The 49329-nt window shown below is 65.3% G+C and carries 45 protein-coding genes; 26 read left to right on the top strand and 19 right to left on the bottom strand.

Annotated features, from left to right (window positions below; genetic code table 11):
• Window positions 1-371: 371 nt before the first annotated feature.
• Complete coding sequence (locus ACWELQ_RS01630; protein WP_452395089.1) at window positions 372-737, top strand: hypothetical protein; 366 nt, start codon at window positions 372-374, stop codon at window positions 735-737.
• 283 nt (window positions 738-1020) lie between these two features.
• Here the strand turns inward: ACWELQ_RS01630 and ACWELQ_RS01625 are convergent, their stop codons facing one another.
• Window positions 1021-2109 carry a deazapurine DNA modification protein DpdA family protein gene (locus ACWELQ_RS01625; RefSeq protein ID WP_452395090.1) on the bottom strand — a complete coding sequence of 363 codons (1089 nt, stop codon included), beginning with the start codon at window positions 2107-2109 and terminating at the stop codon, window positions 1021-1023.
• A gap of 397 nt (window positions 2110-2506) precedes the next feature.
• On the bottom strand, window positions 2507-3688 hold the full coding sequence (locus ACWELQ_RS01620; protein ID WP_452395088.1) for a hypothetical protein: 1182 nt from the start codon (window positions 3686-3688) through the stop codon (window positions 2507-2509).
• Between the two features lie 400 nt (window positions 3689-4088).
• Here ACWELQ_RS01620 and ACWELQ_RS01615 point away from each other — a divergent pair, with 400 nt between their 5' ends.
• The 5 genes from ACWELQ_RS01615 (at window position 4089) to ACWELQ_RS01595 (ending at window position 12129) form a co-directional block, all read left to right on the top strand.
• Window positions 4089-4997 (top strand): hypothetical protein, encoded by a 909-nt coding sequence (locus tag ACWELQ_RS01615; RefSeq protein ID WP_452395087.1) that lies wholly within the window; start codon window positions 4089-4091, stop codon window positions 4995-4997.
• A 60-nt stretch (window positions 4998-5057) separates the two neighbouring features.
• Window positions 5058-5726 carry a hypothetical protein gene (locus ACWELQ_RS01610; RefSeq protein WP_452395086.1) on the top strand — a complete coding sequence of 223 codons (669 nt, stop codon included), beginning with the start codon at window positions 5058-5060 and terminating at the stop codon, window positions 5724-5726.
• A 2-nt stretch (window positions 5727-5728) separates the two neighbouring features.
• The gene (locus ACWELQ_RS01605; RefSeq protein WP_452395085.1) at window positions 5729-6238 is read left to right on the top strand and encodes an Rv0361 family membrane protein; all 510 of its coding nucleotides are present in this window, start codon (window positions 5729-5731) and stop codon (window positions 6236-6238) included.
• A gap of 1448 nt (window positions 6239-7686) precedes the next feature.
• Window positions 7687-7908: a hypothetical protein gene (locus ACWELQ_RS01600; RefSeq protein WP_452395084.1), complete on the top strand. Its 222-nt coding sequence runs from the start codon at window positions 7687-7689 to the stop codon at window positions 7906-7908.
• 414 nt (window positions 7909-8322) lie between these two features.
• Complete coding sequence (locus ACWELQ_RS01595) at window positions 8323-12129, top strand: WD40 repeat domain-containing protein (RefSeq protein WP_452395083.1); 3807 nt, start codon at window positions 8323-8325, stop codon at window positions 12127-12129.
• Between the two features lie 5 nt (window positions 12130-12134).
• Here ACWELQ_RS01595 and ACWELQ_RS01590 read toward each other — a convergent pair whose 3' ends face one another.
• The 8 genes from ACWELQ_RS01590 to ACWELQ_RS01555 all read right to left on the bottom strand — a co-directional run bounded on the left by ACWELQ_RS01590 (window position 12135) and on the right by ACWELQ_RS01555 (window position 21213).
• Window positions 12135-13463 (bottom strand): family 1 glycosylhydrolase, encoded by a 1329-nt coding sequence (locus ACWELQ_RS01590; RefSeq protein ID WP_452395082.1) that lies wholly within the window; start codon window positions 13461-13463, stop codon window positions 12135-12137.
• An 852-nt stretch (window positions 13464-14315) separates the two neighbouring features.
• Entirely contained in the window at window positions 14316-14543 is a 228-nt protein-coding gene (locus ACWELQ_RS01585; RefSeq protein ID WP_452395081.1) for a hypothetical protein, read from the bottom strand.
• 184 nt (window positions 14544-14727) lie between these two features.
• A complete protein-coding gene (locus ACWELQ_RS01580; RefSeq protein ID WP_452395080.1) occupies window positions 14728-15033 on the bottom strand; it encodes a hypothetical protein in 306 nt (101 codons plus the stop codon).
• 80 nt (window positions 15034-15113) lie between these two features.
• Window positions 15114-15548 (bottom strand): hypothetical protein, encoded by a 435-nt coding sequence (locus tag ACWELQ_RS01575; protein WP_452395079.1) that lies wholly within the window; start codon window positions 15546-15548, stop codon window positions 15114-15116.
• Window positions 15545-17611: a hypothetical protein gene (locus ACWELQ_RS01570; protein WP_452395078.1), complete on the bottom strand. Its 2067-nt coding sequence runs from the start codon at window positions 17609-17611 to the stop codon at window positions 15545-15547. Before ACWELQ_RS01570 ends, ACWELQ_RS01575 begins: the two co-directional genes overlap by 4 nt.
• Entirely contained in the window at window positions 17608-19398 is a 1791-nt protein-coding gene (locus ACWELQ_RS01565) for a hypothetical protein (RefSeq protein ID WP_452395077.1), read from the bottom strand. Before ACWELQ_RS01565 ends, ACWELQ_RS01570 begins: the two co-directional genes overlap by 4 nt.
• Window positions 19399-19492: 94 nt before the next feature.
• On the bottom strand, window positions 19493-20959 hold the full coding sequence (locus tag ACWELQ_RS01560; protein ID WP_452395076.1) for a tyrosine-type recombinase/integrase: 1467 nt from the start codon (window positions 20957-20959) through the stop codon (window positions 19493-19495).
• Window positions 20960-21045: 86 nt separating this feature from the next.
• Window positions 21046-21213, bottom strand: a complete 168-nt coding sequence (locus ACWELQ_RS01555; RefSeq protein WP_452395075.1) for a deazapurine DNA modification protein DpdA family protein — start codon at window positions 21211-21213, stop codon at window positions 21046-21048.
• A gap of 100 nt (window positions 21214-21313) precedes the next feature.
• On the opposite strand from ACWELQ_RS01555, the gene ACWELQ_RS01550 reads away from it, so the two are divergent.
• Complete coding sequence (locus ACWELQ_RS01550; RefSeq protein WP_452395074.1) at window positions 21314-21571, top strand: hypothetical protein; 258 nt, start codon at window positions 21314-21316, stop codon at window positions 21569-21571.
• 79 nt (window positions 21572-21650) lie between these two features.
• Window positions 21651-22211: an N-acetyltransferase family protein gene (locus ACWELQ_RS01545; protein WP_452395073.1), complete on the top strand. Its 561-nt coding sequence runs from the start codon at window positions 21651-21653 to the stop codon at window positions 22209-22211.
• Window positions 22212-22259: 48 nt separating this feature from the next.
• Here the strand turns inward: ACWELQ_RS01545 and ACWELQ_RS01540 are convergent, their stop codons facing one another.
• From ACWELQ_RS01540 to ACWELQ_RS01530, 3 genes are read right to left on the bottom strand one after another with little or no spacing between them, the layout of a single operon-like run.
• Window positions 22260-22676: an NUDIX hydrolase gene (locus ACWELQ_RS01540; RefSeq protein ID WP_452395072.1), complete on the bottom strand. Its 417-nt coding sequence runs from the start codon at window positions 22674-22676 to the stop codon at window positions 22260-22262.
• 22 nt (window positions 22677-22698) lie between these two features.
• Complete coding sequence (locus ACWELQ_RS01535; RefSeq protein WP_452395071.1) at window positions 22699-24849, bottom strand: aminotransferase class I/II-fold pyridoxal phosphate-dependent enzyme; 2151 nt, start codon at window positions 24847-24849, stop codon at window positions 22699-22701.
• 15 nt (window positions 24850-24864) lie between these two features.
• A complete protein-coding gene (locus ACWELQ_RS01530) occupies window positions 24865-25326 on the bottom strand; it encodes a hypothetical protein (RefSeq protein ID WP_452395070.1) in 462 nt (153 codons plus the stop codon).
• A gap of 305 nt (window positions 25327-25631) precedes the next feature.
• On the opposite strand from ACWELQ_RS01530, the gene ACWELQ_RS01525 reads away from it, so the two are divergent.
• The 14 genes from ACWELQ_RS01525 to ACWELQ_RS01460 all read left to right on the top strand — a co-directional run bounded on the left by ACWELQ_RS01525 (window position 25632) and on the right by ACWELQ_RS01460 (window position 38462).
• Entirely contained in the window at window positions 25632-26927 is a 1296-nt protein-coding gene (locus ACWELQ_RS01525; RefSeq protein WP_452395069.1) for a helix-turn-helix domain-containing protein, read from the top strand.
• Between the two features lie 13 nt (window positions 26928-26940).
• The gene (locus ACWELQ_RS01520) at window positions 26941-27582 is read left to right on the top strand and encodes a 2'-5' RNA ligase family protein (RefSeq protein ID WP_452395068.1); all 642 of its coding nucleotides are present in this window, start codon (window positions 26941-26943) and stop codon (window positions 27580-27582) included.
• Window positions 27583-27635: 53 nt separating this feature from the next.
• On the top strand, window positions 27636-28118 hold the full coding sequence (locus ACWELQ_RS01515; RefSeq protein ID WP_452395067.1) for a tyrosine-type recombinase/integrase: 483 nt from the start codon (window positions 27636-27638) through the stop codon (window positions 28116-28118).
• A gap of 147 nt (window positions 28119-28265) precedes the next feature.
• The gene (locus ACWELQ_RS01510) at window positions 28266-31892 is read left to right on the top strand and encodes a tetratricopeptide repeat protein (protein ID WP_452395066.1); all 3627 of its coding nucleotides are present in this window, start codon (window positions 28266-28268) and stop codon (window positions 31890-31892) included.
• Between the two features lie 260 nt (window positions 31893-32152).
• Window positions 32153-32689 carry a hypothetical protein gene (locus ACWELQ_RS01505; RefSeq protein ID WP_452395065.1) on the top strand — a complete coding sequence of 179 codons (537 nt, stop codon included), beginning with the start codon at window positions 32153-32155 and terminating at the stop codon, window positions 32687-32689.
• Between the two features lie 103 nt (window positions 32690-32792).
• A complete protein-coding gene (locus ACWELQ_RS01500) occupies window positions 32793-33929 on the top strand; it encodes a pentapeptide repeat-containing protein (RefSeq protein ID WP_452395064.1) in 1137 nt (378 codons plus the stop codon).
• Window positions 33930-34195: 266 nt separating this feature from the next.
• A complete protein-coding gene (locus tag ACWELQ_RS01495; protein ID WP_452395063.1) occupies window positions 34196-34354 on the top strand; it encodes a hypothetical protein in 159 nt (52 codons plus the stop codon).
• A gap of 309 nt (window positions 34355-34663) precedes the next feature.
• Window positions 34664-35635 (top strand): NAD-dependent epimerase/dehydratase family protein, encoded by a 972-nt coding sequence (locus tag ACWELQ_RS01490; RefSeq protein ID WP_452395062.1) that lies wholly within the window; start codon window positions 34664-34666, stop codon window positions 35633-35635.
• Between the two features lie 93 nt (window positions 35636-35728).
• Entirely contained in the window at window positions 35729-36151 is a 423-nt protein-coding gene (locus ACWELQ_RS01485) for an NUDIX hydrolase (RefSeq protein ID WP_452395061.1), read from the top strand.
• Between the two features lie 573 nt (window positions 36152-36724).
• Window positions 36725-36916: a hypothetical protein gene (locus tag ACWELQ_RS01480; RefSeq protein WP_452395060.1), complete on the top strand. Its 192-nt coding sequence runs from the start codon at window positions 36725-36727 to the stop codon at window positions 36914-36916.
• 289 nt (window positions 36917-37205) lie between these two features.
• A complete protein-coding gene (locus ACWELQ_RS01475; RefSeq protein ID WP_452395059.1) occupies window positions 37206-37436 on the top strand; it encodes a hypothetical protein in 231 nt (76 codons plus the stop codon).
• The gene (locus tag ACWELQ_RS01470; RefSeq protein ID WP_452395058.1) at window positions 37433-37843 is read left to right on the top strand and encodes a hypothetical protein; all 411 of its coding nucleotides are present in this window, start codon (window positions 37433-37435) and stop codon (window positions 37841-37843) included. The genes ACWELQ_RS01475 and ACWELQ_RS01470 overlap by 4 nt, the downstream gene beginning before the upstream one ends.
• Window positions 37844-37908: 65 nt before the next feature.
• Window positions 37909-38061, top strand: coding sequence for a hypothetical protein (locus ACWELQ_RS01465; RefSeq protein WP_452395057.1), 153 nt, complete (start codon window positions 37909-37911; stop codon window positions 38059-38061).
• 77 nt (window positions 38062-38138) lie between these two features.
• Window positions 38139-38462 (top strand): hypothetical protein, encoded by a 324-nt coding sequence (locus ACWELQ_RS01460; protein ID WP_452395056.1) that lies wholly within the window; start codon window positions 38139-38141, stop codon window positions 38460-38462.
• 717 nt (window positions 38463-39179) lie between these two features.
• Here the strand turns inward: ACWELQ_RS01460 and ACWELQ_RS01455 are convergent.
• From ACWELQ_RS01455 to ACWELQ_RS01440, 4 genes are read right to left on the bottom strand one after another with little or no spacing between them, the layout of a single operon-like run.
• Window positions 39180-39674: a DUF3558 family protein gene (locus ACWELQ_RS01455; RefSeq protein WP_452395055.1), complete on the bottom strand. Its 495-nt coding sequence runs from the start codon at window positions 39672-39674 to the stop codon at window positions 39180-39182.
• Window positions 39671-42187, bottom strand: coding sequence for a TPR repeat region-containing protein (locus ACWELQ_RS01450; RefSeq protein ID WP_452395054.1), 2517 nt, complete (start codon window positions 42185-42187; stop codon window positions 39671-39673). Before ACWELQ_RS01450 ends, ACWELQ_RS01455 begins: the two co-directional genes overlap by 4 nt.
• Before the next feature lie 38 nt (window positions 42188-42225).
• Window positions 42226-42594 carry a hypothetical protein gene (locus ACWELQ_RS01445; protein ID WP_452395053.1) on the bottom strand — a complete coding sequence of 123 codons (369 nt, stop codon included), beginning with the start codon at window positions 42592-42594 and terminating at the stop codon, window positions 42226-42228.
• A 22-nt stretch (window positions 42595-42616) separates the two neighbouring features.
• A complete protein-coding gene (locus ACWELQ_RS01440) occupies window positions 42617-43030 on the bottom strand; it encodes a YbaB/EbfC family nucleoid-associated protein (RefSeq protein WP_452395052.1) in 414 nt (137 codons plus the stop codon).
• Between the two features lie 132 nt (window positions 43031-43162).
• On the opposite strand from ACWELQ_RS01440, the gene ACWELQ_RS01435 reads away from it, so the two are divergent.
• Window positions 43163-43768 (top strand): ADP-ribosyltransferase, encoded by a 606-nt coding sequence (locus ACWELQ_RS01435; protein ID WP_452395051.1) that lies wholly within the window; start codon window positions 43163-43165, stop codon window positions 43766-43768.
• Complete coding sequence (locus tag ACWELQ_RS01430) at window positions 43765-43914, top strand: hypothetical protein (RefSeq protein WP_452395050.1); 150 nt, start codon at window positions 43765-43767, stop codon at window positions 43912-43914. The genes ACWELQ_RS01435 and ACWELQ_RS01430 overlap by 4 nt, the downstream gene beginning before the upstream one ends.
• Before the next feature lie 685 nt (window positions 43915-44599).
• Here ACWELQ_RS01430 and ACWELQ_RS01425 read toward each other — a convergent pair.
• On the bottom strand, window positions 44600-44851 hold the full coding sequence (locus tag ACWELQ_RS01425) for a hypothetical protein (RefSeq protein ID WP_452395049.1): 252 nt from the start codon (window positions 44849-44851) through the stop codon (window positions 44600-44602).
• Window positions 44852-44935: 84 nt separating this feature from the next.
• Between ACWELQ_RS01425 and ACWELQ_RS01420 the strand changes: the two genes are divergently transcribed.
• Together ACWELQ_RS01420 and ACWELQ_RS01415 are read left to right on the top strand one after the other, a co-directional pair.
• On the top strand, window positions 44936-45277 hold the full coding sequence (locus ACWELQ_RS01420; RefSeq protein WP_452395048.1) for a PadR family transcriptional regulator: 342 nt from the start codon (window positions 44936-44938) through the stop codon (window positions 45275-45277).
• Window positions 45278-45280: 3 nt separating this feature from the next.
• Complete coding sequence (locus ACWELQ_RS01415; protein WP_452395047.1) at window positions 45281-45784, top strand: hypothetical protein; 504 nt, start codon at window positions 45281-45283, stop codon at window positions 45782-45784.
• 327 nt (window positions 45785-46111) lie between these two features.
• Here ACWELQ_RS01415 and ACWELQ_RS01410 read toward each other — a convergent pair whose 3' ends face one another.
• Window positions 46112-49126 (bottom strand): amino acid adenylation domain-containing protein, encoded by a 3015-nt coding sequence (locus tag ACWELQ_RS01410; RefSeq protein WP_452395046.1) that lies wholly within the window; start codon window positions 49124-49126, stop codon window positions 46112-46114.
• Window positions 49127-49329 lie beyond the last annotated feature (203 nt).

The raw sequence follows: 49329 nt of genomic DNA, 5'->3' as shown, positions 1-49329 counted from the left end.
GACAGTGGAACCTCCCGCCCTCACGCAGCTCCCGCGGGCTCACCTCCCAGCCGCGGCAAGTGGGAGGAGGCCATGTCCGCGCCGGCCGCCTCGACCCCAGTGATAGTCCCGAAAAGCCAGACGGAGGGTCCACCACCTCGGGACCGGCACCCGCGCGAGCAGCGCTCGCGGAGTTCTCCCGGTGTCGCGCCCTGGCGAGGCGGCCGGCGCGGACATGGCCTCCTCCCACTTGCCGCGGCTGGGAGGTGAGCCCGCGGGAGCTGCGTGAGGGCGGGAGGTTCCACTGTCGCGGCAGCTCACGACATTCCGGCGGGTCGGAGCACGGTGCGGTTGACCGTTTCCGTCTGTGTAAGTTGCGTAAGGTACGTACAGTGACAGTTATGCGGTGTGTGGAATCGGATCAACTGCGCGTGAAGTGGGCCGAGAACCTGCGCGCGGCCTACGAGGACGACGAGGTTCTCGTCACGACCTTTTTCGACGAACCCTCAGGGGTTCTGATGTCGAGAGATCGGTGGGGCGTCGGACTGCAACGCAAGCCGGTCGAGGAATCGCTGCGGGTGGTGCTGAACTCCCGCAACGCGCGCACCACGTTGCGCGCCCAGCGCGAAGGCCTGCGCCGCGGGCACCACACGGTCGTGACGCTGTGGAAGGAAGAACGCGCTGTGCTGGCCCCCTACAAGTGGGCGGTCGAGGCGTTCCCCGAACTGGACCTCGCAGCGGTCGCTGCAAGTTCCTGACGAACTTCGCCTGACCTGCTAGTCCGGGTCGCGTGCGGGGATCTCGGCGGACTGCCGTTCAAGGCCGTCGAGTTCGAGCAGCGGCACGCCCGGATACGGGATGCTGACCGGTTGTTGTTACCCCACAACAGATTCCACAAGACCGGACAATGCGCTGATCAGAGATCCATCGGCAGTGTGATTAGCTCGGGCCGGGCAGTCGCAGCCTGAGCCGCGGTTTGACCCTGGGCCGGCGGAACTGACCCTGACGCGGGTCCCAGTTCTGTTCGCTGGCAAGACCGTTTCAGGCGATGTCAAACAACGTCGGCTGCTGCGGTCGGGCGTCACGTCGCTGAGTTGTCGAAGGCTGTGGCTGTTGTTCGGCCAGTTCGGCGGCGGCCATGCCTGCGATGATCCGGTCGGCGGCCGCGCTGGTCGCAGGGTCGGAATCGACGTCCCACCGCTGTCGCAGGGCGCAGAGTTGCTCGAGGATCGGGCCACGGTCGGGTTCGGTGAGGAGTTGACCGATGCGCGCCGGGCTGAGTTTGCGGGCGGCGGCGATGGCGCGCACGGACATGCCTTGGGCGTGGGCGGCGCGGATGCTGGCGGTGCGTTCGAGTTCGGCGGCTTCGTCGCGGAATCCCGACAGCGCCAACCGATGTGAGGTGAGCGTGCTCCTGTCCAGTTTTCTGGACAGTGCCGGGTGCGGGCAGATCGGGGTGCGGGTGGCGTGCCCGGCGAGTGCGGCTAGAACCTTTTCCCGCCAATGGCAGGCCCATCGGATGCAGTTGGCGCAGTTGACGTGTCCGCTGCAACCAGGCAGCAGGATGCGTTCGTAGCGGGCGGTGTCGGACCAGGCCGTACTGTCGGAGGAGGCGAGTTTTGTGCCGTAGTCGGCCAGTCCGTCGGTCTTGATCCCGAACCCGTGCAGACGGATTCCCGGGACGGCTTCGGTGATGGCGGTGATGATGTCGGCGGCTTCGTGGGTGTTCTGGCGTTTGCAGACGCTGCCGACGGCGACGACGGGCTCGGCGGCCAGGTCGATTCCGGCGCGGGCGTAGAGCTCCAGGCACAGTTCGTAATCGGCGCGTTTGTGGCCTTGGATGGTGGGCGCGATCCGCAGTGTCGAGTCCAGGGCGCGCAGGTCGAGGAGGTTGCCGACGGTGCGGTGCAGGTGTTCGAGCACGGTCAATCCGGTACCGGCGAAACGGATCCCGCGTGTACCGGTGCCGTCGTGGCGCACGATCGGTTCGCACATCCAATCTTGGGGCGCGGCCCAGGTCAGGTTGCCGATCTCGTCGTGATAGCGGCGGACCCGCTCGACGTATTGGCGGGGCGTGACGGTGTCCCAACTGCCGTGCTTCTGCAACTGGCTGAATCCGCCGTTCTCCAGAATCTGGGTGTCTCGCGAGACATCTCAGCTCGGGCCGGAGGCACCCAGTCCCGAAATGACGGCGTGACCGATGGCCTGCATCCACGCAGCATTCTCCGCATGGGCCGGGTTCGCTTCCGGCACCGGCCGGATCCGTCGCCAACGGTGGAGCGCCGCCACCACCAGTTGATCGAGGTGCTCGGTGTCCGGTCGCACCCATACCAGAAGGTCAGTGCTTCAGTAGTACCGGCACATCGCCGTCATTTGTACAGGGCCTCGTCGTTGGGAAGATATGCTTGCAGCGCCCTTTCTCGTGGTCGCGGCTACCGTCTGGTCGATCCGTAAATCATCAGAGTTCTGGGCGCGGCGGAGGGCGATGGGGAGGACCTGTCCAGGCTGATTCCGAAGACGTTGCTGCTCAGGCATATTCGATCACCGGCAGGCAGTATCCGCCCGCGGCGACGTTGATGACCGGGTCGGTCGAGCAGCGTGCCATGTAGCCGGCGAACTGTCCGTTGAACAGGAAGGTGTCCAGGCCAACGGTCAGGTCGGGGTATCCGGGCACGGTCGGGAGCGGGCAGTATTCCTGTGCCACATAGCCGCCTGTCGTCGCGGCGTGACGCAGCGCGGCCCGCCAGGTGGATCGGGCACATCGTGTCCCGAGGACGACGCCGTCGCCGCCGAGGCGGTTGGCGGGTTTGAGCACGAACCGGTCTTGGTCGGCGTCGAGGCGGTCCAGCAGTGCAGTGTCCGTGCGATCGAGCACCCGCGTCCAGGGGATGTGTGCTGCCAGCAGCGCCTGTTCGGCGGCATCGAAGTCGGTGGCGAACGCTGGGTCCGACAGTACCGCCAGGCAGCGTTTGTCGCCGATGATGCATTGCGACAGTGGCGGATTCACGAAGCAGGCCCGGCCCGACACTGCTGCAGCGAAGTAGCGTTCGAGGTCGGGGTCGGTGATCAGGTCGAGTTGGTCCAGATTCGCGTACACGAGGTCGGCGCGGCGGCCGCGGTCGTCGACCACCGCGTCACCTCGCAGTTGGACCGTACGCGCGTCGACGGCTGTGGTCTGCACGTTCAAAGCGGTGAGGTCTTCGATCATTTCGGCGACCTCGACGTCGAAGCGCCCGCGCAGGGTCACAATGAACGCCGTGCGTGCCTCGGTGCCGAACTGTTCACGGTGGCAGGCAAGCAGTGTGCGCGCGAACAGCACGCTGTCTTCCACCAGCGGCTGCCGGGATGCTGCTGGTGTGTCCGGGACGTCGACTTGGGCGTTCCAGTGGCGGTGCATGCGGGGCACGAAGGTCACTCCGCCGGGGCACACGGCGTTCATCTCGAGCACCCGATAGCGACTGGGGTCGCTGGTCGTGCCGTCGAGACGGCAAATGCGATTGATCGGGTCGAGTTGGCCTGCGACGCGTAACCAGTCCCACAGCGGCTCGTACGCGGGAAACAAGCTGCGCACGTCGGGCCGCTGCAGATACAGCCGTGCGACGCGTTCGAACAGCGGGTGCAGCCGTTGCGCAGTCTCCCGGATCCTGGTGCCCTCGCCCGGGTCGACGATCAGTGGTTGCGTGAGGTACGGGAAGGTCTGGGCCCGCACGATCTCGAGGTTCTCGCCATTGTGGTCAACAGGCTGTTTTACGTGGGACCTGGTGCGCGCTTTGGGGATTCGGTGCGACGTTGCCGAGTGCTCAGGCATGGCGTTCCTTTCGCCGGACGTCGGGGGTCCGTCGATGGTCGGCGATCCGTATTCGGCGTTGCCGGTGACCTTTCGGCAAATTCGCTGGAAAACGCAGGTCAAAGACTGTCGGCCAGTGTTCCGTTCCGGAGGCCCGACACAGCCGAAGCCCAGGAAGGGTCTCAACGAAGTTCCGTTCCGGAACACTCATCGAACATCCTCTGAGCTGCGGTGATGGTCGGCGCTGCTTGTGTTGGCGAGAGCTCAGTCCACGGTCGTGTTCCTAGCGTTGCGGATATTCGCACATGTCTAGGGGGACCGAATGATCCGCCGATTCCATTGGTACAAAGCGCTACTCGCGCTTCTCTCCGTACTCGCCGCCTGTCTCACACTCGTACTCGGCGTCTCACCGGCCGCGTACGCAGCGCCCGACGACGAAGTAGCCGCGTGCCAGACCCAGCAAGATGCGTTGGATCAGGTCCGAGCCAAGATCGCTCACCACAATGACGAACCGCACACGTTCGATATTCCGGAGCAGCAGGCCGCGGCCGACGCGTACGACGCTGAGGCCGACGAGCTCACAACCGAAGACCAAGCCGACATCCAAGCGCTTGAGAAGTGCGAGTCGGCAACCGATCAACTGGCCGCAGGTCAACAGCCGAAGAAGCTGACTCGAAACCAGATCGTCACCGTGCAGGCCGGCAAGGACAAAGTGCCGGCAGGCTATGTTCCCCCCGACGTCACCAAGCAATACCTGAGCGGCGCGCCGGTGCGGGTTACCGATGAACTGAGGCCGCTGTATAAAGCGTTGGGGGAGTTCTCTCCGCCCAAGAACGTCGGCAAGTGGGTGTTGCAAGGTCAGCCCAAACCCAAGATCGGCGATCCCGACCCCTCGCAGCATCCCAGCGGCGGCGGGACCATCCAGCCCAATCCGCAACATCCGTCGAATCCGTATGTCGCTCTCGACCACATCGTGCCGCGGTCGCGGCTGCTTTACCTTCCTGGCTTCCTTCAGTTGAGTGCCGAGAACATGCTGCTGATGGTCAACGCGCCCTTGAATTTCCAGTGGCTGCCGGTTCGGGTCAATGGCGCCAAACTGTCGAAGAATGCGATGGCGATCTTGAACGTCGATCCCCAGTGGCGGCAGGCTCAGCAGGATCTGCAGGCGAAGATCGAGCCGCAGTTGATCGCGATCATCGCCCAACTGCTCGCGAATCAAGGAGGGAAGTAGATGTCTGTACAGCTCCACGAGATTCGACACCAGCTCGCGCTCGACGAGTACGCCGAAACGGTGGTTTTGCTCGAGGTGGGAGCACCGCTGCCGAGCACCTGCCCTGCCGCGTGGACAGGCATCGCCAACGAACGCGAGCCGCGCGAGCGGTGCGCCGCTGCTCTGGCGTTGTGGAATCAGGACTTCCTCGACGCGATACCTCGCTTCGCAGCCAGGTTGACCAGTGAACTGTCCGATGCCCGAGTCGGTCTGCGTGGCGACGGTGAATGCGTGGTCGTGTACGTGATGGAACATTTCGATGAGGACGACCGGTACGTCGTGTGCTGGATCGGTCGTGACCCAGCGACATTCGGTGAGCACCCGCCCGTGATGTGGGAGTGCGTACCGAGTTCACTGCGGACGTTCCTGCGCCAGGTGCATGCTGGATTCACCTCACCGTACGAGTTGTTCTTCGGTCCGATTGCACCGCGACTGTGGCTGCCCCTCGCCACTGTCAGAGGCTTTCCAGAAGGAATGCCTGACTGGGACCAGGTCCCCGATGCGTCCCGGCTACTTCCGATCTCGACCGCCTACAGCGGGATCGCCGCCTGTGTATCCCCCGACCTGCCCCTGGGACAAGCGGTCGTCGCGGACCAGGACGGAGAGCTGAACTCCCCAGATGATTTCGGTCACGTGCTGGACAAGCTCTTCGAAATCCGCTTCGCCGTCGCTGCCCAGGAACAGGACTGACCATGTATCCCGACCCCAACACTCAACTCGCCCATTCCTCCTCGCCCGCAGAGCCCTCTCCTGCTACCCAATCACGGCGACGGTGGTGGCTGATCGTCGGAGGATTGTCGGCCGTATTGGCGGTCGTGGCCGGCGTGGTTCTCGTCGTGATTCGGGGGCACGCGGCCTCCAGTGACACGACCGCGATCCGAGCACTCGTTGACCGCTTCGATACGGCCGTGCACAGCGGGGATCCCAAACGCATGGCAGCCGATATGTGCAGCCTGGAAGCGCAGCCCTTCCTCGACGATTCCAGCAATCCCGATTCCCAGCCAGCCAGTTCGACAAAACAGCCTTTCACGCTCTCGGAGATTCGCGTCGTCGCCAACGCGGCCTCGGCCCGACTGACCTTCGCCACGGGCGGAACCCAGACCCTCTACTTCTGTCGAGAGGCCGGCAAGTGGACGGTCTGTGATGCCGCACAACGCGAAATCCCTGGCACTGCGGCAACTTCGACCACGCCGACGTCCTGATCGATCGACTGAAGTACCGGCACTCACCCCCTGTCGCTCCCCGCGTGCCGTGGACCAGCGGACGAAGCTGGTCCACGGCACGGTGTTGGCGGTGAGCCTGCTGGTCGACGGCGGCCGACCCGAAGATCACACCACTCATCGACCGACGCTCACTCTGCTGATAGGGCCTGACGAGCGCGAAAGTGCCAGCAGAAGGCGTGGGCCAATCCGGCGAACACCTCGCACTCGAAAAGCATTGGCGCGAAGAATGAGCCGCAAACCGACCGTCGCTGTTCTGGCGGCTCACTGCGTACCCGCTACTCCCACCGGCCAGGCCACTGATCTTGTCGAGCTGCGCCCTCAAAATCGGAATGCCGCTGGCAGAGATGAATCTGTGCCAACGGCGCGGGGACCGCCGTCGGCACAGCGATCGGCCCCTTACGAGTTGGGAGACACCCCGGTCCCGCCGTACATCCTCGCTCCGTGGTCCCAAACCGCATAGTCCAGTTTGGTGATCCGGTAGCCAGTGAGAGTTCCGTACTGTCGGCATTTGTCGGTCGCATATCCGGCTAGGGATGAGGCCGCAACCGGGTAGACCTTTACACCACTTTGCTCTGTGTCGGGGTCCCTGTAATAGATGGTGAGACTCGCGGCTACCGCCGCGGGTGAGGAACAGACATTGATGTCGTAGCTCTGTTGTGTCACGGAGATCAGTGCGCCTAGCTGGTAGAAACTGAATGCGTTGGCGGAAGGCGCGGCGAGGGCGGAGATCCCGAAGAGGCAAGTCATCCCTGCAGTCAGTATCAATTTTTTCATTGTTTTCCATTTGTTTCGTGATCGGTTCGAGGGTCTGGACAATTCTGCGAAGACATCTGCTGGTCACCTGTGTGGTGATCTCCGAGCGCGTCTCCCTCGACCGCGTCGTGACAACCTCGCGTCGAGGGCCAACCATGCGACGCAGAACATGGCTCAACAGTGGGAGAAACGAGCGCTCGGACGAAGGCCAACGGACTCGAGTGGCATCGAAACGCCTGCTCAGAGTGGGCTATTTCGTGTTCCGCTCCGGAATCGGTTATGCCTGAACCGGTATGCAGACTGCGGTCTGGGCCAGGGACGTTCACAGTCCGGTCGACGTCGCAGTCACTGGCGGGACCGGTCGAAGGCGGACCCCTCCCAGAGGTGAGTACTTCGGTCCTGCGCTGGCTACGGGTTATGAACTCGGCCGGCTGTAGGTCCCGTTGGTCGCTGTGCCAAGCCGCCGCCGGCGCGGGTGCAGTCGCCTCGGGTTCCGGACCGGAATTCCGCAGCCTCCTCTTTCTGCCTCTCTGACCAGCGGCGGGAGGAAATCAACGCCGCAAGCGGAGAAGGCCTGGATCGGCGCGGTACCTAGCGTTGGAGTTGCCGGCTTCGCTGGATGCCGGCGTCGGCCCCGGAAGAAGTTCCGGGCGAACGTGAATCGAAGGTGCGGTATGGACGGCGGATTTCTCTGCCTGCTCGTGGTCGTTGGATTTGTGGCCTATCTGGCCTACCGATCGTCCGAGCGGTCGAACAAGAAGTATCGAAGCGTCTGTGGTGAATGCAGTTTCACTACGGAGTGGCTGACAGAAAGCGGGGCCGAGAACCGGATTTCTGCCCACTACGCCGCGTCGCATCCCGGCATTGTGCCGGGCGGTCATTTCGAAATCCGGTGAGCTACCCCAGATTCCTAGGAAGGAGCGAGACATGTTCGGGTCCAGCAGGCGCTACAGGATCCATTGCGGCGAATGTCGGCACAAAACGGCGTGGGCGACCGAGTCAGTGGCCACCGCAGCGCATATTCAGCACTATCTCGACAATCACCCGGGTGTCGAGCCCGGCGGTCACGTGGAGTACCGCGGCCGATGACCAGATCGAATATGCGGCCGGGCCGGCGCGGAGCGCGTACTGTCGGTCCCGGTATCGAAACTGGGTGCCGCACAAGTGAACCGGCTGTCCCGGTCGAGCAGATAGAGGTGTGCGTGGGGGTGCCGCCGGGTCCCGGCTCGCCGCGGGAGTTATTCGCGCAGAGGCTCACTGAGCTGTGGTTACTGGCCGGGAAGCTACCGCAGAAACGGGTCGCTGCCGCGGTGAACGAGCTGATGGGACCGACCCGGGGGCCGGGCGCGAAAGGGTTGGAGTTTCAGCGTTTCAGCGACTGGAAGAACGGCAAGGCGCTACCAGCCAAGTTCGCTTCGGTGTGGCCGGTTTTGAAGGTCCTGATCGACCGGACCGACAAGGCGACGGCCCCGGTTCCGCCGGAGCTGGTCCGCAAGGAGTACTGGCTGTCGCTGTACCTGGCCGCGAAGAAGTGGGTTCCGCAGTCCACATGTCCCTACCCGGGTCTGGCCGCGTATCAGACCGGTGATGCCGATCGGTTCTTCGGCCGGAATCGGGCGATCCAGGAACTCACCGCACTGGTCCGCAGCATCGACGCGGGCGGCGGCGGCATCGGTCTGCTCGTCGGGGCTTCAGGTTCGGGCAAGTCATCACTGTTGGCGGCCGGGCTGATTCCAGCGCTGCCAGCGGAATGGTCGTCTGTGTGGTGCACCCCTACCGTCGGCCTGAACGAAGCGCTCGCAGAGGCGGGACGCGAACGCTGCGTGCTGATCGTCGACCAGTTCGAAGAACTGTTCGCGGCCGCGTTCGGTGCGCAGGAACGCGATGAAGTTCTGGACCAGTTGAAGCAATCCGCCACCGCGGGAACGACGGTGATCGTGAGCGTGCGCTCGGATTTCCTCGCCAGTTGCCTGGAGGCACCGGTGCTGGCCGAGGCACTGTCGGGCGCTACCGAACCGGGCGCAGACACAGGGATCGAAGCAAGACCTGCCGTCGCCGTAACGGCAACCATTCGACACTGTGTGGTCCTTCGCCGGCCTCTCATCGATGAGCTGAAAGACGTCATCGTCGGGCCTGCCCGCCGCGCCGGTGTCGAACTCGAAGAGGGGCTCAGCGATCTGATCATTGCTGATCTGGGTCAACTGGCAGGAAACGACGATGTGGGGACGTTGCCGTTGCTGTCGCATGTCATGGCAGCGGTGTGGGACAAGCACAGCGGCCGCAACCTCACCATCGCCGCGTACATCGCCGCGGGCCGTGTCGCCTCCTCGGTCACACAGACCGCCGAGGCGGCCTGGAAACAACTCGACGACGACGCGCGGGCTGCGGCGCAGCATCTGCTGATCGCGATGGTAGCGGTCGGCGACGGCACCCGCGACACCCGCCGTCGCCTGCCTCTCAAGGAAGCCGCGCACGCAGCGGATGCGGCGGCCGCCACGTCCGCGCTCGACAGTCTGGCCACGGCGCGCTTGATCACGGTCGAAGAGGACCATGCCACCTTGATCCATGAGGTTGTGCTCGACGCGTGGCCTCGGCTGCGGGAGTGGATCGACGCCGACCGTGACGCGCTGCTGGTGCGTCGGCGTACCGAAGCCGATGCCGCGGAATGGGAAGCGTCCGACCGCAGCACAGCGCTGCTGTATCGCGGTACGCGGCTGGCGCGGGCGCGCAGCAGCCACCCCTCACCAGGCGGGGCCGGCGCACGGTTTCTCGCCGCGGCGATACGCGCCCAAAGATGGCGCATCGCCGCGGTCGCCGCAACTGCGACCAGTCTGGTCGTCATCCTCGTCGTGGCGCTGGTCCTCAACGTTCAGGCCTCGAGTAGGGAACGCGAACTCCAGGTGGCATTTCTTGCTCGTGTCCTCCAGGAGATCGACCAACAACAGTCGACCGATCCGACGTTGGCCGCGCAGTTGGCGGTGCTGGCCTTCGACAACAAGCGTGACGATCCCGGCGTCCGTTCTCGGTTGATCGCCAGTCAGATGCTGCCAGTGGCAAAGACATTCACCAACGATCACCAGAGGATCTCCGGGATCGGTTACTTGTCCGACGGCACGCTCGCGGTCGCGGGGTACGACGGTGACGTGCGGGTGTGGAGGGTCGACGAGGCCGGACCCGCTGCGCTGGTCGCGCGGCTCGCGGGGAACAAAGCGCAGATCACGGCATTGATGACGCATCAATCGACGGTGATCGCCGCCTGTGCCGACAACGCTGTCCGGATCTATGACCGATCGAATTCCGCTTGGCCGCAACCGGTCTCCACTTTCGACACCGGCAGCCCGGTGACCTTTGCAGCACTCTCTCACGACGGCCGCACGCTCGCGGTCGCACACGCGAGCGGCGTCGAGTTGTGGGACGTCAGCAGCCTGGGGCACGCAGTCCAGATCCCGGTTCGTGTCCCGGTCGAAGGTTCCCCGTTCGTTGTCGCTTTCACCGGCACCGACAACGCCCTGCTGACGACCAGCTCCACTCCGAGCGGTGCGCTCGGCATCCAATACACCACCACCGCATGGCCTCTCGATCTCACGCGAGACTCCCTACAAGGCGCCATCGTGACCGTCCAGCCTGACAAACCCCTGGTGAGACCCTCGGATACGACGCCGCTACTGGCAGTCGGAGAAATGGGGGTGCGGCCAGACTCGCCATACCCGGGCCAGAGCACCGTCGAGTTCTACAGTCTCGACAACCCCGCCGACCCCAAGAAGGTCACCGCACCGTTCCCGGTCGCCGCAGGCCAGTACCTGCGGGGCTTCGGATTCGGTGACGGTGACCGCTTATTCGCGACTGTGTCGGTAACCGGGGTGTCGCTGTGGAACCTCGCTGATCGCACGAAGCCGACACCGCTGGGCATCGCGTTGACCGGCACCTCGGCGGCATGTTCCGCTCCGGGCGGTCGCTGCAGCGGCACCGTGGTAGGCGCCATGTTCGCCCCCGACGGCAGGCACGGGGCGGTGGCGTTGGACGACGGCACTGTCGAGCATTGGTCGTTGCCCACGGGTGTTCTGGTGGGGCAGGCCGGGCAGATCGGATCACTGACGTCAGCCATCGGCGCCAACGGCCATCGAATGATCACGTCCGCCCCCGGCCAGGATGCCCATGTCTGGGATCTCAGCAACCTTGCGGCCGCACGAATAGTCGACACCATCCCCAGACCTGACTACCGGGTCTCTGGGATCACCCAGCCAGTGGGCCCCGCCATGAGTCCCGACGGTCGATACGTCGCGGTGCTGCAGTCCGGCGAGATGACCTTGCTGGATATGAATGCGGCGAAAGACAACCGTGTCGTTCGTACCTTTCCGGGGGCCTTCGGCATCGGTTTCGCCGCCGATCGGCCCCTGCTGGCGGCTGCCTTCGCTGATCCGATCCCGCACCTGGAGATATGGGACTACTCCCAGCCCGGCAACATGGTCCACATCGATGACAGCGCCCTGCAATTCAAGAACCGGAAGCAGTTCCTGCCCCTTCTCGGTGTCCAGACCGCCGTGTCCAGAAGCGGCAACGCCGTCGTCGGCCTGACCGACCTCCTGCAGGTGTGGGATCCCCGCTCGGCCCACCCAGGGACGCTGCTGGGAATGACGGATCCCGACCGGGCCGAGGGCAGCGGACTTGCAGTCAGCTCCGATGGCAAGACCGCTGCGATCGGCTGGCGAGCCGGCCGAATACAGTTCTGGGATATCAGCAATCCGCACCACATCGTGCCGCTCGCCACCCCGCTGCCAGTGACCAGCAACGTCGTAGGCTCCGTGGACTTCTCACCCTCGGGCACCCGTCTCGCGGTGGGAGGCAGCGACGGAACTGTCCAACTGGTCGACATGTCCACTCCCACTGCGCCGTCCATCGACGGGAGGTCACTCACCACGCCTGATGAAAACGTGTGGAACGTCGCCTTCCTCGACGACAGCCACCTCCTCGCAGGAGGCCGTGATGGCGCGCTACGGATTTGGGACCTCGACCCCGACAACGCCCGCAAACGTGTCTGTGCCCTGACAGGGGCGACGATCCTCGCGCGGCTCGAAGCCGAATTTCCCAGGCAAACGATCGAAAACCCGTGCCGGTGAACTGATCAGCGGGGAACTGTCACCGGATCGGTACAGCTCGTCGGTACATCGACCAGCGAGCACAATGCTGGTGAACGAGTGGGCAGGTAGTCGCTGGGCACGCCACCGGCGGCGATGATCGTGCGGAAGGCGGCGACCGCGTCGGTGGCCCGCCGGGTCAGAGTGGGATCGGTGCGCACGTCGACGCTGTAGAGACCGTAACGCAGGTCGTAGCTGCCCCATTCGAAACTGTCGGTCAGCCCCCAGTAGTTGTACCCGATGACGTCGATACCGTCGGCGCGGGCGCGTTGCAGCCAGTAGATGCTGTCACGCAGGTGATCGGCGCGGTCGTACCCGTCGACGCGGGTCCCGTTCCAGGACACGATCCCGTTTTCCACCACGTACAACGGTTTTCCTGGAAATCTGCGTGCACAGTACCGCAACGCGTAATAAATCGATTCCGGTTGCACCGCGTGAGCGAGCGGGCTGCTCAGCTCGTTCGGGGCGATCAGCGCGTGCAGCGCCAGCGTCGGCAACACATCCAGGGAAATGCTGACCGTGTTGCCGACACCGATGAAATCCACACAGCCAGCGACCTGATCGAGGATCACGCTACCGGCGTCGTATCCGGCGACATTGGTCATGACATTAGTCGACAACCCCACCCACGCGCCTGCCTGAACCTGGTGGATGTGCTCGTAGACCGCGGTGTGCGCGTCGACGATCCGTGATGCCATGGCCGGGATCTCGGCTGCCGGCATGCCGTCCTGCACCTCGAACTTCACATAGGCGGCAGGGTTGGCGAAGGTCATCCACAGCGGATCACGCCCGGCATAACGGTCCACCACCTTGCTCGCGTTGCGCACCCACGCCTCCACCACCTCCCCGCTGCCCCAGCCGCCGCGTTCGCCGACCCACACCGGATACACCCACTGATCCAAGACGATCATCGGACGGAGCCCACGTGCGGCCATCGCGTCGAGTACTCGGTCATAGAACTCGAAACCCGCCTCGTCCCACCCGCCGGCTTCGGGCTGCACCCGAGCCCACTCGACCGTTAACCGATAAACCCCGATTCCAAGATCAGCGGCCAACGCTATGTCGTCCTGGTACCGGTTGTAGAAGTCCACCGAATCCGGGAACGCCGCGAGCTCCGATCGCGCCTCGAATGACCGCCGCTGGTGGCTGTCGGGTGTGTGCCCCTCGCTCTGAAAGCCGGAACTACCCACGCCCCACAGAAATCCGTCACTGAGCGGCGTCGCGGCACGCGCCAATACAGTGGCCGGACGACCGGAGACGGCAGCAGCGGCAGCGGCAGCCAATCCGAGCACAGCGCGGCGAGAGACCTTGCTCATAGTCGAGTCCCTTCCTGGCTGGGCGACAGAACGATCGGGAGCACTGATCGTGTCACATGTCGATCGAGATCGGCTGTGCTCATTACGTTCTCGGTTCCTGTCACGCCACCGAGACCTCGACGCTTCAGCCCCCAGAGTTCCGGTGCGGAACTCTGCAACACGTCGTTGACCAGCAGAGTCGCGCGCGGAAAGGCGGATTGGGTAACAGAAAACAGTGGGGTGACTCGTAGCGTCATCGGGCATCCGGGCACTCGCTCCGAGGCCCCAGTATCGGGAGAACCGAAGATGTTCACGAAGATTCTAAGTACCTGTCGCGCAGCAATTCTCGTGGTGTTGCTCGCCACCGTGGCGGGGTTGTCCGTCGCGTTCGCGGGAGCATCTTCGGCCGCACCGCTTCCTGCACCGAAAGCCGCCTACTGGGTCTGCGATCGATACAACGCTTCGGGCTCCTGCGCATCGGGACACTGGGTGTACCAGTATTACGAGACATGTGCTTCCCGCGATGGTTGGGGCAACTGCCTGACCTGGCAAAAGGTCTATTACTGAGCACAGCGCGTAGCCGGTCCGCCCGAATCCACACGGGCGGACCGGCTACGGGCACAGGAGCGGCCTCACGGCGTCGAGCCCGGCCATCCCATGCGCGCTCACTCGCAGTTCCCGACTCCTAATCTTGCCTAGGAGGAAAGGGGTTGCAGCTCGAGCAGGACGATATGCCAGTCCCGTGGCCGTCTGTCAGTGTGGGGATTCAGGATCTGCTTGACGATGTAGCTTCATCGACTTCTCGACGGCACCAAGACCGTCTTCACGGTCCTCGGTCGCCTCAGCGGCGGACCCGGCAGATCCTCGTCGGGTTCAGGAGTCGGTTGACTTCTGTTGGCGGCGGCCAGCTCGCAGATGGGTGATGCGGCTGTTGTTCGTGCGGACATAGGTTTGGATCTCGACGCCGTCGTGGAGGACTCGGAAGATGGTGTCCTCGGCGAGGATGGTGACGGTTTTCCCGGCATTGGCGCGGACCGACTCGCAGACAGGTGCACCGAGTTCGTCGCCCTGCAGTTCCTGGCGCGGCTGCCCGTGATCCACGTCGAAACCACACGCGGGAGTCCGAGTGATCGATACCCGCTCGTTCCCAGTGCATTTCGGGTGCAAGTTCTGGGCTGCGCCGATGGGAGCGGGCGAGAAGTACGTGGCAGCCTACGCCGACCCGGCACGACGCCCACGTTGGAAGACCTCGCCTGAAAGGCTGACCCGCGGCGTCCGGACCACGCTACTGCTCGGATTCGTCGAGGGTGTCCCATTCGTCTTCTAGGTCGTCCTCAACATCGATAGGACGTGGGCTCAGGATCGTCGGATGCAGCGCGGCATGGATCTGGCGCTCCAGAACGGCCTCGGCCTGACCGCTGAGCTCGGTCACACGGTCACGCCAATCATCAGACATGACCGGCCGCCGACGTTCGTCGTTGAGAAGGGTGAGTTCTTCCCGCAACGCGTTCTCCCGATCGGCCACAGCATGGCAGCCGAGCCTGTTCAACCGATCGGCGAAGTCGATGAATCTCTGTTCCAGGCTATGCATTTCGTGCATCCTCTCTGAATGACCTGACCGAACCAGAGTAGGAGTGACGCGGACAGGCCGGGATCGCCAGAGCCACGCCGTCACCACTGATCGGGCTCGGTGAACCTTCCCGCGTTGAGCGGTACCACCGTTCCGTGTTGGGCCAAATGGGCACGCAGAACGTTGTTCTCGTGGTGAAGGGCGGCAATCACAGTGGCTGCGGCGTCAAGCTGCCGCCGCAGCCGGGTGTTCTCGGTCGTTTTGGTGGCGAGTTCGGTGCGCAGCACGGCTACCTCGGCGTCGTGCGCGACCTGGGCTCGGGTGGGCTTGCTGGCTTGGGCCACCGCCGTATCCCATTCGCGCAGAATCGTTTTAGCCCGATGGAGGGTGGCGTGGCTGACTTGCGCTTCGCGTCCGAGGTTGGCCTTGGTGAGGCGGCCGTCGGTGCGTTCGGATCGGCCTGTGAGCAGGCGTTGCATCGCCGAACGCAGTGCAGTGGCCGTGCGCGCAGAAACTTCGGCATCCGGCGCGGTCACTGCTCGGCCCGTCGCAGTGCGGTGAGGACATCGTCGAGTTCACGCTGCAGCTGTGCCCGTCGCGCAGGCGGCAGTTTCGGGGTGTCGAGCAAGGTCAGCAGAGTGTTTTCCTCACTGCGCCAGATCGGCAGGTGTTCGGGGCCGATGATGCTGTTGGCGCAGCGTGCCGGTTGGCATCGGTCCACCAGTGGCCCGCGATGGCCTGGCGGGACGACGGCGTTCTCGAGGCACTTTGCGTCAACGGGATTGGTCTCGTCGAGGACGCAGTGGTTGAGGCTACCGAAGCGGATGGGGATCCGGGTTCGTCGGAGCAGGTCGTATTCGACGCGGGCGTCACCGTGCTGGGAAGCAGCGCGGGCAAGGGCGTCGAAGCTCGATCGGAGCTGGTCGGCACCGGGTCCATAGCCGATGGGGTCACCGCGTCGGTGGGCTTGGTAGAGCTCGCGCAGCCGGTCGAATCGGGCGTCGGCGAGGGCTTCGTCGAAGTAGCCCGCCCAGGCGGGGTCCTTGGCGGCGTAGCCCTGGGTCGATCGGTTCGCCAGGGCGCGGGTGGCGGCGTGCTTGAGCTGGATTCCGAGTGCGATTTCCGAACCGGCGTAGTCGCGGGTCAGCATGGCCATGGTGCGGCGGAACATGTGGGCGGTGACGTGATCGGCGGGGATCTCGTCCAAACCGGTGTGGTGGCGATGGGAATTCACCCGTTTGGTGAACGCCTTGATCGCGTAGTTGCTGTCGAACAGCCCATTGGTGTCGGTGGCGCTGCGGACTCGACCGAACGCGAGGTCGGGATTCTCCGACAGTTCTGAGGCGACGAACAGCGCGTGGGCGACCGGCTCGATGATCCACCAGTGTCGTGTGGGGTGGCCGGGATCGCGTTTGCGTTTGGTGGATTTCACTGCGGGGGCGCCGTAGTGGTCGACGACGCTGTTGTGGGTGATGGCGCGAATCTCGTTGTCGCGCATCATCGACATCGCGGCGACGAAGATGTAGCACGCGTTGCGAAGGGCCACGCATTCCAGCCACATCTGCAATGGCTGCAGGTCCGGATGCCAGGGCCCGGTGGTCCCATCTGGCCTCTGGATGTGGGCCAGATCGGTAAGGATGCCCGACTGCGTGGCATGCCCGTCGGCGAGTTCCGCTTCAACGACTGCCCGGCGAGCTCGGCTGGCGGCATTCCCGAGCTGGAAGATGCTGTCGCTAGCCCCGAGCATTGCTGCCAGCAGTGACCAGTGCACCTTGCCGACCTTGTCCGCGCCCGTGCGGCCGGTGTGGACGGGAACACGGTGATCGGGGTCCGCGAGCCAGCGAGCGAGTGTCGCGTCCGCGTCGGCGGCCTGCAGGGGCCGGACATTCTGCTGCAGTCCGATCCAGGCCGCTCGGGCGCGAAGGATATCGGGGCCAAAGACATCGATGTAGGTCCAGGCGGCTTTGACCAGCGGGAACCACATCTGTGGTCGGATCGCCGGGGTGGCGAGCTCGCCGGTGTCACGCCGACCGAGGACGTGGGAGGCTGGTTGCCCCGGCCACGGATCGGCGGCTAGCCCGCTGCAGGTGAGTACATCCCGGAACTGGTGCAGCGCCTTGATGACCACGATGTGTTCGTTGACGCTGCCGAGTTTGAGCCGATCGACCTGGTGACGGATGTAGCGGTGGAAGTCCTCTCGATCCCACCGGCGCAGGTCGTCGGGCAGCCCCTGCGCTGTGGCCCATGCCGCCAGTGCGCGCAGGTTTCCGGCGCGCAGCGCGACGGTGCGCGGCTCGCATGGATCGGGCTTGAGGTGAATCCCCACCTCCACCACGGCGGGATGGCGGGGGTTAAGCCAGATCATCGCCATTTCCCGCGCTCGCAGATTCCATGCCGGTGACAGGCCGACGAAACGGACCCGGTAGTTGGCGGCATTCTGGTTCACGGGCCGTTCGACCACACCATTGAGATCCCACACGTCGGCCTGCCTGAATCGTGGGGGCTGGGCGTGGGGCAGCAGAGGGTGGGACTGGATGACCTCTTCGTCACCGCCGAATCGTGCCGAGTCTGCGGGCTTTCGAGTCGGATCAAGGGTCATCGGTCGAACTCCGTGTTCGAGGCCAGGGGAAGGTGCAGGCTGGTCTCGCCGAGCGCGATCTGCTTGCGCGCCACCGCGATCTCCGCGTCGCTGCGTTCGGCCAATACGGCGGCGAGGTTGGCGGCGCTCTGGCCCCACAGCGTGTGGAAGTGCTGTGGGCTCAACCGGTTCCGTAGCCGGTGCAGGTGGTCGGACAGCAGCAACAGCTGCGGCAGGTTCGACGGCAGGATCAGGGCATGACGGCATTCGAGGCAGCGCAGCGGCGCGACTGGGCACACCTGCCCGGATCGCCCGAACGGGGACTCGAAAGGGTCTCGGCAGCTGCTGACACCCATATCTAGTGCGCCCGACCGCAGTTCGTCGATCTGCCCTGTGGTCAACCCCAACACCGTTGGAGCATCCGGATGCACTAATGCTGGCTCGGCGTCGGTGGTGAGCACTGTCGGCCCGGTGATCGCCTCGGAGAACCAGCGTTGTTGGGCGGCGGTGATCACGTGGGCGGCGATGACGTGCAAGGTGGTGCCATGCGCGTAGTGGCCGCGGAACACTTCGATCGTGTGGTCGTCGGCGACGTCGCTGATTCGGCCGCGATAGGCGATCGCCTTTTCGACCTTGCCGGACTTGCGCAGCCTCCGGATATCCGGCGGCCCAGCGACACTCACGCCGACGTGCTCGAGCCAGACACGGAAACTCGCCTCGTGCATGGCACCCTCGAACGGCCGCGGCACGAGGTCGTAGATATACGGGTTGACCCGCAAGAACAACGGCGCGGGCGACACGCTGCTGTGGCGGCGCACCCGCTCGGTGACAGCCAGCAATCGGCGGATCAAATCGGCCACGTCGAGCTTGGATTCGGTGCCGAACACCACCGGTTCCTTCGCCTGCACCATCCGGTACGAACGGCGGCGAATCGACCGGGCCCGGAGTTTGGTGAAGGTCAAGGTCACACCATCGGCGGTGAATTCCACGTCGCGCTCGGACAGGCCGCTGATCTCCTCGGAGGTGTGGCCGCTTGCGGCCATCAGCAGCACCCGGAACCCGTGAAGGTCGAGGTTCGTCGGATACAGCATTCCCGACAGCGTCCGCACCAGCTCACGACTCCACCGCCTCCTCGACACCCCATGCGGCAACATGTCCGCCAAGTTCGCTGGCCACTGCGCGGCGGTCGGCAGGTGCGCGGGAACCTCTGCGGCGGAGTCGATCTCGTGGTCGAGAGCCCACATCAAATTGGCCGGATCCAGCCAGCCACCGATGCGGGGGTTCTGCCCGCGCGCGAGCAATTCGGTACCGCGCTGCAATCGCTGCTCCACAACACGGATATCGCGCCAGGCAGCCCGAATCATCGCCCTCTTCTCGGACCGAGAGAATTCGTCGACTTCCTGGGTGACGCCGCGCCGCAACCCCACCGACCCGGTCAACCACCCATCGAGTTGCTCGGCGACGGGCCGATCACGATGCCGGGCCCGGCGGGCAACCAACGTGCGCAGCCGCCACGCCATGCCCGCAGGCTGTTGGGAACCCGGCTGGTACTGAGCGGGAAGCCGTCGCACCCAGTCCAACACGACCGGGAGTAGTTCAGGGTCAGCGCACAACAGCGTCATTGCCGCGGCCTGCGGGAGCGTCGCATCCACGAAAGTGCAGAACACCGCGATTGTTTTCCGGTACAACCGCACCGAGCCCAGCGACAACTCGGCCGCGGCCGCATATTCCACCCATTCGTCGGCCAGCTCGGCCGCCAGGCGCGCACACACGAACTCCTGCACATCCAGCCGCGACGTAGAGACCACACCGGAACGGTTCTGGACAGTGACCTCCCGCAACCCGATTCGTGGTGGCGCAGAAACGAGTTCGACCTCCTGCGCACCGCGTGAGTATTCACCTTTACGTGGCATGTAATTCCCCGCCCGGCAGCCGCATCACATGCTCAGCGATTTCCGCGTAGGTGACGTCGCGCTCGGTCCAGTCGGCGAACGCCGCATCGACATCCTGCATGGGATCCTTCAAATACCGCAGGTAGACGTAGGTTGTCGATGGACTCGAGTGACCCATACGACGTTGAACCTCGAGCAATGGATTCTGGGCCACATGGTCGATGAGCGTCGCCATCGGCAGATCCGCGCGGGCCACGCCCTCTACGGCCTTGCGCATAAGGAACATCAACAGGCGCAGCGCGAACGTGTGACGCAGGTCGTGGTAGAGCCACGGAATCGACGGCAGCGCAGCCGCGTCGGGATGACCAGCGTGGGCACGCATCCGATCCCAAGCACGCCAGCGGACCTTGTCCCACGTTGACGGCTGCGGCATCCATCCGCCGGCACCGACGAACACCGCCAGCGGCTCCAACCCGTCGCCGGTGTCCATGACCGTGATACGCCGCAACTGCATCGGCATTTCCGCGATCGTGTGCGTGACTGTCACGCCATCCAGCACCCCACGTAGCGTGCCGCGGCCCTCCTGCTGCGCGTTGACGACGAACAGCTCCGCTCGCCGCTTGATCAGTGTGCGTTGAGCTGCCGCCACCACGTGGGCGCGTTCCATGCGCAGGTAAGTCAGCACCGTCTCGATAGCCGACCGCGGGACATGCACATCTCGTGGCCGCTGGTATTTCGCACACGCCACCAGTCGGAACAGGACGCCCTTCGGGTCGATGGCTCGGTTCGCTATCGGGTCCAGTCCAAGCTCGGGCAGAAGGACTGTGGACCACTCGCCAAGCCGCATGCCTGTCACCAGCGCCAGCTCGACACCAGCCCGGCTGCGGTGGGGAGATCGGCCCCGAAACGAGGAATCCACCGTTGCATCCGGCCGCAGGCCCGCCAAGCCGACATCACGGAAGTAGAGATATTGGTCCAACGTCATATGCCGAATACGCATGTCGCGGGGGATGCTGTTGCGGAAGGTATCCCGACCACGTAGCTGGCGCCACGGCGACCTCGGGATGCGTTGCTCGCTCACCAGCCAGTCATAGAGCCTGTTGATGGCGGTGGCCTCGGGCTCCCATGTCACGCGCGTGATCGGCACAGTCTGCAGGCGGGTGCGTAACAGCCTGTACTCCAACAGATCCTGCTCCGTCGCCGACAGGAAGTCTCGGTCGCGGCCGGTGAGGAAGTCGTGCAGCCGTAACGTGGCGTAGGCGTACTTGCGCATCGTCTTCGGACTCCGGCCGAGCAGCGCCAGATGCCGGAACCACGACGACAGCGGCTCCACCGGACGCATCGCCGAATCCAGTAGCACCGGCATGCCGTCCGGCAGGAGGCGGCGCTCCATCAGCTGCGCCAGGTCCGGCCGCGAGATGCCCGAGACGCTCCCGTCGTTTGGCAGCCGCGATGGGCCGGTGAAGAACAACTCCACATGACCTCCGATGTCCGGATTAGAGCCAGCTCGCCGAGACCTGCGGTGTGTCGGCCGAACCGGCGAAGAATCTAACCGAGCGTCGTCTACTGAGACACGTCTGAACCGGATGGAGAACCGCCGCTGTCGAGGCCCCATTCGCCGCGGGCGCGGGGGAAGGTTTTGCGGTCGCGTAGGCGGACGTCGCTGATGAACAGCGGCACATCGGTGAGGGCGAGCCAATGTGGTTGGTGGGTGCCGAGATAGAACTTCATCACGCACTCCCGTGGGGTGTTACAGCTGGTCAGAGGTGTCTTGCCACCCTTTCAGGATACGCCGGTCGGGTGTCTTGCCACCAGTGGGATGATGGAGGGTATGCCCAACCAGCACCGCCATCCGAACAAGGGATTCCGCCCGGATCCGGAGTTGTACGAGCGGGCGAAGATCGCGGTGGGGCAGGTGGATTCCACCATCACCGCGCACCTGGCGGGGTTTCTGAGCTGGCTGGTCGGCGACACCGACGAACTCCCGGAACGGCCACCGAAACCGATCCCGGCCAAATCCCGCCGCAAGACTGCGCCGGTCGAACGCGCCGCATCGACGGGCCGGGGACGCGGGTCGGGCGCGTCCTGAGTGGGGAATGTTGTGGGGAATGTTGTTGCCGCACATCAAGGGCGGCCTGGCGCACGGGGAGCGTCCTTATCCTCGTCGTGTGAGTGAGGTGTCGGTGCGGGTGGTGCCCGCGGGCGAGGTCGCCGCTCGGCTCGGCGAGATCAACGCTCTGTATCAGCAGGTGTTCGCGGTGCCGCCGAATGTCGCGGAGTCTCCCGGGCAGCATCGTGCGTCGATGCTGAGCATGTTGGCGGATCCAAGTTTCGGGTGCGCGCTCGCGGAGGATCTCGACGGTGAACTGGTGGGGTTCGCTTACGGGTACGCGTTGCGGTCGGGGCGGTGGTGGGAAGGGTTGCGGGATCCGATGCCGGCGGGGTTCACCTGCGAGTGGGAGGGGCGGACCTTCGCGGTGATCGACCTCGGGGTCAACGACCGGTGGCGGCGAGGGCGCGTCGGTACCCGGCTGATGGAAGCGCTGCTGGCCGGGCGTGGTGAACGACGTGCCAGCCTGGGAGTGATTCCAGCGATGGAGGATTCGGCCCGGTTCTACCGCGCCACAGGCTGGGATCTGGTCGGCCGCCAAGACAGCCCCGCGGGTGCGGGCTGGACCTCACCGGTCTTCGACGTCTACGTGCGCAACCTGGACCCGGGAGACGTCTGAGCCCCGGCCGTGATGGCCGAGGCTCAGACACTTGCTCGGTTGCTGCGGTCAGGTGCGGCTGATCACTCGTTGGGTGGCATACCAGCGAGCGAGGATCTCGTTGTCGGCGTACGCGAGTTCGGTAGTGGCGGTGTCGGTTTCGCTGAACCAGGCGAGTCGCTGGCCTTCGGTGAGGGTGACGCTGTCGAGGTCGAGGTCGCCGATGTGGGCGGCGAAGGTGTGCTCGATCCCGAAATCGCAGGCCCGGGTGGCGAAGTGCTGGATCTGGTCGGGGTCGAGCACGAGTCCGATCTCCTCTTCCAGTTCCCGCACGATGCATTCGGCGGTGGTTTCGCCGTCCTCGAGCATGCCGCCGGGCAGGGACCACATGTTGGGGTAGGGGATGTGGGGGAAGTCGTCGCGCAGGTACATCAGGACGTCGCCGGCGTCGTTGGTGAGGATGATCTGGGTGCCTTCGCTGCTCATTCCGGTCGGGTCTCCGTTCGGGTCAGTGGTGATAGGCGGTGACGAGCTTGGCCAGCGCGTGAGCGACGTCGACCGCGTCCTCGGTGCTCATGCCCGGGTGCAGCGGCAAAGACAGAATGCGGGCAGCCACGTCGTGCGCGACCGGCAGGGCGTCGGGGGTCAGGCCGTATTCGCGCTGATAGTACGGCTGCGTGTGCAGGGCCGGGAAGTGGATCCCGCTGCAGATACCTTCGGCGCGCAGCGCGGCGATGAATTCGTCACGGCCGATCGTGAGCTGGTCGGTGTCGAGTTTGACGATGTAGAGGTGATGCGCGTGGCGGCGATCGGGCAGGCGCCGCAGCGGGGTGAGCCCGTCGAGCCCGTCGAGGTGCACGTCGTAGACCGCGGCGAGGTGCTCGCGCGCGGCGATGAACTCCTCGAGGCGCGGCAGTTGCACGACGCCGAGCGCTGCCGCGATATCGGACATGGCGTATTTCCAGCCCGCCGATTCCAGCAGCCAGTGCGGGGATCCGCTGGTGGAGTGCCGTTTCCAGGCGTCCTTGCTCAAGCCTTGGGCGGCCAGGGCGCGGGCGGTGGCGGCCAACTGGTCGTTGTCGGTGACGAGCATCCCGCCTTCTCCGGTGGTGATGTTCTTGGTGGCGTAGAAGGAGAACGCGGCGGCGTCGCTGATCTGGCCGATCATGCGGTCTTTGTAGTGCGCGCCCAGGGCGTGGGCGGCGTCCTCGATCACGGTGAGGCCGTGGTTGGCCGCGACCGCGCCGATCGCGTCGAGGTCGCAGGGTTGTCCGGCCATGTGGACGGGCAGGATCGCGCGGGTGCGGTTGGTGATCGCCGCGGCGACGGCGGCGGGGTCGATGTTGAGGGTGTCGGGGTCGATGTCGGCGAACACGACCTTCGCGCCGGAATGCACGATGACGTTCACGGTGGCCGGCCAGGTGACCGGGGTGGTGATCACCTCGTCCCCGGGCCCGATCCCGGCGGCGAGCAGCGCCAGGTGCAGGGCGGCGGTGCAGGAGTTCACGGCCACCGCGTTCTTCACGCCGAGGTAGTCGGCCATCATCCGTTCGAACCGTTGGGTTTTGGGGCCGGTGGACAGCCACCCCGAGCGCATGGTGTCGAGTACTTCGTGTTCCTCCGCATCGCCCAGGTTGGGGACCGCCAACGGCAGCGGCACGGTCCGCACCGGGTGTCCGCCGCGGATGGCGGGGGTTTTCAGCAGCCGGGCGAGGGTGTCGGCGGTGGAGAAATGGGTCGCCGCGGCGGCGGTGCGGCGGTCGGGATCGCTGAAGTAGTCGACGATTTCGGCGATCCCCTCCGGCAGGGAGCGCACCGGCGCGTATCCGGTGGCGGCCAGGCGGGCACCGTTGAGGCGGTAGCTGCGGGCATCGTCGGGGCCTTCGCTGGTGCGGATGGTGGCGCCGGTGGCTTCGGCGATGGCGGTGGCCAGTTCGACCACGCGCACGTTGTCGGCGACCACGTTGAACACCGCTGCGGGCGGCAGGGATTCGGCTTCGGCGCAGTGCAGGAAAGCGTGGGCGGCGTCCTCGACGTGCAACAGCGGCCGCCACTGCTGCCCGGACCCGTCGACACGGATCTCGTTGGTGGACAACGCACTCAACGCCATCGCGTGCACACCGAGATCGCGGCGCATGCGCGGGGAGAGCCCGTAGAGAGTGGCCATGCGCAGCGACACAACCCGGAAGCTGTCGGTGTCGAGGTCGGCAAGGGTTTTCTCGGTGTCGGCTTTGCTGCGCGCGTAGGCCGAGAGCGGATGCAGGGGGTCGGTTTCGTCGAACTCGGCACCGCCGACACCGTAGACCGCGGCGGTGGAGGCGTGCAGGAACCGTGAAACCCCCAGGCCGCGAGCCTGTTCGGCCAGCCGCATGGTCGCGGTCTGGTTGACCTCGGTCGTCCACCGTTGCGAGAGGTTGGCGGCCGGGTCGTTGGAGACCGCGGCCAGTGCGATGACGCTGTCGCAGCCGTGCAGGATCGCCGGATCCAGGGTGCGGACGTCGCTGCGGTGCACGCTCAGGTTCGGGTCCCCAGCGACATCGGCGAGCACCTCGCCGAAGGGGAAGGTGTCGACCGCGGCGACCTGGTGACCGGCGTCGAGCAGTACGGGGACCAGACGGGCACCAAGGTAGCCTCCGGCTCCGGTAACGGTGATCTTCATGAGGGTTTCCTTCCTTCAGGGGACAAACGGCGGCAGACGCAGGTGTCCGGTCGCCAGATCGGCGGTCAGGTCGGCGTAGCGCAGCTCAAGCTCGGCGAGCGCGGTCCAGGCGGCGTGCATGGCGGGATGGGTGCCACCGAGGGCCTGCCAGCAGGTGAGCGCTTCGGCAGCTGCCACGGCGAGGCGCTCGAACATCGTGGCCAGCGACTCCGGATGCGTGTGTGCACCCGGGTGGGCCGGCGGCAGGCAGGCCACCGCGGCGGCGTCGATGCGTTGCAGCAGGGCGGTGCGTTCGCGCTGCGCAGTCGCGTCAGGTGGGCAGGTCTTGGCGAGGTCGACGCGGTGCCAGTCGGTCAGTGCGTGCACGGCGGCACAGAGGGGGCTGGCGATGGTGTTGTCGCACAACGCCAGATGCAGTTCGGTCTTGCTCGGCAACCCGCACGCAGCAGCGGGTCGGGGGACCGTGGCGGCGTTCATGCGCGCCGTGGGCGGGACCGGGGAGGGGAGGCCGGTAGGGCGCGGGGCGTGCCGGGAACGGGAAGAGCGGGGGTGATCGGGGCGGCAGCCATGAGGGGTCCCTCCGTTGGGATGGGGAGCACCCGGGGCCGGGGAATCTGTCTGCGGGGGCGGATTCCGTTCCCGGCGGCGGGGCACTGTTCGCGGCCAGCGGCACCGGGTGCGCTTTCGAGCCTGCCGGTATCGATCGGGGTAATCCGAGTACACACAGGGGTAGGCAGGGGTAGCTTCGCGCTCACATCGACCAGGTAGCGGGGAGCGGGCCTATGGTGGAGGTCGAGTGGACGGCGCGCGAGGTGCTCGCGCTGCGCACCGCGTTGAACCTGAGCAGACCGGAACTCGCGCGGCGGGTGAAGGTCACACGACGCACGGTGCTGGCGTGGGAAACCGGTGGACGCACACCCCGATTGGACAGCCGACGGCTGTTGAACGCGGTCCTGGCGGCCGCGTCCGATGATGTGGTCAGCCGGTTCTATTGGGAGTTGAGTTCGAGCGCACCAGGCGAATCAGAGGCCGCGCATCCTGCCGCTGCTTCCGAGTCCGCCGCCGACCTGCTCAGCGAGTCGGCGAATACGTCAGCGTCCCTGCTGACCTGGGCGGAAGCGAGCAACGTGGGGCCTCTCACGATCGAGGACATGCGCGGGGACCTCCGCTCGGCGACGCGGGAGTACCTCAAAGAGCCCACGATGCCGCTGTTCGCGCGCGTCGTGACCGTGCGGGACAAGGCCGTCGAGTTGTTGGGCGGCCGCCAGAAGCCGCGCCACAGCGCGCAGCTGTACGGGATCGCGGGTTGGGCGATGAGCGTGCTGGGCTGGATCACCACCGATCTGGGTGGCCCCGATACCGGCGACAAGCATCTGCGCACCGCCTGGGTGTTCGCCGAGAACGCCGAGGACGACATGCTGCGGGCCTGGATCCGCGCTTCCCAGCACACCACCCACTTCTGGCGTGGTGAATACGAGGCCGCGGCCGGGTACGCCCTCGACGGGCTGCGCTACGCGCACGAGGGCACTGCCGCGTTGTTCCTCTCCAGCGCCTACGCACTGGATCTGTCGTTGGCGCGCAAGAAGATCGAGGCATCCGCCGCTCTGGACCGCGCGGTCGATATCGGAGCCGAGCTGGCCGAATCACCACGTGTCGACACCTTGGCAGGGCCGTTCACGTGTTCGCCGGAGCGCGCGGGCGGGTTCTGGGCCGATACCTGCCTGGCACAAGGCGATCCGGCCCGGTCGCTGTCGTTCGCGACCGCGGCCGTCGATGCCTACACCCGCACTCCTGATCACCGCCGCAACCTCGGCTCCGAACGCATGGTGCGCTGCCAGCAGATCAAAGCGCATGTCGCACTGGGCAATCTGGATGTCGTGATCGACGAACTCGAGCAGGTGACCGCGACCCCGCGCGAGCATCGCGTCGGCCCGCTGGTGCAGCGAGTGGGGGAGATCGCGGTGATGGCCCGCGACGCGGCCAACCACAGCTCCCGCGATGTCGGACAGATCGTGGAGTCCGCGGTCGCGTTCGGTCGCGAGGCCGATCCTGGAACCCCACCCGAGCTAGCCGATTGAGCCAGGAGGCCCCGTGCTCGAGGAAGCAGAACTCACCCGTGACCACTGGTGGTGGCGGCCCGGCTGGGCCCAAGGCCGCTCCTTCTACACCTGGCACATCACCTTCGCGCCCGACTCCCCGGCCCGCCAGCTCGTCACCCGCGCCGCACCGGCCCTCGCGAAGATCCCGACCATGGCGCCGGTGACCGCCGACGGCCTGCACATCACCCTGCAAGGCATCGGCTTCACCGACGAGGTCGACCGCTCCGACGTCGAGGACATCGTCGAGGCGGCCCGCCCCCTGCTGGCCGCGCACGCACCGTTCACGCTGCACGCCGGTCCGCCGATCGTGGACACCGAAACCGTGCAGATGCCTCTCGCTGATCTGACACCGTTGGCGCGGATCCGTGACGACCTACAGACCGCGATCGGCGAGGTCTGGGGGGCGGGGAATGTGCCCGAGCGCGCCAACACGTTCCGGCCTCACCTGACGCTGGCCTACTCCACCGGGATCGCCCCGATCAGCGAGATCCGCGACCAGCTCGACGAGGATGGCCTGGCCGACGCGTACACCGACGACCTGGTCACTGAAGTGGCGTTGATCCAGCTCAACCGCGACCACCTCGCCTACGAATGGGTCGATATCGTGCGCGTCGGCCTGCACGCGGGTGGGTGAGCAGAAACAGCGGATGCTCGCCGGTGAGCTGGTTGCCGTAACAGGTTGGCCGAGTGGACCGCGACCGGGTGCTGTTCGAACTCGCCTACGTCACCGGCGCCCGCATCAGCGAAGCCTGCGGCGTCGACGACGAACACGTCACCCTGCACGGCAAGGGCGGCAAGGTACGCACCGCGCTGCTCGACGACCGCGGCTTCGTCGCCCTGCTGCGGCTGTACCTGCAGCGCACCGGCTACACCACCGGACCCCTGTTCCGCGCCAGTATCAACGGCCGCGGCGGCTCCCTGTCTCCCAGCGCCGCCCGCTCACGACTCCAGAACTACTGCGCCGCAGCCGGAATCGCCATCACACCGCACCAGCTCCGGCACGCCCACGCCCAGGAACTCACCGATGCCGACGTCAATCCCGAAGTGATTCGCCGGCGGCTCGGGCACTCCCGGCTGGAGACCACCCTCATCTACGCTCAGGCCAAGGACGCGATGGTGGACAACGAGATTCGCGCCGCACGACGACGACGCGACGCCGCACGTCGGTAGATTTCAGGCAATCGCCCCTTCGGTCTAGAGGACTGATTCTCCGAAAATCGGCCTGCTCTGAACAAGAGTTCGTTTCGCGGAGCCCGTCGGCTCGCGGTGGAAATCGTTTCCGGTGTGGAGAATTGCGGGCGGTTGTAGCGTCGGAGCGTGGTGCGTAGAGCGGTCACGGTCGGAACCTGGACCCGACGGCAGGCCGTGTGGGCAACGATCGTGGCGATCGGCGTAGCCACTGCCGGGCTGGCGGTACCGACGGGACAGAAGTGGCTCAGTCTCGTCGGCGCGAGTGCCGTGGCAGTCGGCGCGGTGGTCAGTGTCTGGCTGGCACTCAAACGTGCTGAGGCAGAACGCGACAGCGAAGAGACGGCGCAACGACTGCGGTTGCAGATACCGGTGACGAAAGTCGGCGAGGTCGCCCCGTCCAAGATCGGGGTAGACCCGGCCACTGCGCGCGCCCTCGCACGCATGCCCGCGTATGTCGCCCGCCGTATCGATGCCAAGGTCACCGCAGCGATCGGGGACGCAGTGACCGGCACCGGCCCGTGGCTGGTCGTGGTGGAGGGACCGTCCAAGGTCGGCAAATCCCGGACCCTGTTTCAGGCGCTGCAAAACAGCCCCGAGCTGCGTGAGATGCCCTTGATCGCGCCGATGAATCAGGACAAGAACGCGGTGAATGGCCTGATCGACCCCGTCCCGCCGGTACCCGTCGACCGCCCGGCCGTTCTCTGGCTCGACGATTTGGAACCGTTCCTGGTCAACGCCGGTTTGACTGTGCAGATACTGCAGCAATGGCACGGCGGGGTGCGCGGGCGGATCGTGGTGGCGACTCATGGCGGCAAGGGCCGGGATCTGTTCGGCGATTCGAAGAGCCTCTCGACCCTTGCCTCGGGAGTGCTCGCACACGCGCACCGCATCCCGTTGCAACAGACCAGCGACACCGAGGTCGAAGTTCTTCGTAATACGTTGTCGGCCAACGAGTTCGAGCTGGTGCGCCGATTCGGGCTAGCCGCGTATTTGGTATCCGGGCCCGAGCTCGCGGGCCGATTGAACGCCGAGGCCGATCGATGTCCGGAAGGCACCGCAGTCGCCCGGGCGGTGATCGATTGGGCGCGGTGCGGCCGCAGCGATCCGGTCGAGGAGACGATACTGCGGCAGATGTGGCCGCTGTATCTACCGTCGCGGATCCTGCCCGACGACGCAGGGTTCACTCGCGGACTGGAGTGGGCGATGGCGCCGGTCACCGGCACTATTGCGCTGGTGTATCGCGCCCGCGGCTACCTGGCCTTCGACCTGGTGGTGCGGTTCACCAGCGAGAATTCCGATGCCGCGCCGCCGCCGGAGGTCTGGGCCGCGGCGATCGACAGTGCCACTGACCTGCAAGCAGAAGCTATCGGCGAAGCGGCAGCCGGGTACTCGCGGCTGACAGAAGCAGAGGCCGCATTCGCCCGGGCAGAGCAATCCGCGAGCCGTCCGATCGCCGCCCGGGCGACGGTCAACCGCGGACATGTGTTTGTAATGATGGGCCACACCGACCAGGCACTCGAAATCTATGACCGGTTGCTCGCCGGCTACGCCGCCGACTCTGATCCCGACGTGCGAGTGCATCTCGCTAAAGCGCTGGTCGAGCGGGGTGACGTTCTCCGATTCGGGCGTCCGCAGGAGGCTCTCGAGTCCTACGCAAAGGTGGTGAGCGACCATGCCGCAGACCCTCGCGCCCGCCCCCATGTTGCCACGGCACTCCTCGGCACCGGGGTTGCCCTCGAACGGTTGGATCGTCTCCCGGACGCCCTGGCCGCCTACCGTCAGCTGGTGACTTATGGCGACGCTCAGCGCTGGCACCTCGCCCTGGCACAGGCGTACCTGGGTTCGGTTCTCCTGCGGCTCGATCGTCCGCAGGAGGCGCTGCAGGAGTGCGAACAAGTGGTGACCGACCACGCGGCCAATCGCGAACCGCTGATACGCGCAGCTGTCACAATCGCACTGGTCCATCAAGGTCTCGCTCTGGAAAAGGTCGATCGCCGCGACGATGCGCTCGCGGCCTACCGCCGGGTGGTGGCCGACTACGCGACCGATACTCATCCCACGGCGCGTTACTACGTCGTCAGAGCGTTGCAGAACCAAGCCAGCGTGCTCGGAGGGGTCGATCGCCTGCCCGAGGCACTCGAGGTCCACGAACAGTTGGTGGTCGGCTTTACCAGCGATCCCGACCGTCGCAACCAGGTCGCGTGGGCCGCGTTCAATCGGGGTGATGTGCTCGAACGAATGGGTCGCTTACCCGAGGCGCTGCAGGCATACGAGCAGGTGGCGGCCGACTACGGCACCGACCCCGGCCTGCGTCACCAGGTGGCCTGGGCGTTGTATGGCCGGGGCTCGGTTCTAGGCAAGCTGGGTCGGTGGCAGCACGCGCTGGACGCCTATCAGCACGTAGCAGAGACGTACACGGGCGACACCGACCGCGGACTTCGCGAATGTGCCGTTCTAGCATTGGCCAAACGGGCCTCGATCTTCTCCCGTTTAGGGCACAGGCAAGAGGCTCTTGACACACACCAGCAGGTTGAGACCGAATCTCGCGCCACTTTTCCTGGGTACGTTGCTTCAGCGATCATCGCCCAAGGAGACACCCTGGATCTGATGGGTCGCTTGCCAGAGGCATTGCAGGCCTACGAACGCGTAGCCGCCGACGCCGCTCTCGGCTGCGCTCCCGAGGCAACCAGAAGCGTCGCCGAGGCGCTGCTTCGCCGGGGCGAAGTGCTCTCTCGGTTGGGGCGCAAGCAAGAGGCTTTCGAGTCCTACGCGCAGTTCGTGTCCGACTATGCCACGAACAGCGACCCGGACTTCCGTGAAGGCGTCATCCACGCGCTGGGCTGCCAGGCCGAGCTACTCGACGAGTTGGATCGCGGACCGGAAGCAATACCGGCCTTCGAGCAGCTGGTGACCGATTACGGAGACAACCCCGACCTGACCGCCTGGGCCGCTAAAGCACGGGTCCAGCAGGGCATTGCCCTCAACAAACTGGGGCGTCAACATGAAGCCCTCAAACTATTCGGGCGAGTGATCGCCGACCACGCCAGCGCCAGCGACAGCAACCTGCGCGTATACGTCGCCAGAGCCAGGCTCAACCGAGGCCATGTCCTCCACGAGCTGGGTCGCCACCTCAAAGCGGGCCACGCCTATCTGCGGCTGACGGTCGAATTCTACGCCGATCCCGACCCCGAACTCCGCAGATGTGTGGCCGAGGCATGGCTGCGTCATGGCTGGGTCCTCGCGCAGCGGTTCGGTCGTCATCAATTGGAGGCGGTGGGCTGCTACAGCTGGGTGGTAAAGCGATATGCCGACGATCCCGATCTCCGCGGATCTGTTGCCGATGCCTTGGTGATGGAAGGCAACGTGCTCGCAGATTTGGGCCGTCTCACCGCGGCGATGCGCAACGCCGAACGGGTACTGACCGACTACGCCGACGCCCCCGAGTTCCGCTATCAGCTCGCCGGCGCGATGTGCCTCAAAGGTGACGTCCTTGCCTGGTCGGATCACCCGCAGGAAGCCCAGCAATGCTACGAGCGGGTCGTGACCGAATATGCCACCGAACCCAACATTCGGCCAGTGGTCATCGACGCCCTGACCGGGCACAGTGACCTTCTTACCGCGTTGGGCCGCCCCCAGGACGCTCGGGCGGTCCTGGAACGCGTGCTGATCGAACGAGCCGCCGACCGCGCACTGTGTGAAGAAGTGACCTCGATCTTGAACACCCTCCCACCTGGCCAGAATCCAGCGTCTTGAGCTGTGCCTCGTCACGGTCGAACGAAAGAACGCCTCCTGGCATCCCAACGTCCTCGCATCCGAACTCAAAAGCCAATGAGGACAACACCTTTCGGCCATATTGATTGTTACTGACTTTCAGCGACCCACATGGAGCGCAGCCGGTAAGACTGCTTATCGGAGGCCAGAAACAGGGGGAGCGGTCTCGAACTTCCGCTGTCAGGAATCCCTGACAGGGCATAGGCTGTCAGGGAACCCTGACACATTCGAGAGGCGAGATCATGGGACGGCAAGCTGACGACGGACGCCACGAAGGCTGGATCATGCACCTGTTCGCCGACGGCTGGGGCGGAGGCGGCGGCACCCTCGACACCGTGACGGCATTCATCACCCCCGACGGCACCTTCCTCCAGGACGCCAACCAGTGGCAGGACCGGCCGCTGGGCGAGGTCGTCGCCTGGCAGGCCGTCTGCCAGGACTCCGCCACCGGCGAAATCCATTGGCGCGGACCCCGAATCGACCGCGCCGCCACCCCCGCCGACGTCGACGCCGGCCGCGGCTACAGCGAGAACGGGTACGCCGAGGACGGCGACGCCCTCGCCGAGAACCTCTACATCGGCTGGGACGTGCACATCGCCCCCGGCGCGATCCTGCGCGAGATCACCGAAACCTCCACCGCCATCGGAGAACTCGAACAACGACGACTCGGCAAGGTGCAGGACGCGCGACTGCTCGGCCAGTCCTGGGACGCCATCGGCCGCGCCGCCGGGATCACCCGCCAAGCCGCCTGGGAACGCTGGGCCAAACACACCGGCTGACCGACTCGACCACGGTGAGACAAGAAGGTCGAGACGAGCAGATCGCGGGGGCCGCGTAGCGAAAGTCTGTGCAACTCAGCACTTTCGGGGACGATCATGGGTCATGAGCAGCGCGACCACCCCGCCCCGCCGACCGCGGATACCTTCCGGGGTCTCGGCGATCGCCCGACGATTCCTCGCCCGGCCCGCACCCCCACCCCCACCCCCACAGCCGACACCTGCGCCGCGCCGCGCTGGCCTGCCACCTCGCAGGGTACGGCCGGGCACCCGGCGACCCGCGCGCGTCACCGGTCTGCGACGGCCCAAACCCAGCCCCGGCCGCGCTGCCGTCGAGCGCGCGAGAACCATCGTTACCTGGGGCGGCTGGACGAAAATCGCGGCTGTCGCCGCCACTGCTGGAATCCTGGCAAGTCTGTTATTCAACCTCAACACCGCCAACGCGAACGATAAACAATACGATATCGCCCGGCAGAAAGAACTGACCGACAGATACGCGAAAGCGGTCGAAGAACTGGCGAACCCCAATACGTCAGTTCAGCAAGGCGGCCTCTACCTGCTCTCGGGACTGGCGAGCGACTCGCGAGAATACCGATCCTCCATTTATCAGGTGGTGGCAGCATTTGTTCGAGGACAGGCGAAAGCCGACTCGAACTGTCACTACGACCCAGCCACCCGCAGTCGGCCGGAAATCAGGATCGAGGCCGCACTATCGATATTGGGCCACCGCGATCCTGACGATACGACCATGCTCGACATCTCCTACTCCTGCCTGGCAGGCGCATGGCTTCCCGGTGCCGACCTGCGCGGGATACGACTCGACGGCGTCGTTCTCGACGGCGCGGTTTTGGAGAAAGCGAAATTCGGTGGACCCACCGGACCGCCGATCATCGGAGCCAACTTCAACAATACGGAACTGTCCGGTGCGGCCATCACCAATATTCAGGTGGTGTCCTCTCAGTTCATCAACGCGTCCATGGGTGATGTCGACCTGACCGGCACGGGATTTGGTGAAGTAACAATGTGCGGCGCTGGTCTCTCCGGTGAATTCAAGGGGTTTTACGCGCAGTCTGCAGATATCCGAGACGTGTATTTCGGGAAGATGCGCGATCTCGCTAGCGACGCGTGGAGAGATCCTCTGTACAACGAAAAGACGACCTGGCCACCAGGGCTCACGATTCCACCGTCGAAAACGCCAGCAGTGATGCCCGATCTCTTTCCTAAAGAATGCGGCGGCTATTGACGGCCGCATGAGTCGGCCGCGGCGAACTCGATTACGATCCACAGCCGCCACGCGCGCTGAGGGCCTCGCGGCCCCGGAAACATTCCGAGCGATACGGTTTCTCAAAAAATCTTGGTGACGAATTCTCGATTGTCACGCAAAACAGATTTGTCTCGTAGAATCCAGTTCGGCGTTTGCGCATTTCTCACCGAGGTACGCGTCGTCGTCCGATCCCTGCGGCTGGCGACTCGCTCAACCCTGAGCGGGCAGCCGTGGGAGATTGGACGGTGACTATGCCACCTGAGGGTAAGCGTTTTCGCCACTTGCGAGCACTGCTCGACGCCTTGGCCTCCGATAGGGCCAAGGTGGCCACCGCGACCTTTGCCGCGGTGGCCACCGGCTGCTACCAGCTCGCAAGAGCAGCACATGAGGTCGGCCTGCTCTGACCGGCCCGCTCTCACTCGTCGTGCCTGCGACGGGTGAGAGCACCTCATGTCATCCACTGTTGCGCGGTTGATTCTACAGCCACGATTTCCGTAATCACAGAATTGATGAAATCTGATGTTCTGGCTTCCTGATAATTTTCTGGTGACTCGTTCGTACTCATCTCCGGTAGACACGTTCGTACTCATCTCTGGTAGCCCGTTCGTGTGCATTTCCAGTAACGATCGATGATACGTTCGCTGAGGGGTTTCAAGTCGTCGGAACGAATCCCCGCAGCGGTACGAGGCTCAATTGCTCTGATCGGTGACGAGATGGGCGGCGATCGCCGCCAGGACCAGCCCGGCGGGCTCGCCCGGCCGGTGGCCGATGCACTCGTCACCGGCGGTGCGGGGTTCATCGGTTCGCATCTGGCCGACGCCCTGCTGGCCGACGGGCACACCGTGTCCGTCCTCGATGACATGTCCACCGGGACATTCGAACGGCTGCCCTGTGGGATCACCAAGTTGCACACCATCGACGTCGCCGACACCGCCCCGGTCAACGAGGTGATCGCCGAGGAACACCCGGATGTCGTGTTCCATCTGGCCGCCCAGATCAGCGTCCGCAACTCCGTCGCCGATCCGCAGGCCGACGCGGTCGATAATATCCTGGGCTCCCTCAACGTCCTGGAAGCCGCCCGCGCGGTCGGGGCGCGGGTGGTCCTGGCCTCGACCGGCGGCGCCCTCTACGGCGACGGGGTGGCGTTGCCGACCCCGGAATCGGTACTGCCGCAAACGCCCGCCCCGTACGGGATCTCGAAGTACTGCGCCGAGCAGTATCTGCAGTTGTCCAACCGGCTGCACCACACCCGGCATGTGGCGTTGCGGCTGGGCAATGTCTACGGGCCCCGCCAGGATCCGCACGGGGAGGCCGGGGTGGTCGCGATCTTCTGTGGCCGCATCGCCGCCGACGCCGAACCGGTCGTGTTCGCTGACGGCCGCCAGACCCGCGACTACGTCTACGTCGGCGATGTCGTGGAAGCCTTCCTGGCCGCCGCCTCCTACCGGGGACCGCGGTCGGTGTTCAACATCGGCACCGGGCATCCCACCACCGTGTGGGACCTGCTGCAGGCGGTCAATGCTGCTGCGGGCAAACAGATCCCGGCTCGCTCGGCACCCCCGCGGATGGGTGAATGGCGCCACGGCGCACTGGATTCCAGTCTCGCCGCCACAGAGCTGGGATGGCGGGCGCGCACCAGCCTTGTCGACGGCATCGCTGCCACCTACAAGGAACTGACCAGCTGAATCAGGTATCGCCCGCATCCGGCCCACCCTCGCCAGTAGGGTGGGCCGGATTGCGTTGTGGACCCACCCGATTCCGTGAAGGAGTGCCTGCGCGTGGCCGCTGGTATCGAAGGCGCGAACGTCATCCTGCGCAACAGTTTCGGCCAGGTCCTGCTGTTTCTGCGCGACGACAAACCCGAGATTCCGTTCCCGAACATGTGGGCGTTGCTGGGCGGGCATGTCGAGGCGGGGGAGACCCCGCTGCAATGCCTGATCCGCGAGATCGACGAGGAACTCGGCGTGCGCCTGGATTCGGACGCGATCACGCCGGTGTGCTCGCGGATGCGGCCCTGGGGAATGTTGGAGCACACCTTCACCACAGTCCTGGATCTCGATCTGGACGTGATCGAACAGACCGAGGGCCAGGACTTGGCCTGGTTCAGCGAAGCCGACATCGCCGAGATGGTGCTGGGCTTCGAGGAAAACGACCTGCTCGCCGACTTCTTCGAACAACGCCGCCTCTCGGACCCGGCATGAAAACTAGAAGTGTTCGGCCGGGCCTGACTGGGCGCATGGGTTCCGAAGTCCGGGAGCGTGTGTCGCCGACCGATGCCGAACATATGGGCGATGCGGGCTAAGTGCGACATGGGAGTGCGAACCTCAGCGGCATGACCGACCGCACTGGATTCTCGCTCCGGAACCGGACGCGCTGCGCATACCGAGGCTCGGGTCCGAGCATTGAGACGGTTGTTGGACGCGCTCGGCGTCGGGCCCAGGTGCGGATGCTGACGACCGGCATGCGGTACGGCACTACGCAGATTGCGATACCGATGGACCTGCGCCCGGACAACGCCGAGCACCGTGTGACATGCTCGGCGAGGCACCAAAGTTCGCGCGGATGATGCACGGGCAGGGAGGATCGGGGGTATGAGCTGGACTAGTCAGCCGATATGCGCGCCTTGCTGGAACAGAGATCGTCCTGAGAGGCAAACCGCCGACGGCCACGACGGCAAGGTGGAGCGCTGTTGCCTGTGCGGCGGCGAGACCCGGGCCGGGCTGTACGAACGGATCGACGAGGCCACTGTGCCGTTCCCGCGGGAGGACTGAACGATGAGCATGACCCGATACGAAGGAACCTTCTCGGCCACCATCCACCCCGATGACGTGCCAGAGGGAAAGACCCCGGATGACGTGTGGGATTCACTGCGCGCGGCCGTAGAGAAAGCGTGCGCCGAGTGGTACGCAGCGAACCCCGGCGCTCTGGTTGGAGAGCCCGAGGTCTACGCGATGTATCCGCACTAGGCGGACAGCGTAAGCGATCCGCGTGATGACGACATCGTGTCCATGGCCCAGCCGCCAGTGCCTGCCCGACAGCGGAATCCGCGAGCTCGTCAAAACCGGGCGACCGTGGTCCGCGCCGATACCGGCCAACAGTTCAGCGCCGACGGCGACAAGCGCCCGAAACTGCTCGTCATCCGAGAAGAGTTGACACAGTGCGGACACTCGAATCAGGCCCGAAGTCGCGCGCGGCGAGCCCAGAGACACATGGTGTGGGTTTCGCGGGGTGGTGGCGGGCGATACGCTGGTGACCATGACCGACCGGGAGATCCAGGTGCGGCTGTCGGAAGAAGTGGCCGCGCAACTGAAGACGGCGCTGACCACAGCCGCCCCGCAGCAGAGCACGGCTGACCGGGAGCAGGCCCTTGCCCGCATCACCGAACTCGCGGGCGGCAAGGTGGATCCGGCGCTGCTTAAGCGCGCCTACCGAGTGCTGGGACATGATCCGGAGGCGCCCGAAGGGGCGCATGCCGGCGCGGCATGAGCGAAAAGCTCCCCAGTGGTGTGGTTTTCGACCGCGCCGCCCTGATCGAGTTCGCCCACCAAGGCCCTTATGCTCTCGCGATTGCCTTCGCCGTCGTCGACATGAGCGACACCCTGATTGTGCCCACCACCGCGTTGGCCGAGGCCCGCGCCCAGGTCCCGGCTGACCGGTTGGCGGTGCTCGAGGTGCTGCTGGACCTGCCGACCACCGTGGTGATCGACCTTGACCGGACCGCGGCCTGGTCCCAGGTCGGGGCCGTTCTCGCCGCCGCTCCGCATGTGCCTGATGGCCTTTCTGCCGCCCACGTCGTCGTCGCCGGTGTCGGGCGTGACTATCCCGTGGTCACTGATCGTGGGCCGGTGCTGCAGAGCCTCGACCCGCGCGTCACCACCGACGAATTGCCCTGACCTGCTACCGATTATCGAACATATGACCGATTAGACTGGTCGGCACGGTTTCGGTAGGTGATCGTGTGTTGCTGGTCGAGTCGGGTGAGTCGGTGTTCGAAGTCCTCGATCTGGTCGGTGAGCGCAATGCCATGGTGCAGACCGTCGAGGATTCGCCCGGCCGCTACCCGTTCCTGGCACAGATCGAGCGCCTGGCGGCGGCCCCGGATCTGGAGTGAAACGAGAAGTCGCCGGCGCAGCCGCGTACATGTTGCTTCTCTGACCTGCCATAACGTCGGCATGCCATGCTGAGTGTGTGGTCGCAGGGCTCGGCGACGTCGGCGAGCCGGAGGACATCGTCATCGCGACGGCCCCGGCCGGTGCCCGCACGCTGCCCAACGCGATCGCGACCCCGATCACCGCGATCCCACAACTGGCCACCGCGGCGGCCGCGCGTGGCGACACCGACCGGATCATCTTCGTCGACGCCGCCGAGTCGCCGATCGTGCACACTCCGGGCCGGGCGCCCAATCAGTGGCCGGAGTCGGGGGAGTTTCTCGCGCTGCCGGTCGCGTGCCCGTGGTGTGGATGGTGGCGTGACGGTGCCTGCGAGTGCCCACCGGACGTGCCGCCATCGTGACCAGGGCTGGAGTTAACGGGCAGACAACATATTGTGACGTGGTGTGCAGCGTGACCGACCTGGCGTGCCTACTGCCTGGAAGTCGCTACCCGACACGGGGTTCCGCTCGTATGGTCGCGGATGGGTTTCGAGGCTTGCTCAGCAACCGCATCGCTGTGGCCGCGCGTGAGCTATCGAGCGGCACTCACGCTTTGGAACCCCGGGAGTCGCCCGCCCTTGCGGCTCCTGATCGGCGCTTCTCCCAGCCATGGAAGCGGCCGAGTTCGAGAACGCCCGACGGCCGGCGGGACCCCCGAAAAACCTTGCCACCCCGCCGGTCCGGGAACAGCCCCGCAATAGCAACGTTTTTCCGAACCACAGCGGCCCTGGCCGTGTCAGATCGATGCAGGGCCAAAGAGAAGTCGCGTGGCGTGGATCCGGACGACATCCGGTGTCAGCTCGAGGTGGCGTACATGCGATACATCATGTGGGCTACGAGTTTTCCGCTGCCACCCCTGCGAGGTTTGGGTCCCAAGTGGCGTCGAACAGAGTCAGGGCGGCTCACCAGCTTTCGCAGCGAAGCTCACAACAACACGGGTGGTGCTGGCCTGTAGGCAGCTACTGGGCCCGCGCGGTGAATGTCGGTGCCGTTAAGGCTTCGAGCGGAAGGCTGTCGCGCCCCGGTCCGAGAGACTTGACGAGTTCCATGGCCAGGTGAAGTCCTCTGTGACGATCTCTCTATTTTTCGGGCGGCAGATACTTCGCCAGCCCGGTCGCCACGCGGGTAGCGAAGGCACAGGGGTCCTCGTCCTGGTAGTTGGTGTTGGTGACTGTGAACACGACGTTGGCGTTCTTGGTGGCGAGTTGGAGTGCGCACATGAACGGGTGGCTGTTGTTCTTGACGTGGTAGATGTGCCCGGTGTAGCTGCCGATTGTGACGTCGGTCGGGTCCTCGGGTTCGGTCCAGTCGCTGAAGTTGCTGTTGGTCCGGTAGTGCACGTCGACGTTGTAGCCGGATCCGAGTTTCGCCCACCCGCAGCTTTGGCCGTGGAATTCGGTCTTGGCCTTGTAGTTCAGGCCGAGGTCCTGCAGCGCGGAATCAGGGAAAGCCGTGCAGGGATCCCACGCTGGCGCATCGGCGTTGGTGGCATGGCTACCGCATGCGCTGATCACGAACGCGGTCGCCGTTGCCGCGATCAGGTTCCCCGCCGTCCGTAGGAACTGGTTGCTCATCGGGCTACTCCGTCCCAGCTGTTGACGTTGGTCGGTGCCGCTCCGGCCCGTAGGACATCGACGTAGATCTGGCTGCCGGGTTCGACGACTTTGCCGCCGAAGACGACGGCGTCGACGGTCTGATGAGCTCTCTGAGAATCGATGATGTATTGATCCAGGCCGGTGACACCGTACTTTTGCAGGGTTGTGGGGATTTTGGTGCTGTCTGCGTCGCCGATCTGGCTGAAGGGTTTGAGGCCGTTGTTGTCGACGAGTTCGTGCGGCAGGTTGTGGGCGTCGATTTTGCCGGAGTCGACCATCGCCTGGAGCATGACGTAGCGTTGCGCGGCCAGTGCCCGCTCGGGAACTTGGACTTGCGCGGAGTCGATGTGCTGGCCTGCGGGTGTCTCGATTCCCAGTGTGGGGTAGGACAATCCGGGTTTGTCGTTGAGCAGGGCGACGGTGGGGTCTTTGAGGTAGGCCTCGACGGAGCTGACGATCGGCGTGATGATGGTGTCGCCGCCGGGCAGTAGTTTGAGCGGTGCTTTGAGGCTGGCGTTGAGGAATTCCTTGGCGGACATGAACCCTGCACCCAGGGTGTCTTTGCTGTGGCTGGCGGCGGCTGCGGCGTCGTAGTTGTGCAGGCCGTTGTTGCCGGCGATGCCGCCTTCGACGAGTCCTTGCAGTCGTCCCGAGTACAGCGCGTACTTGCTGGCATCCCCATCGTCACCGCTGCCTCCGGCGAGCACGAAAGCCTTGTCGTACTGGTAGGACTGAGCGATAGCGGCACCGTTGAGGATCTTCCCGGCCAGCGGATCGTCATCCATCAGCGTGAACACGCGAGTGGCTTGGACCGGGTTGAGGTCGCCGAATCCGTGTGTGCCGGTGATGCTTTCGGGAACATCGACCATGTCGCCGACATACGGTGACAGTGCTGCGGCCACGTACGGCAGGGCCTGGCTCTTGTGGTTGAACAACGAGTCGAAGTTGTTGAGCCCTTCCGGGGATTTGGTGGTGGAGATGATGTCGGCCAGGGCGTGCGCGGACTTACCGGCCTTGGTGGCTTCGTCGAGTTGGTGCTGGTAGCCCTCGTCACCGGGCGACAGCTCGACGTGAGCGTCTTGTGACATCCAGTCGAGCACGTTCTTCATCGGTGACTTCTCGATACCGCCGGGCCAGTCGTGTTCCAGCAGCGACACGACCGCGGGATCGCGGTGATAGCCCGACCCCAGCTGATCCGGGGTGCCTTCGCCGGTGAGGATGATCGACGTGGCATCGGTGTTGCGGGAGCCGATATCGATGACGTGACCGATCGTGTCGTTGAGCGACGTCGCGTCCTGCGGAAGGGCGGCGGTGCGTCCGTCGGTCTGGATCTCCGACAAGAACGCGCCTTGCCGGTAGAGCTCGGTGCTGAGTTTGGTGCCGGGGGTGTAGTCGGGATCAGCCAGGTCGAGCGCGCTCGATAGGCGCGCCAAATTCTTGTAGTGGTCGCGACCGGCCTGAAACTCGCTGACGCCCTTGGGGTTTTCGTACTTGGATGAGTTGCCGTCCCACACGTAGCCGGGCATGCCGGGTTGGGAACCAGGCTGTTCGACGACCCGGTTGGAGATGATGTCGCGGTAGGACTGCGGCAGCTGCTCGTAACCGCCGTCGATCTGTTTGCCGCCCGCCTCCACACCCTTGACGTTCTGATTCGACAGCAGCATGAACGACTGAGCCAGCTCCTGCGCGCGTTTCTCCCCGTCGGGTCCCTGCGCACGCAGTTGCTCACTGAGCTTCTCGAACCCTTCCGGCCCCGCACTATCGAGAAGTTTCTGGGTGAATTCCAGGTTGGAGGCCGGAACGACCACCGTCTGGCCGACCTTCAGCTTCGCCTTGTCGTCGTCGGAGAGCTGGGTTTCGTCGAGGACCTGATCGACCTGCGCCATCACATCATCGGGGATCTGGTCGGAGTCTTTGATCTTCTTGCCCAGCTCGTCACCGGACGCCGCGGTGACCGCTACCGGCCGGGCGCCATCGACGCTGTTGGGCAACTCCCCGAAGGCTTTCGTGATGGCGTCGGCGAGGTCCTGTGCTGTTTGAGCTGCGACGAACAGCGCGGCACGCATCTGCTCGGAGTAGCGCTTCGCGGTGGCCTGCAGCGCGGCGAGTTTGATCGTCCCGTTGGCCTTGTCCGATAGTGCATGTGCCAGCTGCGACAGCGACAGGACCACGTCGCCTTCTTCGCCGACGAGGAACCCTTCGTCCTCGATCTCCTTCTTCTGGTAGACCACACCGCGTTGCGCGGAATCCATCGGCTGCATGCCACTCGACACGGCGGTGCCCGCGGCTTCCAGCGCCCCGACGACCTTGTAGCCCTCGTCGCGCACCGTCACCGTCTTATCGCGCAGCGCGTTACCGAACTTGCCGACGATGAACTCCGCCGAGTTGCCGACGTTGTTGTTCACCGCGTCGAGTTCAGTTTTGAGCTTGCCCGCCTGCTGAGTCCAATAGGTGCCCTGACCCCCCAACACACCGAGCTGCCACTTGGCCACCTGTGTCACGGTCGGCCGCGGCATCGGGTCCGACCAGCTCACCTGAAACCGGCTTGCGTGATATGGGTCCCGTTGAGCCGGTCCTGGGTCTCGAGCGCCGTCAGACCGGTATCAGTGCTGACCGCGAGCACCCGAATCTTCTCGGTCGTCGCACCCAACGCGGTGGTGGCATCCTGCGAACCCGCGACGCACGCCGCCTCGACACCGGTCCCCGGCACTTTGCCCGCGATCGAGAGAACCTGCTCGTCCGCGCGGACAGTCGCCAACGTGTCTGCGGAAGTCCTGACAGTCGTGATCAATGTGCGAGTGCGGTCGGGGTCCACGTAGATATCTGGGTTGGTCACCGCTGATCCCCCCTTGGGCCAGTGTTGATCGAGATACTGCATGGAACAGTACTGCAGGGCCACCGTCGCAGGATGTGACGCGCAATCAGTCTGCTGCGATCCGAGACTTGGGACGCCAAGGATTGTCCCCTTCGTCCCAGGATTCCGCCGCTGGCTGCGTGGGCGGCAAACCACGCTGGGGAGCATCGCCGATCTGCTCGACGACGCCGACGACCCGCGGGTCGCTGTGGACCTCACGCACGAGCTGTTCGACCTGCTGCTGGGCTTGCTCACGCGCCCGATTGATCATCTCCGTGATCACCTTGCCGAGACGGGCGTTGTCCACGACCACGTCTTCGTCGATGACGACGGCACGAACTTGTCCGTTGGCGTAAACGTCGACGTAGACACCGTTTTCGCGGATGGCGGCGCGACCGTTGCACAACGCGTCAGACAGCCGGTCCATCTTCGTGGCCAGCGAGTCGGTGTATCCGAACGAACCTGATTGCGGTGAGCTCACCCAATCCCTCCATGCCGAATGGACACGTTCACAACGTTATCGGTGCCCCGACCCTGCCACGGACACCGGCAACCGGCCAGTCCCCAGCACGGCGGTTTCCGAGTGCCGACCTAGGTCGGGGGGAGGACCGGTATGGAGGCGATGCGGAACAATCCCGGTGTGGACGAGGACGATATCTACGGTTTTGACGAGATCCCGCTGGCGCGCATCGCACTCGCCGGACAGGGGCTCGAGCGTCTGACCGCGCAGGAGCGCACCGAAATCCATGTGTACGCGGTCAGTGGTTTCGAGCTGGTCAATCCGCCCATGCGCGGGCTGAGCCCCATGACACCTGCGGTGCAGCGCCGAATCGACATCATCCGGGCAGGATTGAGCAAGTACCCGCTGCCGACCATGGTCCGCGTCAGCCGTCTCACCGACGCCGCCCTCTACGGGCTGACGGACGCGGCTTCCGCAGAAGATCTACTCGGGGAGGTATTCGACGAGTTCGCGTTCATGTCCACCAGCGGCGCTGCCGACCCACCGCCGTCGCGGCGCCCGGCCAGGCCCGTCATCCTCGACCTGATCGTCCCGGAAGGCACCCCTGCCCTGCGGCTGGGTGAACTCGCCGAGTATCCACTCGAACAGGAAGTACTGCTCATCGACGCGCGCAGCTACATCGTCGTTGGCGTCGAGTTCGATCAGGCGCGTAACATGTGGCGGATCAGGGCAGTCGTGGAACAGGAGGATGAGCGGTGAGCGCATTGACGCAGGACCAACTGCACCCCGTCCGCCGGAATCTGACCCCCGAGCAGCGCGAAGCCCGTCTGCGCCAGGCCGAGAAGGTCCTGGGCCGCAAGCTGCCGCGCAAAGCGACTGTCGAAGCCGGGAAACGCAACCAATAGCCGGCGAGCGCCTCGGCGCATCGCGTCGGAGGCGGTGGGCGCGAATCTCATAGTGATCGAGCAACCCCTGACGAGCGGTGCTCTTCGGGCGATCATCAAGACCCAGAGGGTGTCTCGTGAGCGATCGTTTTAGAGACAGCACATCAGCGAATCCCGAAGGCATGGCAAGCCGGGGTGGGTCGGACACCGACAGAGAGTTACGAAACGCGTGTTCTCGCGCACATGACCGCTGAACTGCACTTATCGACAGCACTATGCGTTGTCTGCGCTGGGCATCGGGGGCTGGATTGTTACATTTGGGCGTACCCGTGCCCTCACAGACCCTGGTCGCACCGCGACTGGGGACTCGTCTTTTCTGCACTCCAACCGTTCAAGCCCGAACCCGGCGGAGATTCGCACCGGCGAGATCCGCTGTAGAGCACAGCGGCGATCGCGGTCGCGGCGGTCGCGAAGGGAAGAGCGCGAGCAAGCAGCCCCGGCGCGAGCGACCGCTGTAGAGCAGCGCTGAAGCGCGGCCACGCTGTCCATGAGGCCGTGGCAGTAGGGGATGCAGCCGGTGCCTACGGCCCCCGCCGGCCAGAGGGGGTCCCGGTAGTAGCCGCCGAAAATCCAACGGATATAGCGTAGTTGCCGCCGGGCGCAGACGGATCTCGGTTCGGCCTGCGGTGATAGCTGGTCGCTGGGGTTATTGGTGCAAGCCGGGCAGGGTAGTGGAGGCAGGGTGGGAGCCGAGAGCGACGATGAGCGCGAAGAAGGTGAGCGCCAGGCCGGTCGTGCCACCGAAGGCTTTGAATCCGGTGAGGGCGGCGTTGAACGGGTTGGCGCCGCCGCGCCATGAGACGAACGCGGCGATCATCCCGCAGAGGGCGGCGACGGCGAGCAGCAGCCCTACAGCGAGCCAGAAGGTGGCCGTTCCGGCGCGCACTCCGTCGGCCACGACGACATTCGATCTCGCAAGACTTGCATAACTGCTGTTCATAGCTATGTAGAGTTGCATGATAGCCAGTATAGAATGGCTTCTATGGTTGGCAAGGTGCGTACGACTCTCCAAACACTCGAGGTGCTACGTGTCCTGCTCGTGCAACCCGAGCGTGAGAACTACGGGTTGCGGATCTCCCAGCGTTGTGGATTGCCCACTGGCAGCATCTATCCCATCCTCGCTCGCCTCGAGGCCGCGGACTGGATCGCCAGCGAGTGGGAGGACATCGACGAATCCGTCGAAGGTCGCCGCCGTCGTCGCCTCTACCGACTGACCGATGGCGGGGCAGCCAACGCACGTACCGCCATCATGGAGGCACAAAACAAGCTCGGTGCACGTCAAGGTGATTGGCAGCCCGACCCTGGCATGGTGTGGGGGGTATGAGCCATGACAAGCCCGAACAGGCCCGCCCGCCGGGCCCAGGCCGCCGCGCCGCTCGCGACGGCGCTGATCTGGCTGGCCACAATTCTGCTGCCAGCTGACCACCGCGCGCGGTATCGCCTGGAGTGGCAGGGCACGCTCGAAGAGATGATCGCGGAAGAGCTGCCTGCTCTACGGTTTGCGATCGACATCCTGCGGTGGGTGCCCGTCATTGCCTTCGCGGCGCACTGTTCCACGGTCCGGCAGGGCTGGAAAGCGAAGTCGAGTTCCTCGAATTGGGTTAATGCGCTGGCGATTTCCGCAAGTTTCATGAGCATGATGGTCGCTTCAGCGGGCGTGGGGAACCTGCCTGCCGCGGTGATCGCCAGCGGGATGTTCCTCCTTGCCATCTTTGCGTGGCGGACGTTGCGGAGCGGCCGGGCTTTTGCTCCGCTGCTCTGGTTGCAGGTGCGCGCGCTGGGCGATGCTTCAGACTTCGAGTTCGAATCCGTTCCGGCGGACCGTCGTTAATGAACGGGCAGCCAAGCCAAGCATCAACCACCCCACACCCAGGACTAGCGAATCAACCTCTACCAGGGCACGTCCCGAACTTCGTTGGATTCTCGGCCGTTACTCCTGGAACCCCTACCGCATGGCGGTGGAGATAAGGGGCGAACTACCGATCAGGATCGTCCGACGCTGATAGCGCCCAGCCGTGCTCACGGCGAGATGTGAACGGGCAGTGACGGACCGAGCACGAGTGACGGGCGAGGGTGTCAGCGCGGAGAACTCCGGTCCCGCGACCGCCTTGCTCGAGGACCTTTCGATCTTTCTGCACCTGGTGCCACGCCCGGTCGTTCAGGGCGCGTAGGCGCGGGGCCGACCGGTCTCCACCGAGTCCCCCTCTGCTGCCCACGATTTCGAGTCGGGCCGACTCACCTCGGGCAGGAAGCCGGTGGTGAGGAAGTGCTCGATGTAGCGGTCGAGGACCAAACCGTCGATGACGGGGCAGCGGACAGCGCTGTCGCACAGGGATTCTTGCGTATTCGCGTCGCTGTATCGGGAGGATCGGTCGATCCCGGTGAACGTCGGTGCCAGCAGGACCGCGCGAGTCAGTGAATCGTCACCGGCCATGCTGCGCGAGGCGGATTCGCGCTGCAGTTTCTGCCAGATGATATCGATCGGCGCGATGGCGACCGGTCGCTGGCGGCGGCTCATGCAGTCGAGTATGTCGTGTATAGCGATGGGGGAGTGGTTGATCAGGTGATAGGCGGTGTGGCGGGGCGACTGGAGCGCGATCGTGATGATGGCACGCGCCACGTAGTCGACGGGGACCAACGACACGGTCGCATCGCCGATATCGGGTGCTGCGCCGAGGATCGCGGCGGCGCGAATCATGTTCCAGAATGCGTCGTCGGGGTTGTTGACGGCGAGGGTCGTGTCGGCACAGATGGTGCCGGGTCGGTAGATGGTGACCGGTACCGCGCGTTGTCCGGCCTGGCGGACGAGTTCCTCGGCAACCCATTTCGAGGTGAGGTAGCCGTTGTCCTGGACTTGGTCTGGGCGCAGCCGGTCGTTCTCGGTGATCGATTCCGGGGCTGAGTCCGCGGGTACCACGGCGCCGAGGGTGGAGATGTAGTGGACGGATTTGATCCGGCCGGTGGTCGCCAGTCGCAGGATCGCGCGGGTGGCTTCGACGTTGGTGGCTCGCAGCCGCTCATACGGCTCTAGGTGATTGACGCGCGCACCGTTGTGGATGATCGCGTCGACGCGCACGGCGAGCAGGTCGAAATCCGGGCGACTCAGTCCCAGACCCGGTTTCGACATATCGCCGCACACCACGCTGACCCGTTCAGCGATCCTGTCGACGGGTAGCCCGAATCGTGTCGTCGTCTCGATGATTCGAGCCAGGCCCGTCTGCGGGGTGGTCGAGCGGACCAGGCACCATACGTGCGCGGAGGTATGGGCCAGAACTTCCTGTAGCAGATGCACGCCGAGGAACCCGGTCGCGCCGGTGAGGAGGATGTCTCGAGGGGAGCCGCCGTGTGCCGGTGCTTGCCCGACCGCGGTGATCGCGGGCTCCAAGATGGCATCGGTGGCGGGGGCGTGCTCAGCGGCCGGGCTCGGCGTGCCTTCGAGGTGGGCCGCCAGTCTGGCGACCGTGGGCGCGGCCAGGATCGCCGACATCGGCACGTCGCGGCCCAGCAGCTGGGAAAGCTGTTGGTGCACCGTGAATACCAGCAGTGAGGAGCCGCCGAGCTCGAAGAAGTCGTCGTGGATCCCGATGCTGGCGAGGTCGAGCACCTCACGAAACACCTGTGCGACCGCGGACTCGAGCGGTGTGCGTGGTGCAAGGATGTCGTCGCGGACGAACACGGGATCGGGAAGGGCGTTGCGGTCGAGCTTCCCGCTGGCATTGAGAGGCATATGGTCGACGACCACTACGGTCGCGGGCACCATATACGCGGGAAGCAGTTCGGAAAGACTGTGCCGCAGGGCTTTCGGATCGAGAAGCGCCTCCGGTGCCGGGACTGTGTAACCGATCAGGGCCTGCTCGCCGGCTATGTGCCGAACCAGTGCGACCGCTTGAGTGACACCGGGTTGGTCCATCAGGGCGGATTCGATTTCGCCGAGTTCGATGCGGTGGCCGCGCAGTTTGATCTGGAAGTCGGTGCGGCCCAGGTAGTCGAGTGCGCCGTCGGGTCGCACACTGACCAGGTCGCCGCTGCGGTACATGCGTGTGCCGGGCGCTCCGTGGGGATCGGCGACGAAGCGGGCGGCGGTGAGTCCGGGCGCGTGGTGGTAACCGCGGGCGAGCTGGTCGCCGGCGAGCATCAGCTCTCCGGCGACACCGACCGGTGCGGGATGCAGCCGCGCGTCCAGTACCTGACACTGCGAGTTCCAGACCGGTGTACCGATGGGCACGCTTGCCGCCCGCAGATCGGCGTCCTGAACCGGGTGTGCGGTGATGCTGACCGCGGCCTCGGTAGGGCCGTAGACGTTGTGCACAGGAGCGGGAGACAGACCGGCGAACGCGTGAACGGTTTCCGGAGCCAAGGCCTCTCCGATGACGAAGACCGCCCGCAGCGACCTGAGATCCTCGGGCTGTGCGGCATGGGCCAGAACGGTCAGCATGGTAGGCACGAAGTCGGTCAAGGTGACTCGATGGGCACCCAACAGTCGGCTGATCATCTCGGGATCGCGTTCCTGGCCTGGCTCGGCGAGAACCAGGCGCGCCCCGGCCGCCAAGGGCAGGAAATATCCCCAGAGCGAGACGTCGAAGGTCGCGGCTGTCTTGTGCAGATAGGTATCTGCGGGCGTGACCTGGTACTCGGCCCGCATCCAGGCGATTTGGTTGACGATCGCGGCATGGGTGACCACGACGCCTTTGGGGCGGCCCGTGGATCCGGAGGTGAAAATGACGTAGGCGGGGTGCGCGGGGCGCAGCGGGGTGATGCGTTCCTCGTCGTGCACCGGCCCGGACGCGAAGCCGGACAGGTCGAGGGTATCGACCGCGTAGGTGTCGGCGGCGTCGAAGGCCCCATCGGAGGTGGTCAAGATCCGTTGTGGGGCTGCGGATTCGAGAATGTAGACATTGCGTTCGCGGGGATGGTCGGGATCGAGGGGCACCCAGGCCGCCCCGGCCTCGGCGACGGCGTAGATCGCCACCACTTGTTCGATGGACCGTCGCATGGCCACCGCGACGATCGATTCCGGGCCGATGCCCCCGGCGATCAGCCATCGCGCCAGCCGGGTGACACGGTCGTGGAACGCGCGGTAACCGATCGACTGCGATCCGCACACGATGGCGACGGCATCCGGTTGCGCGGCGGCCCGCCGTGCCACCGCGGCGGTCAGGTGTTCTCGTGGCACGCAGCGGTCCAGACCTCGGTGGCGCCGGTACATGCCGGGGGACCAGAGCGCGAGATCTCCGACAGGGCTGTCGGGCGCGTCGAGGATCGATTGCAGCAGTTGGACGTATGCCCGCGGACGCGGGGCGGCGGGTGGTGCGGCAGGGGTTTCTGGTGGGGGTGACGAATCCGAAGACGGTGGTGTTCTTCGCGGCGGTGTTGCCG

This window comes from Nocardia sp. NPDC004722, from assembly GCF_053601505.1.
Note: the sequence above shows the minus strand (reverse complement) of the source record. Positions and strands in the feature narration are given on the sequence as shown.

What these genes read in the sequence shown, in the direction of transcription:
- ACWELQ_RS01615 (WP_452395087.1), top strand. Translation starts at nt 4,089, where the DNA reads ATGATCCGCCGATTCCATTGGTACAAAGCGCTACTCGCGCTTCTCTCC.
- ACWELQ_RS01605 (WP_452395085.1), top strand. Translation starts at nt 5,729, where the DNA reads ATGTATCCCGACCCCAACACTCAACTCGCCCATTCCTCCTCGCCCGCA.
- ACWELQ_RS01600 (WP_452395084.1), top strand. Translation starts at nt 7,687, where the DNA reads ATGGACGGCGGATTTCTCTGCCTGCTCGTGGTCGTTGGATTTGTGGCC.
- ACWELQ_RS01590 (WP_452395082.1), bottom strand. Translation starts at nt 13,463, where the DNA reads ATGAGCAAGGTCTCTCGCCGCGCTGTGCTCGGATTGGCTGCCGCTGCC.
- ACWELQ_RS01580 (WP_452395080.1), bottom strand. Translation starts at nt 15,033, where the DNA reads ATGCATAGCCTGGAACAGAGATTCATCGACTTCGCCGATCGGTTGAAC.
- ACWELQ_RS01570 (WP_452395078.1), bottom strand. Translation starts at nt 17,611, where the DNA reads ATGACCCTTGATCCGACTCGAAAGCCCGCAGACTCGGCACGATTCGGC.
- ACWELQ_RS01555 (WP_452395075.1), bottom strand. Translation starts at nt 21,213, where the DNA reads ATGAAGTTCTATCTCGGCACCCACCAACCACATTGGCTCGCCCTCACC.
- ACWELQ_RS01550 (WP_452395074.1), top strand. Translation starts at nt 21,314, where the DNA reads ATGCCCAACCAGCACCGCCATCCGAACAAGGGATTCCGCCCGGATCCG.
- ACWELQ_RS01540 (WP_452395072.1), bottom strand. Translation starts at nt 22,676, where the DNA reads ATGAGCAGCGAAGGCACCCAGATCATCCTCACCAACGACGCCGGCGAC.
- ACWELQ_RS01535 (WP_452395071.1), bottom strand. Translation starts at nt 24,849, where the DNA reads ATGAAGATCACCGTTACCGGAGCCGGAGGCTACCTTGGTGCCCGTCTG.
- ACWELQ_RS01530 (WP_452395070.1), bottom strand. Translation starts at nt 25,326, where the DNA reads ATGAACGCCGCCACGGTCCCCCGACCCGCTGCTGCGTGCGGGTTGCCG.
- ACWELQ_RS01525 (WP_452395069.1), top strand. Translation starts at nt 25,632, where the DNA reads ATGGTGGAGGTCGAGTGGACGGCGCGCGAGGTGCTCGCGCTGCGCACC.
- ACWELQ_RS01505 (WP_452395065.1), top strand. Translation starts at nt 32,153, where the DNA reads ATGGGACGGCAAGCTGACGACGGACGCCACGAAGGCTGGATCATGCAC.
- ACWELQ_RS01500 (WP_452395064.1), top strand. Translation starts at nt 32,793, where the DNA reads ATGAGCAGCGCGACCACCCCGCCCCGCCGACCGCGGATACCTTCCGGG.
- ACWELQ_RS01490 (WP_452395062.1), top strand. Translation starts at nt 34,664, where the DNA reads ATGGGCGGCGATCGCCGCCAGGACCAGCCCGGCGGGCTCGCCCGGCCG.
- ACWELQ_RS01480 (WP_452395060.1), top strand. Translation starts at nt 36,725, where the DNA reads ATGAGCATGACCCGATACGAAGGAACCTTCTCGGCCACCATCCACCCC.
- ACWELQ_RS01475 (WP_452395059.1), top strand. Translation starts at nt 37,206, where the DNA reads ATGACCGACCGGGAGATCCAGGTGCGGCTGTCGGAAGAAGTGGCCGCG.
- ACWELQ_RS01470 (WP_452395058.1), top strand. Translation starts at nt 37,433, where the DNA reads ATGAGCGAAAAGCTCCCCAGTGGTGTGGTTTTCGACCGCGCCGCCCTG.
- ACWELQ_RS01455 (WP_452395055.1), bottom strand. Translation starts at nt 39,674, where the DNA reads ATGAGCAACCAGTTCCTACGGACGGCGGGGAACCTGATCGCGGCAACG.
- ACWELQ_RS01435 (WP_452395051.1), top strand. Translation starts at nt 43,163, where the DNA reads ATGGAGGCGATGCGGAACAATCCCGGTGTGGACGAGGACGATATCTAC.
- ACWELQ_RS01420 (WP_452395048.1), top strand. Translation starts at nt 44,936, where the DNA reads ATGGTTGGCAAGGTGCGTACGACTCTCCAAACACTCGAGGTGCTACGT.
- ACWELQ_RS01415 (WP_452395047.1), top strand. Translation starts at nt 45,281, where the DNA reads ATGACAAGCCCGAACAGGCCCGCCCGCCGGGCCCAGGCCGCCGCGCCG.